The following is a 57671-nucleotide window of genomic DNA, read 5'->3' as shown; positions in this document are numbered from 1 at the left end:
TCTTATCACAAGAAAAAAGAAGAATTGCTGCCAAAAGAAGAATTCCGCTATTTTTTATTCTCATTTTTAGTAATAATTATAGGTTTTCTTGGCTCAGCTGGCTTATTGTCATTCGAATTATTTGGCTTATTCGACTGATTTTGCTTGTTGTGCGGTTTATTCGATTTATTCGGATTACCGCCAGCTGGTTTATTATTGTTATTATTATTATTTCCTTGTTGAGGTTTGTTTGGCGCTGGGGCTGCCACAACCGCACCTTCCGCATTTGGTTTGCGTTTACGGTTTGGTTTTTTCTTTTTCTTCGGTTGATCAAAACGAGTTAAACTCTCCTGACCCATTGCGTTATTAAAGTCTTTTTCAGGCTCCGAAACAACTTCTATAGCAAAATCTTCCAATGAAGAAACTTTGTTTTTCTGTTTATTTTCAGCAATAATCTCTTTTACCTGATCAATTTTCAAAACATGCCAGTTTGCAAAATTATTGGTATAAGCAAACCACATTAAACCCTTAAAAATATCTTGTTTTTGACAGATTGCATCTCCTTTTTCGGTTACTAATTTAGTATCGTAGTCCGGAAAATCTTTCAGTGCATCCATGTAAGTATCAAGCTCATAATTTAAGCAACACTTCAATTTTCCGCATTGTCCTGCTAATTTTTGAGGATTTAATGAAAGTTGTTGGTAACGCGCTGCCGATGTGTTGACACTTCTAAAATCAGTTAACCAGGTCGAACAGCAAAGTTCACGTCCGCAAGAACCAATTCCACCTAAACGAGCCGCTTCCTGACGGAAACCAACTTGCTTCATTTCAACTCTTGTACTAAATTCTTTAGCAAAATCTTTAATCAAAAGTCTAAAATCGACTCTGTCATTTGCAGTATAATAAAACGTCGCTTTCGATCCGTCTCCCTGAAATTCAATATCAGAAATTTTCATCTCTAATTTATGCTGAATTGCCAATTCACGCGCACGAACTTTCATTGGCTCTTCACGATCACGCGCTACAGACCAAATATCGATGTCTTTTTGAGATGCTTTTCTATAAATTTTTGGAACTTCATTGCTTTCGTGGTTTACACCTTTCTTTTTCATTTGAATTTTTACCAATTCGCCTGTCAAGGTTACAATTCCAATATCATGTCCTGGCGATGCAACAGTTGCTACAATATCACCAATACTTAAAGTTAATTTCTCTGAATTTCTAAAAAATTCTTTGCGGCCGTTTTTAAAACGAACCTCAACACAATCAAAAATTGCCTCTCCATTAGACGGGCTCATGTTAGAAAGCCAGTCAAAAACCGTCAATTTATTGCAGCTATCGGTACCGCAAGTCCCATTATTTTTACAACCCTTTGGTGCGCCACCATCTGAGGTTGAACAACTTGTACATGCCATAATTATATATGTAGTGTTGCAAAAAGCAACTTAAGTTCATAAACGTTTAATCGGTAAAGATAGTATTTTTTTTAGTTTGCTTTTTATGCATTAAAACTAAATGCTTGTTAAATAAAAAAACCTATTTCACATCTTGCAAAATAAGCTTTTTAAAAACATTTTAAGTAAAAATTTTAAGTTTCCTTCACTGGTACCTTTTCCAACATAAACTTTCTTTTGAGTTGCAGCAGATCCTGGAATGTCGCTCCATTCTCCTAATTCTTGCCCCTGATAATAACCTGACCAAAAACCACGATTGTAAACGGTATTCAAGGCTTTCATCCAAACTTCGCCTTTTTCTTTGGCAAACGTTTTTTCGTAATAAGAATCTATTGCTTCTCTATATGTTTTAATTACGGTTGCAACATATTCCGGAGCACGGCCACGACCTTCAATTTTTAAAACCTGAATTCCAGAATCGACAACCTGATCCAGAAAATCAAGTGTACATAAATCCTTTGGCGACATCATATATTCGTTATCCAATTCGATTTCAAAACCCGTCTCCTGATCGATAACAATATATTTTTACGGCAATTTTGTTTGCAGGCTCCACGATTTTCCGATGAATTATGCGAGTGCAACCTCAAATAACATTTTCCTGAAACCACCATACACAAAGCACCGTGTCCGAAAATTTCGATTTCAACTAAATTTCCACTTGGGCCTTTAATTTGTTCCTTCTCAATTTGATCGGTAATTTTCTTTACTTGGCGCAAGCTTAATTCACGGCTTAAAACCATTGTGTCTGCAAATAAACTATAGAATTTTATGGTTTCGATGTTGGTCACATTCAATTGCGTTGAAATATGAACTTCCATCGAGATGCTTCTTGCCATAGCAATAACGGCTTGGTCAGAAGCAATTACAGCCGTAATATTGGCTTCTTTGGCTCTGTTCAAAAGTGTTTTTACAACAGATAAATCATGATCGTAAATTATCGTGTTCAGCGTCAAATAATTTCTAACATTTTTTACTTTACAGCGATTTGAAATTTCAGGCAGATCATCCATTGTCAAATTTACTGTTGAACGCGCACGCATGTTAAGTTGTTCTACGCCAAAGTAGATTGAATATGCGCCATTATCGAGCGCAGCCTGAAGTGACTCAAAGCTCCCTGCGGGAGCCATGAGTTCAATTTTCTTATAAAATGTCATTGTGAATTAATTTTAAAGCTTACTTTTTTCTCTTAAAATTAACTTTATGTGGTATTTGAACGTGCTAAAGTTTTGCACTTAATATAAAAACAATTATTTTTTTTACAGACTTAGAGTATATAATTTTATTCTAAAATCTTATATATTTTATCAGACAATCTAATTCTGAAAGGCACTTCAAAAGTAACAATATCGCCAATTTTAGCAGTTGTACTTGCTACTCCGTCGACAATCATTTTTTCTAAAATCAATTCCTGATTACCAGTAGTAGGCCCAGAAATTAAAATTTTATGCCCAAGGTGCAATTCTTGGTTTTCAACAGTAAATTGTCCTACTTGTGCTTTCACATAATAATGCTCCGCTTTTCCAACCAGTACTTTTTTTACCTTTATTTTTTGTCGAATATCAACTGGCTTTTCGGCCGCGGCCAAAGCAGTATCAGCTAATTCTCCTGAATGCTTGAATTTCAAATTTTCAGATTTGCCTTTTCTAAAAACTTTATTTCCAACTTGTTTTCCAGTTCTCAAACGAACCTGATCAACTAAAGGCATGTGGATAATTTCAAGACATTCTGTAGAACAGCAATTTTCCATTGCAGTTTTACATTCATCACATTGAATGAATAGCAAATGGCAGCCGTCATTTTCACAATTGGTATGATTATCACAAGGTTTTCCGCATTGGTGGCATTGTGAGATAATATCATCGGTAATTCTTTCACCCAGACGATTATCGAATACAAAGTTTTTTCCAATGAATTTGCTTTCTAAACCTTCCGCTTCAATTTGTTTAGCGTAATTAATGATTCCTCCTTCTAATTGATAAACATTTTTAAATCCCTGGTGTTTAAAATAAGCACTTGCTTTTTCACAACGAATTCCACCAGTACAATACATTACCAGTTTTTTATCTTCTTTATGGTTTTGAAGTTGTTCATTAATTATAGGCAAACTTTCTCTAAAAGTTTCAACATCGGGAGTAATGGCGCCTTTAAAATGCCCCACTTCACTTTCGTAGTGATTTCTAAAATCAACTACAATCGTATTTGGGTCGTCCAGAATTTCATTGAATTCTTTGGCTTTCAAGTGAATGCCTATATTGGTAACATCAAAAGTTTCATCGTTCAAACCATCAGCAACGATTTTATCACGAACTTTAATCGTCAATTTTAAAAAGGAATGATCATCATGTTCTACAGCTTCATTCAATCGTATGCCTTTCATAAAATCATAAACTTCAAGAGTTTTTCTGAAAGCTTCCAGATTTTCTTCTGGAATACTCATTTGAGCATTTATTCCTTCAGTGGCGACGTAGATTCGGCCTAAAGCATCGAGCTTATTCCAGGCTAAAAATAAATCATCGCGAAATTTTTTGGGATCTTCGATTTTGGCGTACGCATAGAAAGACAACGTAAGTCGTTGTTTACCTGCATCATCGATCATGATGGCTCTTTCTTCTGCGCTTAAAGTGTTGTACAGTTGCATGCTATAAACTAATTTAAGTTGAGAATTTTTTTGAGGTGCAAAAGTAGGGAAAAAGGTTCTAAGTTACAAAGGTTCTGAGGTACTAAGGTTTTTTTTAAAGCGAAAAACTAAAGTTGCGATTTTTTTCCATATTAATCTTCCTCATCCAACAATGCCTGTTTGACCGCATTTAATTCAGCAATCTTAGCTTCGCTTACTTTTGGATATTCTAAATCCATTTCGTCTAAGGCATGAATTATTGCAGATGCAATTGCAATTCGCGCATACGATTTGTTATCTGCAGGAATAACATACCAGGGAGATTTTTTAGTTGATGTGTTTTTTATTAATTCTTCATACGCATGCATATAATCATTCCAATAGCCACGTTCTTTTGCATCTGTGGGACTAAATTTCCAGTTTTTATCCGGGTTATCTACTCGTTCTATAAATCTTCTTTTTTGTTCTTCTTTTGAAACATTAAGAAAAAACTTGATTACGACAGTTCCGTTCCTGTTAAGGTACCTTTCAAAATTTCTTATGTCTTCAAAACGATTTTCCCAAATATCCTCAGTAATCAATTTTTCTGGTATTTTTTGACTTTTCAGAATCTGTTCGTGAACGCGAACCACCAAAACCTCTTCGTAATACGAACGATTAAAAATGCCAATACGCCCTCTTTCGGGTAAATGTTTTTGACAACGCCACAAATAATCATGATCTAATTCTTCAGAACTTGGTCCTTTAAAAGAAGACACTTGACAGCCTTGTGGATTTATGCCAGACATAACGTGCTTAATTGCACCGTCTTTTCCAGCTGCATCCATAGCCTGAAAAATAAGCAAAACCGACCATTTATCCTGTGCATATAGAATGTCCTGCATGGCAGCCAATGCTTTTACTCCCATTTGCAAAGTTTCTTTAATTGCTGATTTTGATTCATTTCCAAAATAAGAAGTGGGTCTCTTCTTTAACGTAAAACTTTTATCCTCACCCACACAATATTGCTCTGAAAACTTTTTTGCCTTATGCAGTAATTCTTTTTTACTTAACGCTTTTAGATTGCCTGAAGCACCATCTAAACTCTTCGATTTTACTTTATTTTTTTTTGACATAACAGGAATTTTTAAAATTAAAATTAGAAAAAATCAAAAATAGATTCTTACAAAAATTGCAGTTTGGCGGTGATTTATAGCTTTTAGTCGATTTTATTAACAATTGAAGATCAATTAAATATAAATTTAAGAAAAAATGGGAATGAAAAATAATATTTCAGATCTTAATAAAAAAATGTTAACTTAGCTAATGAATTATTTGGTTTTTAGTTAGTTGAGTTTTAATAAAATTTAATAAAAAATTAAAAATGAACAGAATTTACTCTCCGGCAATTTTCTTGCTTTTTTTATTGCTATCCTGTAAGAAAGAAACTCCTCCAGTTCCCAAGCCTCTCGAAATTCAAATTGTAAAAGTGCTGCAGCAAGATGTAAATCTTGAATCGGAATTTACCGGTGAAACATTTGGACAATCTGACATTCAAATTAACCCCAGAGTTGATGGTGTTATTGAAAGCTTAAACTTCAAAGAAGGCAGTTTCGTAACCAAAGGGCAGTTGTTATACACAATTGATCCCTTGCCTTTTCAGAATAAAGTAAGTGAGGCAGAGGGAAAATTAGCCGAAATGCAGGCCAGATTATCCAAAACCAAATCGGACTATGAAATGATGGAGCCATTAGCCAAAATGAACGCTGTTAGTCAAAGGGAGTTAATTGCTGCAAGATCAGCTTATAATGCTTCTCAAGCGGGTATTAAAGCGGCATCGGCCAATCTTAAAAATTCAAAAATAGAATTATCCTATTGCAATATTGTTGCGCCAATTTCGGGATTGATAGGAATATCAAAAGTGAGAGTAGGCGATTATGTCCGTCCTGGCGCAGTATCCGTGTTAAATACCGTTTCAGATCTTGGAGATATCAGAGTTCGCTTTACCATGAGTGAACAAGAATATCTTCGTATTTTCAGAGAAATATCTAAGAAAGACTCAAACTTAAAAAAAGCAGGAAAATCAATTTCTATTCAATTATCTGATGGTTCTGATTATCCTCAAAAGGGACAAATCAGTTTTGCAGACAGACAAATTGATCCAACGACAGGTGCAGTAACTTTTGAAGCCGCATTCTCTAATCCGGACAAATTGATTCGCCCTGGACAATATGTAAAAATTCATGTTGTGACCGATGTTCGTAAAGATGTAATTGTGATTCCACAGCGTGCGGTTATAGAAGTACAAGGTATTTATCAGGTCTATGTTTTAGGAAATGACAACAAGGTGCAAATGCAAATTGTAAAACCAGGTCCGGCCGTTAAAAATGGATATATTATTGAAGAAGGTTTAAAAGCCGGCGATAAGATAGCCATGGGAGGTACTTCATTACTGAAAAATGGAAGCATTATTACACCAAAAATCGCACAATGGGAATTAGGTGAAAGTGAAACTACAGCTACAAAATAATCTAGATATATAGTATTATGGGAGAATTTTTCGTTCGAAGACCTATCGTCGCTATTGTAATCAGTATTATCATTGTGATACTTGGATTACTGGCATTACAAAAAACGCCTATTTCGCAATATCCGGATATTAACCCTCCTGTTGTAAAAATTACTACCTCTTTTACAGGAGCTAATGCCCTGAATGTTGAGCAAGCAGTTGCAACACCAATTGAGCAAAAAGTAAATGGTGTTGAAAACATGTTATACATGAAGTCAATTAACACTTCTGACGGTGCCTGTACAATTGAGGTAACTTTTGATGTGGGAACCAATTTGGATAATGCCAATATGCTTACGCAAAACAGACAAAATCAGTCTGCTCCTTTTATGCCTTCGAGTGTAAAACAACAAGGGGTTGTGGTAAAGAAATCTTTGTCTTTCCCAATGATGCTTTTCACTATTACATCGACCAATCCTAAATATGATGCTAAGTTTTTAAACAATTATGCCAGCATTAACGTTGTAGATCAATTGGCTCGTATAAAGGGAGTGGGAGAAGTTACTCTATTTGGAGGAAGTGATTATTCGATGAGAATTTGGCTTAAAGCCGATATGATGAGCAAACTTGGCATTACAGTCGAAGATGTTAAAAATGCACTGAATGCTCAGAACATGATTAGTCCGGGAGGAAAATTTGGTGCTGAGCCCGCGCCTGCCAATACCGAATTCACTTACGGTGTAACACTTCAGGACCGATTGGTTACTGAAAAAGAATTTGGAAATATAGTTGTTCGAAGCAAACAAGACGGAGCTCAGGTTTTAATGGAAGATATCGCCCGAATTGAATTAGGAACAGAAAATTACAGCTCAACAGCCCGAAGAAACAGTTCGCCAAGTGCCGTAATAGCAATGTACCAAATGCCAGGAAGTAACGCTCTTGATGTAGCTGAAACAGCAAAAAATACAATGAAGTTATTATCTGAAAAATTCCCACAAGACATAGAATATCAGGAATCGTTAGATACTACTTTGGCCATTACTGCAGGGGTTGACGACATTGTGCACACGCTTTTTGAAGCCATTATATTAGTTATTTTAGTGGTTTTTATATTTCTACAAAACTGGCGCGCTACTTTAATTCCCCTGATTACAGTTCCTGTTTCTCTTATTGGAACCATTGCCGTTTTTCCATTATTAGGTTTTTCAATCAATACACTGTCATTACTTGGATTAGTATTGGCAATTGGTATTGTGGTTGATGATGCCATTGTGGTTGTTGAAGCAGTAATTCATCATATAGAACACGGAAAAACACCAAAAGAAGCTACCGTGCAGGCCATGAAAGAAGTGTCTGGTCCAGTAATTGCAATTGCATTAATTTTATGTGCCGTATTTATTCCTGTTGCGATGACACCTGGAATAACCGGACGATTTTATCAGCAGTTCGCCATAACCATTGCCGTATCGGTCGCATTCTCGGCATTTAGTGCGTTATCACTAAGTCCCGCCCTCTGCGCCATGCTATTAAAACCAACAAAACCTATTGAAGAACAAACCGGATGGTTAGCTAAGTTTTTTGCCGGATTTAACAGAATCTTCGAAAAAGTTACTGGGAAATATATTAGCGGAGCGACCTTTTTTGCTAAAAAGGCAATTCGAATTGTACTTTTACTGGTAGTAATATTAGTTGCTACTGCATTTTTAGGAAAGAAAATTCCATTAGGATTTATTCCTGAAGAAGATCAAGGCTATGTTTTAGTAAATATTGCATTGCCTCCTGCATCATCATTACAGCGTACAGATGAAATCTCAAAAAAGGTAGATAGTTTCCTAAAAGAAGAAAAATCGATCTTGTCTTATACAACTATCAATGGATTTAGTATGCTTACTAACTCCTATCAGCCTAACAATGCCTTTATTTTCATCTCATTAAAACCTTGGGAAGAAAGAGCAGAAACAGCCAAACAATTTGTGGACAGACTTAATATAAAACTGGCTACCCAAATTACGACCGCCACTTGCTTTTCATTTGGCCCGCCGGCAATTCAAGGTTTAGGTGCTTCTGCCGGTTTTAGTTTGATGCTGCAGGACAGAGGAGGTAACACACCTCAATACTTAGCCGAACAAACACAAGCTTTTATTGCTGCCGCACAAAAACGCCCGGAAATAAAAAGAATTTATACCACTTTTAATGCTGGAACTCCACAGATTAAATTAGATATTGACAATGACAAAGCCATGAAATTAGGCATTCCTGTTTCTAAAGTTACAGAAGCATTGGGAGCCTTTTTAGGAGGAAGTTATGTAAATGACTTCAATCGCTTTGGCCGTCAGTACAAGGTTTATCTCCAAGGAGAAGCAGCTGATCGTGTAAAGCCAGAAGATTTAAATTTGATTTATGTAAAAAACAATGCCGGTGATATGTTGCCTATATCGACGCTTGTTACAGCAACAAAAGTAACAGGTCCGGATTTTACAAATCGTTTAAACTTATTCCGATCTGCAGAGATTGGAGGAAGTCCAAATGATGGCTATAGTAGTGCCCAAGCCTTGACAGCGTTAGAAGAAGTTGCCAAACAGACTTTGCCGGCAGATATGAGTTTCGATTACATTAACTTGTCTTATCAGGAAAAACATTCGCCGGGAGGAGGTTCAGTTTTCATAATGGCATTGGTTTTTGTATTCTTGATCCTTGCTGCACAATACGAAAGCTGGAAACTGCCTTTTAGTGTATTACTTGGAGCTCCTTTTGCTGTTTTTGGTGCCTTTTTGGGATTAATGCTGGCAAGATTAGGAAGCGATGCCTATGTCAACAACGTTTTTGCCCAGATTGGCCTCGTATTATTAATTGGTTTAGTGGCCAAAAATGCCATTCTGATTGTAGAATTTGCAAAAGAAGAATATGAAAAAGGGAAACCACTCTACGAATCAGCGATGACGGCAGCTAAACTTCGTTTTAGGCCAATCCTGATGACGGCTTTCGCTTTTATTCTTGGAGTTGTCCCGCTGCTGACTGCGACAGGTGCTGGTTCGCAGGCACGTGTCGTAATGGGAATGGCGGTATTTAGCGGTATGTTGATTGCCACAGTGCTTGGAGTATTAATTGTTCCTGGATTGTTTGTAATGATCGAAAACATCGGAAAAAAGAAGGATGAGGTTGTAGCAACTGAAATAAGTACGGATTCAAAAACTACAGATCATGAATAAAGTAAAAATAGTAATCGTTATTCTTACTCTGGCAGTATTGCCTACAGCTTGTCTGGTAGGGCCAAAATATCAAAAGCCAGAAGACCCTCAAGCGGCTAATTTCCGTTACGGACCTGGATATGCTGATACGCTAGCTTCTGTAGTCAACGTAAAATGGTTTGATCTTTTTAACGATGATGTTTTAAAAGGACTCATCAATAAAGGTTTAGAAAACAACTATGATATGAAAATTGCGATGGCCCGTATCGAACAAACCAGAGCAGAATTAGGATATACCAAAGCCGATTTACTGCCTGCTGTTGGTTACAGTGCCACGATTAATAGTAATGAAAAAGCTTTTATGCCTTCAAATGCATCGGCTAATTTATCTTGGGAGTTGGATTTCTGGGGAAAAATTCGCCATGAAAACAGAGCGGTTCAGGATGAATTGATAGCGAGTGAAGAAGGGCGAAAAGTAATTCTTTCTAATCTGGTAAGCGATATTGCAGTTGCTTATTTTGAGCTTCGCAATTTTGACAATCAATTAATCATTACCAATCAAACACTCGAAACCAGAAGAAAAGCCTTTGATATCATCAATGCGCGATTTTTGGCCGGATATGTTTCTGAAGTAGACAAAGTTCAAATAGAACAGCAGGTGGCAATTGCAGAAGCAGTTTTACCATCCATTCAAAGACAAATTACGATGAGAGAAAATACCATTTCAATATTAACGGGTCAGGCACCAGGACCAATTGAAAGAGGAAAAACGGTTATAGAACTTCAGGTAGCTAATACTATACCTGTTTCGATTCCTTCCGTTTTGTTAAGAAACAGACCAGATGTACGACAAGCTGAAATGTATTATATGGCTTCTAATGAAAGAATTGGTGTAGCGCAGGCAATGCGTTTCCCTTCTTTTAATATTGCAGCACTTGCAGGATTCGCAAGTCAGGATGTAAGCAATTTATTTAACGGTTCTTCTTATTTACAAAATGCCAGCGGTTCGGTTGTTGGTCCTATATTTAATTTTGGGAAAAACAAAAGAAGAGTTGAAATCTATAAACAAATTGCCGAAGAATCCAGACTCTCCTACCAAAAAACTTGTATTGTGGCTCTTGCCGAAGTAGAACAATCCTTGCAAAATATAAAAACCTACAAAGAGGAATGGGCTGCAAGAGACAGACAGGTAATTGCAGCAAGAAAAAATTTAGAATTATCTCAAGCCAGATATTACAACGGTTATGTTTCCTATTTGGAAGTCCTTGAAGTACAACGCTCTCTCTTTGATGCCGAATTAAGTCTATCCGATTTAACGCAAAGCCAACTAGCTTCAATGATACAGCTTTATAGAGCTTTAGGCGGGGGATGGAATTGATTCTAAAGTTGCTAAGAATCTAAGTTACTAAGATTTTAAAAAAGTATATAAAAGCAAAAGCACTATAGAAATATAGTGCTTTTTTATTTTTAACCTTAGTAACTTAGAGTCTTAGAAACTCAGAAACTAGAATTAGCAAAATTCATTAAACGCATCTTGCAAATTCTCAGCGATTAATTCAGCTGGACGTCCTTCGATGTGGTGACGCTCTAACATGTGAACCAATTCTCCGTTTTTGAACAAAGCCATAGAAGGCGATGATGGAGGAAAAGGGAACATATGTTGTCTTGCAGCATCAACAGCTTCTTTGTCAACACCAGCGAAAACTGTAATTAAGTGATCTGGTTTTTTAGCGCCTTCTAAACTCATTTTTGCTCCCGGACGTGCATTTCTTGCAGCACAACCACAAACAGAGTTTACAACAACTAAAGTGGTACCTTCAGCTTTGATAGCATTATCTACAGCGTCAGCACTATGTAAATCTTGAAAACCTGCAGCAGTCAATTCAGCTTGCATTGGTTTTACCATTTCTTCTGGATACATATTGTTTATTTTTTAAATTTTACTTTTGATTTTGCAAAGTTACAAAGTTTACTCGCAACTACTTAATTTGAAGTATAAAGTTTTGTTATAGTTCGATCGAAAAAGTCGAAAGTTTGAAAGTCTTAAAGTCGAAAGTCAAAATCAGAACTTTATAAAGGCTTTATTGTTTGGTAAACTTCTTTTGATAAGGATAGGTTTCATAAACTGTATTATCCTCGTTAATAGAAAATCCTTTTGCAGAGTCTTCTCTGGCAACACCAACTAAAGCCACAACTTCTTCTCTTGGTTTGCCTTGTTTTAACCAGCAGATTGCTTTGTAATATTTTGCGTCCGAGAATTCGGGATATATTTTAATTGCCTTATCAAAAATCGCAATTGCTTCGTCCCATTTTTTCAATTCATACTTCGCAATTCCCTGATAAAAATACGCAGTAGGATGTTCTAAATTCTGTCTGTTTTTATAAATATCAGCGACATAATCATCCAAAAGTTTTTCTGCTTTTTGATATTCATTCAATTGTAAGTAACAGATGCCCATGTAAAAACTAAAAGAATGATCCATTACATAACTGTTTCCATAAAGTTTAATACATTCTTCAAAATCTTTAATGGCATCTTTATAAGTATGTGCAAAAATGCATTTTATAAAAGCCCTGTACGGCAACCAGCGTTCTTTCTTATAAAATACAGCTTTGTCTAAATACTGCATTCCAACTTCGTACTTTTTACATTTAAAATAAGGCATTGCTTTTTGTTGCCACAAATAAGCAACAGTACTGTCTTTTTTCAAACCCTGATCCAGGCATTCCTGCCATTCGGTCATTTCGAAGACGTAATTGTGTTTTTCAGCACAGTTGGTTAAAAATTCTTCGACAATTGCATCATGTGCTTTGTTTGTTGATACCTGAGCAAAGGATAGAGCAGTAAAAAAGAAGCAAATTCCTAAAATAGTTTTTTTCAAGATTAGAGTTTTTTGGTTAAATTTATTTTGAAAGAAAAATCACTCTAAATAACGCTTTTATAAACGGGATTTTGGGACACTTTAAAATAACTTTAACATCCTGCATTAAACTCGTTTGCTCATCCAAAAACTTGAATACTAATGTTGGATTACCCTTTTTAAATAAAGAGGAGAAAATAGGGCTTCCTAATTCGTTATGACGGTACAGAATATCCAAAAGCAGTAAATCATAAAACCAGAATCGGTTCTTTTTATGAAAGGTAGTCATTCTGAGCGATCTCGAAGTTTCGGGAGAGGAGTGAAGAAATTCAACTAATGCTGAAGATTTTTTATCCGCGTTTCTAAAAGTAAAACCGGTACTGGCTTTGGTCCATCCACCGGCAGTTCCGATATTCACTACTCTTTTGGTATTCTTTTTCCAAAAAGGATAACACGTCATCGGAATACTTCCCTGCTCCTTTTCTACAATTTCAAATTTATCGGTTCCGAGTTTCTGCAGATAAAGCTGAATCTCGTTTTCATATTCTTCTTTTTGAAGCAAACTTTCTGAAAACAACGTATACTCCACTAAGGCTTCGGTTTTAGAAGTTGGCAAAACATACATAAAACGCGTATTTCCTCTTTGTTCAACCGAAAAATCCATGAAAGTAGTCTGTTCCGGATTGAAGATTTCATTTTCTGACTTCACAAACCAGCCCAAAAAATGCTGCTGCAAAACCGGATATTTGGTTTGACTTTGAACAGAAGCCTTAGTATAAATACTGTTGAACAAATAATCACAGGTATATCTGTTTTCTTCCGTTCCCACAAAAACATGGGTTTCTAATTCATTGATATCGGTTACTTTTTCATTTAAAAAAGTGATATTTGATTCTTTAGAAATGGTTTCAAAAACAAAATTATAAAAATCAATTCCACGAATTTGATTGTATTGATAAGGTTTCAACTCCAAATCTCTTTTGAAATCTTCATTCGCAAACAAAGCCGAATCCCATTTTTTGGATATAATCGAATTCCACATTGTTTCCCCCTCTGTCCAAAAACACCAGGTTCTGTCATTGCTTTTCTTTTGACTTTCATCTAATAACAAAATCGACTTGTCAGCGAATTTTCGAGACAAAACCATTTTATAAACGGTCATCAAAGTCGACAAACCTGTTCCTGTAAAAATGTAGTTGAAATGTTTTATTTGTGAAGAATGCATTCTCAAAAATAAGGAATTTTATTCTTTCAATTTTTCTAAAAGCAGTTTAAAATCTTTTGGTCTGAGGTAATTGTTATACTGAAGAATAATTTCATTCTTATCATTCAAAATACACAAAACCGGATAAACGATTTGATTGTTCATCGTTCCGAGTTGCAAAGCCAGTTCATGAACGCCAACATTATTACCTGTTGGCTGGTATTTAAATGTTAGGTTATTAAAAGAAATATCCCGTTTTTCCTCCGCATTAAAATCAATAAAATAGAAATCTGAATTTAAACTTTGAATGATTTCCGGATTTTTAAAAGTAGTTGCTTTCATTTTTTGGCAATACTGGCACCAATCGGTATGGATAAAAACGATTATTTTCCGCTTTTGAATTTGCTGCAAACTATCCATTGCCTCAAAAGTTCTGCTTTGAAGTTGGCAGAATCCCGTTGAAGTAATTCCAAAAAAGAAGATAAGTATCGCTAGCTTTTTCATTTCGTTATTTTTTTGCCACAGATTAAAAGTTTTTTTGATTTGTCAGGCTGAGCGAAGTCGAAGCCCCGTTCCAATTGGCAATCCTTCGACTCCGCTCAGGGTGACAGCCGATTAAACAATCCGTTTAATTCGTGGCCCATAAATTACCTCAATGTATATCGTAATCCAAAAAACCCACGAATCGACTGGTTTTGCCCGTAAACATAAGTCGTATCAAAAGTCAAACCGTATGGATTATCCTGCGTATCGACAACCTGACCTTGTGGAACTACTTTACCATGAATACCAACAGAGGTCCCGTCTGAAATTTGCACATTTTTATCGAAAGGATCATTAGCTCTTGAAATCAAAAACGGATTTTTCTGCATTGGCGTGAAATTCAACAGATTTTTAATTCCGCCATAAAGTTCAAAATTCTTCCATCCAGAATACGTAAACTGAATATTCTGAATACTATACCAAGGCGATTTCGGACTTCTGGGATCATATTCACTCAATAAAGGCAAGTTCATCGGACTGTAAACATTTCCCGTGTAATCCAACAATAAATTTAAGGATTCTATTTTATAAGAAACACTCCAGGTTGCTGTAAAATTCTCGGTTAAAAAAGGTCTTTCAGAAACCCCATTTTCCACATTTTTATTATCTAAAACAGTCGCGCCCAAAATCATTTTTAATCCCGAAGGGAAATTAACATCGACATTCGTACTGATTCCCTGGCTGATAGCATAACCGTTGATATTGTCGTAAATGATTTTATTTGGATCTGTTTCGTAATCAGATGTGATTTTATTGCTGAAACGGGTATAAAAAGCCGTTGTTTCAATTCCGATAAAAGTGCCGTTTCCAAAGTTTATTTTTTGAATATAATTCAGATTCGCATTCACAGATTGCTCCGGTTTCAAATCATTCTGAATCACAACATCTCTCGAACCGGTTAATGCTGCGTGATCTTCGGTAAATAAATTCACCACGCGAAAACCCGTTCCGGCATTCAATCTGAAAATCGTGTTTTCATTTTTCTTCCATCGATACGCTACTCGTGGCGTATAAATCGATCCGTGAATTGAGTTATAATCGTATCGCATTCCCAACAAAACCTGACTTTTCGGCGAAAGCGTAATTTCATCCTGAACAAAAATTCCGGGTAACCAGGTGCTTTCCGCTTCTTTTGTTGCTGTTGTATTATCATCGTAATAAGAATAACGATTGGCAATTCCGGCAAGAAAATCATTTCGTCCTAATTTTTTATCCCAGGTCAATTGCAAAAAACCAATTTTCTGATTCGCGATATACGATGTTGTTCCGTAACGACTATCCTGATAATGCACATTTCCGGAGAACGAAAGCATCAGTTTTTCTTCAAAGGGTAATTGATAACTTCCTATTAATTCACCTCTTTTGGTATAAATACTTTCGCCGTAAATTTCATCGCCGCCTCGGTACTTTTTCTCCCAGCGCACATCTCCGCCCCAGCGATCTTCATACATTCCACGTGCCGCGATTGAAAAAAGTCTATTTTCATTTCTCAAAAAACTCCATTTATTGAAAACCGAAATTCGTTCAGACAAAGTTACATCGGTAAAATTGTCTTTGTCTTTATCGACCACTTCATTGTAATTAAAGTAATTGATTCCCAAAAGCGTCATTGATTTTTTGGTCGGACTGAATTTCATTCCTAAATCGACATTGGTTTCTAAGTAAGTTGTGGTAAAAACATCTGCTGCAAAAACTGGCGCATTCGTTGGGTTTTTAGTGATAATATTGATTAGACCTCCAACGGCTTCACTTCCGTACAAAGATGAAGCCGGGCCTTTTACGATCTCAATTCGTTCAACCAGAGAATTCGGAATTCCGGACAAGCCATAAACTGTTGAGAGACTACTCACGATTGGCATTCCATCAATTAAAACCAAAGTATAAGGGCCTTCCAAACCATTTATATGAATATCACCCGTATTACAAACACCACAATTAAGCTGTGGCCGAACGCCGTTGATGTTTTGAAGGGCTTCATAAATACTCGGAGTTGGGTTTTTCTTGAAGAAAACCGGCGAATAAACCTCAACCGGAACAGCACTCTCTAATCTTTTGACTGCTTTTAAAGTTCCCGAAACCACAACTTCGTTAAGCTGATTTTCATTATCGGTCAGTTCAAAATCATAAGATTGAATGGAATCTTTTATCACTTGAATTTTCTTTTTCAAAGTCTGAAAACCCATTTGAGAAATCTGAATGGTATAATTTCCAAACGCCACATTTTCCAAAGTATAATATCCCAAACTATCTGTAACTGTTTTTTGTTTAGTGCCCACTAAATGGACATTCGCGGCTTGTATTCTATTTCCTTCGCCAGTTATAAAACCCGAAATGGTGGTGGTTTCCTGCGCAAAAGAAAATTGTAAAGTAAACAGAATCAATATTACTATTGAATTTTTCATTATTATAAAATTAAATTTAGACAAAACTAAAAATTAAATTTGACAAATAATTATTTTAAAACTGAAATTTTTAATTCAATTTAAATCAATATGTTAGATTTCTGTATAAACACATAGAAACATAGGATTTTTTTGAGTTTGAAGAGTAATTTAAAAAGCTAGCTTTCACACATAGCTATGTGTTACATGCAAGTGAAACGCCTTTTAGCGAATAAAAAAATCTATGTTTCTATGTGTTTAAAAATTAGCGACAAGAATATCAACTAAAACTTTCATCTATAAGTTCTCTATTAAGAGATGCTCCAGCAAAAGACCCCGAAGAAACCGCCATCGCCACAGATCTCGCCTGAATGACACAATCCCCGCTTGCATAAACTCCCAGAATAGTTGTTTTCTGCAACATATCAACTTTAATCAAACCTTGTTCCGTTAATTCACAACCTAAACTTTCGGGTAAAAAACAATGTTGTTCAAAAGGCGGTCTGAAATAAATCGCTTTTACTGCTGCTTTGGATTGACTTTTAAAGATTACCTGTTTAATATTTCCGTTTTCATGTTCCAAACATTCAATTTCGTCTTCAATGATTTCAATCTGATGTTTTTGAAGGATTGTCGTTTGTTCTGAAGTTAGAGTGGATTTTCCGTTGGTCAGCAATCTCAAATCTTTTGTCCAGTTCGAAATCAGTTTTGCATATTCAAAAGCCATTTCTCCATTAGCGATAATGGCAGTTTTCTCGGTTTTCACTTCGTAACCGTGACAATAGGGACAATGCAATACCGATATGCCCCAACATTCAGCCAGACCCTTAATTTCGGGGAGCAAATCTTTTACTCCGGTTGCGAATAACACTTTTTTAGAAGTAAAAGTTTCTCCTGAATCAGTTTTGATTTCGAAACCTTCTTTTGTTTTTATTGCCTGAACAGCAAGTCCTTTGTAAAACTGAACAGTTTTATAAAAATCGACTTGCAATTTGGCTTTCGCCGAAATCACAGCAGGCACTTCGCCGTCTTGTGTAATGAAATTATGTGAATGTGGCGTTTGTCTGTTACAAGGTAAACCGCTGTCAATAACCAAAACCTGACGTAAAGATCGTCCTAAACTCATCGCCGCTGAGAGTCCGCTATAACTACCGCCAACAATAATCACTTCAAAATGTTTCTGTTCCATAACTCTATCTTTTAATGATTTTTACTTTTGTGCGTTTTATAATTAAACAAATGGCCAATTATCATTCCGATTCCGCCAATGAAAATCAGATCGAGATGAATATCCAGAATGATTTCACTTAAAACACTCATCCAAATCAGCAGCATCGAAACAATTAAAATTGTCGCTATTAATATTCCTGATTTTTTTATAATTTTAAAGATTGCAAAAAGCCCGATCGATGCAAAGAGCAAATCAATAAATGGATTGTGACTCAAGCCTAAAGGCAGAACAGTCAGAAGCGGAAAAATCAGACAATGCACCAAACAAATCGTCGCGCTTGAAATTCCTAAAATATCGTAAAAAGGTGTTGTAGTTTTCTTCATTTCGTGTACATTTGCTTAATGCAATTTTGTTGCAAATATACACATAAAAATAAAACGCAACAATGTTGCGTTATTATTTTTTATTTTAAAAAAATGAAAACAGCAAGAAACACCACAGCAAAGACGGCCGTTTTAGAGATTTTTGGAAAATCTAAGACTGCGTTATCACACACCGAAATTTACAAACAAATCGAAACTTTATGCGATCGCGTAACTGTTTATAGAATTTTAGATCGCCTGCTTAATGATGATATTGTCCATAAAATTGTTGACCTTGACGGAACCGTTAAATATGCAAAATGCCATCATAATGCACAGCGAGTTCACATTCATAACCATGCTCATTTCAGTTGTGAAAAGTGTCTTGAAATAACTTGCCTTGAAAGCGTAAAGCCGAGTTATATTATTCCACACAATTATAAAGTAAACGATATAAACTTTACATTGTCAGGAATATGTCCAAATTGTTCCAATTCTAACATTTAAGATTTAGACTAGTCTAAAAATATTGTTGAGCGAATGTAATTTTTATATACATTTGTTAAAATAACATTTTTAAAATGACCAAATCTTTAGAAGAAGTTAACCAATCGGTTGCGACCGAGCATAAAAAGACCGGTTTTCGTAAAATATTAGCCTTTTTAGGTCCTGCCTACTTAGTAAGCGTTGGTTATATGGATCCCGGAAACTGGGCAACAGATATTGCCGGCGGAAGTCAGTTTGGCTACACTTTAGTGTGGGTTTTGTTAATGAGTAACTTAATGGCTTTGTTACTGCAAAGTTTAAGTGCCCGTCTTGGAATCGTAACACAGCGCGACCTTGCACAGGCTTCCAGAGAAACCTATTCTAAATTCATCAACTACATTTTATATTTTCTGGCAGAAATTGCCATTGCTGCCTGTGATTTAGCAGAAGTTTTGGGAATGGCGATCGGAATCAATCTTCTATTTGACATTCCGCTGATGGAAGGCGTTTTAATTACCGTTTTAGATACTTTTCTTTTATTATTCCTAATCAATAAAGGAATTCGAAAAATGGAAGCCTTTATAATTGCTTTGGTTGCTATTATTGGGTTTTCTTTTATTTTCGAAATGATTTTTGCCGAACCAGAAGTTTCTAAAATAATTGCCGGTCTTGTTCCTTCAATACCAAATTCGGCGGCCTTATATATTGCAATCGGAATTATCGGAGCGACCGTAATGCCGCACAACCTTTACCTGCATTCTTCTCTGGTGCAAACCAGGAAATTCGACAGAAGTCCAGCCGGAATCAAACAAGCTTTAAAATACAATTTAATTGACTCGACGATAGCGCTGAACTTGGCCTTCTTCGTAAATGCTGCGATCTTAATCCTCGCCGCAGCAACCTTTCATAAAAACGGAATGTTTGAAGTTGCAGAAATTCAGGATGCACATAAATTTCTGGAACCTTTATTAGGAACCAAATGGGCACCAATTCTCTTTGCCGTAGCCCTAATTGCCGCGGGACAAAGCTCGACAATAACCGGAACTTTAGCTGGACAAATTGTAATGGAAGGTTATCTTCATTTACGCATTCAGCCTTGGGTTCGACGTATCATTACGCGTTTGATTGCCATTGTTCCCGCTTTAATTGTAATCTATATTTATGGCGAAAGCGTCACTGGAAAACTACTGATTCTGAGTCAGGTTATTTTGAGTTTGCAATTGGGTTTTGCGATTATTCCGCTGATTCATTTTGTGAGTGACAAATCGAAAATGAATGGTTTTCATATTTCAAAAACCACTCAGGTTGTTTCCTGGATTATTGCCTCCATCATTGTTTCTTTAAATGCCAAATTGGTTTATGATGAAATAACTTCTTGGCTGGAAAGCTCCAGCAATCCAATAGTATTGTGGTTTACAGTTATTCCTCTTGCTTTAGCATTTCTGGCTTTACTGCTTTATATCATTGTAAAACCTTTTATCGTAAGAGCACAGGCCAAATTTATCAATCATTCTCCGCACAATTTAAAGCTTCACTTTTCTCCAAAAGAAAGCCATAGCTACAAGAACATCGCGATTTCAGTAGATTTCTCAAAAGCTGATGAATCTGCACTAAACAGAGCTTTTGAATTAGGCGGAATCGACACGCAATACACTTTAATCCACATTGTAGAAACCGTTGGTGCCTTAATGTACGGTCGTCATGTTGATGATCATGAAACCACTGTCGATGAGAAATTATTGCTGGAATATAAAGAAATGCTTTCGCAGAAAGGCTTCAACATCAAAACCGAACTTGGTTTTGGAAAACCTAACAGCGTCATTCCGAAAATCATAAACGAAGGAAATTTTGATATTTTAGTAATGGGAACTCACGGCCACACCGGATTAAAAGACATTTTATTTGGTACAACCGTAGACAAATTGAGACATAAAATTTCGATACCTTTGCTGATAGTGAAAAAATAGCTGCTAAGGTTCTAAGATACTAAGATTCTGAGATTTTCTTTTGGATTCTTTAAACTTAGAATCTTAGTATCTTAGAACCTTAGAATCTCAAAAAAAATGACTTTTTCAGAAGAAAACTATCTAAAATCGATATACCACCTTACGGCTTCATTAGAGACGGAAGTGAGCACGAATGCTATTGCGGAAATGATGGAAACCAAAGCTTCCTCGGTTACGGATATGCTTAAAAAGCTGGCAGATAAAGATTTAGTAAATTATAAAAAATACCAGGGTGTTTCCTTAACCGAAAACGGAAAATTAGCCGCTAAAATGATTGTTCGAAAACATCGTTTATGGGAAGTTTTTTTAGTGGAGAAATTAAACTTTAGCTGGGATGAGGTTCACGACATTGCAGAGCAATTAGAGCATATTAAATCAGAACAATTGATTAACCGTTTGGATGATTTTCTCGGAAATCCGACGGAAGATCCTCACGGCGACCCGATTCCGGATGCTAATGGCCGAATCGTTAAGATTGAAAAACAACTTCTTGCTGAATTATCAGTACATCAAATTGGGGTTTGTGTGGGTGTGAAAGATACTTCTTCGGAGTTTTTGAAATATCTGGACAAACAGGAAATTGCTTTAGGATCTAAAATCGAATTTCTTTCTAAGGAATCTTTCGATTTGTCGGTTAAAATTAAGGTTGATGGAAGGGAATTATCTATTTCAAATAAAATTGCCTCTAATTTGTTTGTGAAGCTTATTTAGGGTGGGTTATTTCACGGAAATTCACGGAGGTTTTTCACAGAGGAACGCAAAGGGCTGATTTTTTTTGTTGTCAGACTGAGCGAATGCTATAGCTTCAATATTAGTAAAAACTAAACAATCCCTTTTTCTATCATTTCTAACATTACCGGCGAAGCATTTTTAAATGTCGGTTCTTGCTCAATAATACTTCCGGCGTTTTTCTTATTTACTTTGAATGTTACGTCGTTATCAGTCGTGAACAAAAGTGCCGTCAAAAACGGATTTTTGATGTAAGTTCCTAAAACCATTAAAGCTTCATCTAAAGTATGAATGCTTTCGATTTCTTCGGTTTTGTAACGCGAAGTCAATGAAATGGAATAGGTATTGTCTTCATTCAAAACCAATCGGAAGTAAATGTTTTTAATCTCGGTATCGCCAATCGTTTTGGCTAGTGTAAGTTTGGCAAAAGTGCCGCTTTGAATGCTTTCTTTGACGCGTTCGCAAAAAAGAGCAAATATTGGTTCATAAGACATAGTAATTGTATTTTGTTGATTTAACCGCGAGGTTCGCAAGGCTTTGTCTAAATTTTTTTCGTATCCTTTGCGTAAATCCTAGCGAACTTTGGGGTTAAGCAATTATTTCCCTGTAAAGTCAGCTTTTCTTTTTTCTAAAAATGCTGTAGTTCCTTCTTTAAAATCCTGAGTTCCGAAACATTTTCCGAATGATTTTATCTCGGTTTCAAAACCATCTTTTCCGTCTTTAAAGTTCGCATTGATCGCTTTTATCGCTTTTCCGATAGCAAATGGTGCATTTTTAATGATTTTTTGAGCAATTCCATTTGTAAATTCAAGAAGTTCAGCTTGAGGAACTACGTGATTTACTAAACCGTATAGTTTGGCTTCTTCGGCAGAAATCATAGCTGCGGTCATAATCATTTCCATCGCACGGCCTTTACCCACTAATTGTGGTAAACGCTGCGTTCCTCCATAACCTGGAATCAATCCCAAAGTTACTTCCGGTAATCCCATTTTGGCATTGTCTGATGCTACTCTAAAATGACACGCCATTGCTAATTCTAATCCTCCGCCAAGTGCAAAGCCATTTACTGCTGCAATTACCGGTTTCTTTAAATTTTCTATATAATCAAAAAGTGATTCTTGTCCTTCGGCAGCTAGTTGTGCGCCTTCAATTACTGTATAGTTGGCAAATTCGGAAATATCGGCTCCAGCCACAAAAGCTTTTTCGCCGCTTCCTGTTAAAATAATAACGCGAACCTCATCATTTTTGCCTAATAATTTGATCGCTTTATTTAGGTCACTGATGGTTGCTTTGTTTAAAGCATTCAGTTTTGCAGGTCTATTTATGGTTACGGTAGCAATTTTTTCTTCAATAGAAATTAAAAGATTTTCGTAGTTCATGGTCGTGGTTTTATGAGTTTGTGATAGGCAAAGAAACGATGAATGTAGTTCCTTTTCCATAAGTTGATTCAAAGGTAATTGTTCCTTTGTAATTTTCGATGATGTTTTTTATAATTCCGAGCCCAAGACCCATTCCGCTAGTCTTGGTCGTAAATTTTGGTTCGAATATTCTGCCGATATCCTGATTCTGAATTCCGATTCCGTTGTCTTTAACAGCAATTTCCACCGTATTGTTGATACGTTTAACGGTGACCAAAATAGATTTATGAAACTGACTTTCCGGAATCGCCTGTGTTGCATTCTTAACCAGATTCGTAATTACACGGATTAGTTGTGTACGATCCATTTTAGAGATGATTTCCTCTTCTTCACTTTCAAAAACGATATAATCTTCGTTGAAAATATCCAAAGCCAATTCTACAACTTCAACCACATTCAACGTTTCATTTTGCTGTGCCGGCATCGAAGCGAAATTCGAAAAAGCCGAAGCCACCGCCGTCATAGTATCTATTTGCTGAATTAAAGTTTCAGAATAATCGTTTAATTTCTGCTTAGCATCTGGGTCTGTCGGGTCAAATTTTCGCTGATAACTCTGTACCGTCAAACGCATCGGCGTAAGCGGATTTTTGATTTCGTGCGCGACTTGTTTTGCCATTTCACGCCAGGCTTCTTCACGCTCGCTTTGGGCCAGTTTTATGGCACTGGTTTCGAGTTTATCCACCATTCCATTATAAGCCTTGATCAGGAAGTTAACTTCTTTACTATTGGCTTCTAAAACAATCTTTTCATTCTTCTGATCTAAATTGGTTTCTTCCAATTTATCAGAAATAGTTTTAAGTGATTTGGTAATATAAGTGGAAAGGAAATACGCTAATGCAAAAGCCACAATCAGCATAAAAGAATACACCTGACTTAAACGAATCAGAAAAGTATTTAATTCATTGTCGTAATAACCGTCATCTTCTAAATACGGAAGATTCAGAATTCCTAATGGTTTGAATTTTTCATCTTTAATCAAACTATAAGACGATCTATTTTTAACTCCGTCGATGGTTTTAATATCTACAAAACGTTTTTCGATGGAAGATTTTACCAATTTCAGAATATAATCTGGAACCGGAGGTGCCACTTTATCAACTGCAAAAGATTCTTTGGATGATTTCAGCAGTTTACCGTCAAGGCTGTAAATATTGATTTCGATTTTATGAATTTGAGCCAATTCGTGGATTTTATCCTTAAAAATCAAATCTAAATTAGACGTTTTAAGCGGATAAGTTGTGGTAGAAAGCACGTAATTGATATGTTCTTTTACCGCATTTTCTTTTCGTTCTAAACGTTCCTGATGGTATTCTTTGGCTTCATTCTTAAACTGAATAATGGAAATCGAGGCCAATAAAAAAGATGCAACAACAATCAATACAATCATCGAAAGGAATATCCTTACACGAAGAGAAAGCATCGACATTTTGAAGTTGTTCAGCATTTGTTTTTGTTTCTTTTGTTTCAGGTTTCAAGTTTCAGGTTCGTCGCGGGTGGCAACTTGAAACCTGAAACTAAAAAAAACTATTTTCTTTCGCGAATTCTTTTATAAAAACGGAATCCCAGCATAATTAAAACCGAGAATAAAACAATTCCGATTACACCGAAAATCCAATTGATCGCGCTTTTTAAAACTACCAGAAATACCACAGCAAATAGTATAATGGTAGCACCTTCATTCCATAAACGCATGAAATTGTTGGAATATTTTACCTCATCATTTTGCAATTGCCTGAAAATATGATGGCATTTTAAATGATACAAATACAATAAGAAAACGAAACACAATTTTACGTGCATCCACGGCATTTTGAGCCATGCGTTTCCTAAATCGGTAAAAAATAACATCCAAAAAGCAAAAATACTGGCCAAAATTGCTGACGGCCAAGTAATAATGTACCACAAACGGTAGGCCATTATTTTGTATTGTGCCTGTAAAATTTCTTTTTCAAGAGAAGGTTTTTCGTTGGCTTCAATCTGATAGACGAATAAACGCACAATATAAAACAATCCCGCAAACCAGGTTATTACAAAAATAAGATGAAGGGATTTTAGATAATTATAATATTCCATGCTTTTTGTTTCACGTTTCAGGTTTCAAGTTTTTTTAAAAGTTGATTTATGCTCAACAATCTTGACTCTTTATTCTTGACTCTATTTTCTGTTATTTAGCCCAATCATTAATCCAGTTACTCACCGTCTGGCACCACTCATCATCATCATTCAAACAAGGAATCGCTAAGAATTCTTCGCCCCCTTTTGCTTCAAAATCTTCTTTGGCGCGCATGGCTATTTCTTCTAAAGTTTCTAGACAATCAGACACAAAAGCTGGCGTTACGACTGCTAATTTCTTGATTCCTTTTGCTGGCATGTTATCAATTTCAACGTCAGTATAAGGTTCCAGCCACTTGTCTCCCGCTAAACGCGACTGAAAAGTCAAACTATACTTATCAGCAGGAAGTCCTAATAATTTTATGACTTGTCTGGTTGTTTCATAACATTGATGACGGTAACAGAAATCGTGTGCCGGCGAAGGCGTGTTACAACAAGATCCATCAATTCTACAATGTGATTTGGTTACATCTGTCTTGCGAATATGACGCTCCGGAATTCCGTGATAGGAGAATAATAAATGATCATAATCAAAACCAACTAAATGTTTCTGAATCGAATCGGCCAAATTCTTGATGTAATCTGGTTTGTTGTAAAACGCAGGAACATCTGTAAAAGTCATGTGAGGGAATTTCTTCTTACGAATTTCTTCAGCCTTAACTAAGATCGTCAAAGTCGAAGCCATTGCATATTGCGGATACAATGGAAAAAGCAGTACTTCAGTAACTCCTTTATCGTGTAATTCCTGTAGCCCTTTTTCGATTGTCATTGTCCCATAACGCATTGCCAAAGAAACAGGAACATTTACCAAAGGCTGTACTTTTTTCTGCATTCTTTCAGACAGCACCACTAATGGAGAACCTTCTTCCCACCATATTTTAGCGTATGCATGTGCTGATTCTTCGGGTCTTTTTCTTAGGATAATACCACGAACTAAAAATGCTCTCAACAAATACGGAACATCGATCACGTATTTATCCATTAAAAATTCGTCTAAGTACGGTTTTACATCTTTTGTAGTTGGACTTTCTGGAGATCCTAAGTTTACTAATAATACGCCTTTCATTATTTTTTTTGCTTTAGACTTTAAGCATTAGGCTTTAAGCTTTGTTTTTGTTTTAATTTTCGGCAAAAGTAGAACTTGCTACTTTTTAGAAATATGATAATTATTACTTTTTCCTTATTGTGAAATATCAAAAATCGATTTGCTAAGTTTTTTCGCTCTCAGATTTCGCAGATTCGGCAGATTTTTTATTCGTGGAAATTTGTGAAATTTGTGGCAAAAAACCTAAACATTCGTATTAATCGACATCAAATACTTCTTTGGAGTTGTCGCAAACTTCTTTTTGAACGCCGCTATAAAGTGACTTCCGGTGCTATAGCCGATTTTCAATCCAACTTCATTTACATTGTAAGATCCGCTGTCTAAAAGTTTTCGGGCGAAATCCATTTTGTAGTCGAATAGAAAACCGTAGACTGTATCTCCGTAAATTTGTTTGAAACCCATTTTAAGTTTCTTCAAATTCAAACCAATTTCATCTGCTAATTCTTGTAATCCAGGCGGTTCGGCCATATTGGCGATGATGATTTCTTTGGCTTTTCGGATTTTCAAGACGTTATCTTCATCAATCAAAAACGGACATTGTTCTGCGTTTGGATCTTCGGTTCTGTTGAAATACAAACTCAACAATTCGTACCCTTTTCCTTTATAATAAAGGTTTTTTATCGACGGATGGAGGTTATAATGAAACAGCTGACTTAGCACAATAGCCATAGAAGGACTAATATTTCCTTCGTTATAATATTTTTTATCCTTATTATCAGGACTTAAAAAAGTAATATAATCTGCTTCTGCAGAAAACAACGCGTGAAATTTCTTGATTGATACAATAACTGAAATGACCCATGAATTTGGAGCGAGTTCTAAATTCAGCGGTAATTCTTTCTGTGGATTGTATAAAAGCAACGATTTTTCTTCCTTCAAATCTAAGGCATAAGAGCCCTGATTAAACAAGAATTTGGCATTGCCTTTTATTCCGAAGTGAAACTGTATCAGACCACTACCAACTTCGTGCTGTCCAAAAAACGGTTCTAAACTGTCGTTTTGAAAACGGATAAGCGTAAAGTCGTCTTCAATTTTTATAATTTCCTGAGAACTCATAGCGATATTTTTTTGAAACGAAAATCATAGCAATTGGAATATGTTATTTAGAATCACTCTAAACAAATCAATTCAAACAACTTGATTTTGCTACAAAAATACTCCTTTTTGCATAAAAACAGACGTTTAGAAACAAAAAAACACCCAGCGATACAAAAAGTACTTTGAGCGTTACTTTTATAACTACTATAGTAATAATTTTGTTGCACTTTTATGAAAGTGAATTTATGGAAAACAATAATGTACCGAAACACCTATATTTTTATTCAGTTGGTCTGAGTTATAAAAAAGCTGATGCTGAGGTAAGAGGTCAATTTAGTTTGGATGCAGTTGCGAAAACGCATTTGTTGGAACAAGCTAAAACAGAAGGAATAGAAAGTTTAATTGTCACTTCGACATGCAACAGAACCGAAATCTACGGTTTTGCTGAACACCCATTTCAATTAATAAAACTTATTTGCGATAATAGTAACGGATCTGTAGATGCTTTCCAAAAAGTGGGATTCGTTTATAAAAATCAGGAAGCGATTAATCATTTGTTTCGCGTAGGAACTGGTTTAGACAGTCAGATTTTGGGCGATTTCGAAATTATATCTCAAATCAAAACCAGTTTTACCCATTCTAAATCAATGGGTTTAGCCAATACTTTTATGGAAAGATTGGTAAACGCTGTGATTCAGGCGAGCAAAAAAATAAAGAACGAAACAGAAATTAGTTCTGGGGCGACTTCGGTTTCTTTTGCATCGGTTCAATACATTATGAAAAATGTAGAAGACATCGGGAATAAAAACATTTTACTTTTCGGAACAGGAAAAATAGGAAGAAATACTTGCGAGAATCTTGTAAAACATACTAAAAACGAACATATAACTTTAATCAACCGTACAAAAGACAAAGCTGAGAAATTGGCCGGAAAACTAAATTTGATTGTTAAAGATTATTCGGAACTTCATTTAGAACTTCAAAAAGCAGATGTTGTGGTTGTCGCTACTGGCGCGCAAAACCCAACGGTTGACAAAGCTATTTTAAATCTTAAAAAACCTTTATTGATTTTAGATTTGTCTATTCCGAAAAACGTGCATGAAAACGTAGAGGAATTAGAAGGCGTTACTTTAATTCACATGGATTATTTGTCGCAATTGACAGATGAAACTTTGGAAAACAGAAAATTACATATTCCGGCTGCAGAAGCAATCATTGAAGAAATCAAAGAAGAATTTGTGGTTTGGATGAAAGGCAGAAAATTTGCCCCAACCATCAATGCTTTAAAAGAAAAGCTGAACGCCATAAAAGATTCAGAATTAAACTTTCAAAGCAAAAAAATCACTGATTTTAATGAAGCTCAGGCTGAAATTATCAGCAACAGAATCATTCAAAAAATCACTACACATTTCGCAAACCACTTAAAAGACGACGATACCATGGTCGATGAAAGCATCGAATGGATCGAAAAAGTCTTCAAAATAAAAGCGTCTTAAATAAATTTTAAACCCTATAAGTTATATAAGTTCATTTTAATAGCAAACGGTTAATTGTTGTTTAATCCAAACTGCTTAAATTCCTTATATAACTTATATGGTGAAATTCAACAAAATGGGTGAAAAAACAATCAGAATAGGAACTCGCGATAGCGAATTGGCACTTTGGCAAGCACATACTGTCGAGAAAAAACTAAACGATTTGGGTTATAAAACCGAGATTGTTGCAGTAAAATCAGCTGGTGATATTATTTTGGACAAACCGCTTTACGAACTTGGCATTACCGGAATTTTTACTAAAACACTGGATGTTGCCATGATTAACGGCGATTGCGATATTGCCGTTCACTCTATGAAAGATGTTCCAACGGCCTTGCCACAAGGTATTGTTCAGGCTGCGGTTTTAGAAAGAGCTAATGTTTTAGACATTTTAGTACACAAAGGAAATCCTGATTTTGAGCAGCCAAGTACAATTGCAACCGGAAGTTTGCGTCGTCAGGCATTATGGTTCAATAAGTATCCTAACCATACAGTGGTTGATTTACGCGGAAACGTAAACACCCGTATGCAAAAACTACAAGACAACAACTGGGATGGAGCTGTTTTTGCTGCTGCAGGTTTGGAGCGCATCAACATAAAACCAGAAAATTATATCAATCTCGATTGGATGATACCCGCGCCGGCACAAGGAGCAATGCTTGTTGTGGCGATGGAAAATGACAATTATACTTTAGATGCACTTTCGCAGTTAAATCATATTGAAACGGAGATCTGTACTTATATAGAACGTCAGTTTTTGAGAACGCTGGAAGGAGGTTGTACGGCGCCAATTGGAGCTTTAGTAACCTATAACGAAGACGAAGACACTTTACATTTTCAGGGCGTTTTGCTTTCTGTTGATGGAAAACAAAAACTGGAAATCGACAAAACCGTTGATATTTCAGAATGGAAAAAACTAGGATTCTTCGCCGCTCAGGAAATTCTAAACAATGGCGGAACCGAATTGATGCAATCTATTAAAGAATCTTTAAAAAAATAATGGCAAAATCAATTCAGATATTATCCACAAAAAAGCTATCGGGCGAACAAAAACAAGCATTAACAGCTGCTAATTTTGAAGTTATTGACACCGATTTCATTCGGACTCAAAATAAATCTTTCGAACTTAAAGACCTCAACGAAAATTTGATTTTTACTAGTCAAAATGCCGTTCACAGTATTTTATCTCATCCAAAAGCGGAAGAATTGAAAACTAAAAACGTTTTTTGCGTTGGTTTAAAAACTAAGATTTTACTATCAGAAAACGGATTCAATGTGGTGGCTTATACCGGTTACGCTTCGGATTTAACCGAAATTATCACTTTGATTTATCGCAGTGAAAGTTTTACTTTTTTTAGTGGAAATCTTCGAAGAGAAACTTTACCAAAAGCATTGAAAGACGCCGAAGTAAAATTCAATGAAATTCAGGTTTATGATACTTCTCTAACGCCACAGAAAATAAAAACAGCCGTTGACGCGATCTTATTTTTCAGTCCGTCAGGCGTTGAAAGTTATTTGAAAGACAATACCATCAAAAAAGAAACATGCTTTTGTATTGGAGAAACCACTGCAGACGCTTTACATAAAATTACCAAAAACATCATCATCGCAGATCAACCAACGGTTGAAGATGTTTTAGAAGATGTTTTAGAAGAATATAAATAATAAAAAGCAATAGGCTTTGGCTATAAGCCCTAAGCTAAAAAACAATAAACAATAAACGCTTAAAGCCTAAAGCTTAAAGCCTAAAGCAAGAAAAAATGTTAAAAAACGACCTATTTTTAAAAGCATTAAAAGGAGAAACTGTTCAACGTCCACCAGTTTGGATGATGCGTCAAGCCGGAAGATATTTACCAGAATTCATCGCTTTGCGTGATAAATATGATTTCTTTACCCGTTGTCAGACTCCGGAATTAGCAGCAGAAATTACGGTTCAGCCAATTCGCAGAATTGCACCGGATGCAGCGATTTTATTCTCGGATATTTTGGTTGTACCTCAAGCAATGGGAATTGAAGTTTTAATGAAAGAAAATTTCGGTCCGTTTTTGCCAAATCCTATTCGTTCATTGGCTGATGTTCACAGAGTTTATGTTCCGGACATTCAGGAAAGTTTAGGTTACGTAATGGATGCCATTAAATTGACTAAAGAAATGCTGAACGATGAGGTTCCATTAATTGGTTTCGCTGGTTCCCCTTGGACAATCTTTTGTTATGCTGTTGAAGGAAAAGGTTCTAAAAGCTTTGACACTGCAAAAGGATTCTGTTTCTCAAACCCTGCCGCAGCGCATACATTATTACAAAAAATCACAGATACAACTATTCTATACTTAAAAGAAAAAGTAAAAGCGGGAGTTGATGCTGTTCAGATTTTTGATTCTTGGGGAGGAATGCTTTCTCCGGTTGATTATCAGGAATTCTCATGGAAATATATCAACCAGATCGTTGAAGCTTTAGCTGATCACGCTCCGGTAATTGTTTTCGGAAAAGGATGTTGGTTTGCTCTTGGTGAAATGGGTAAAAGTAGAGCTTCGGCATTGGGTGTAGACTGGACTTGTTCAGCTAGAAACGCACGTTACTTGTCTGGTGGGAACATTACTTTACAAGGAAATTTTGATCCGTCAAGATTACTTTCTCCAATTCCAACCATCAAAAAAATGGTTCACGAAATGATCGACGAATTCGGAAAAGATAAATATGTTGTAAATTTAGGTCACGGAATTTTACCAAATATCCCTGTTGATCACGCTAAAGCGTTTATTGACGCTGTGAAGGAATACGGACAATAGTATTACAGTGTGCAGTCGCAGTTTTCAGCCAACTTCAAAACTGAAAACTGCCACTGCGACTGAAAACTCAAAAAATAATGCTCAACAAAGGCCTTAGAGACGAAGAAAGTATCAGAATAGAAAATACGCTCCGAACTTTACACGCACTTATTTTTGTGCCAAGGTTTTGGAACGCTGAAGATATTAGCCTAGTAGATGAGCAACTGAAGAGTTTTGGTTTAAGTTTAGAACGAACAATTGAAATACCGGAAGAAGAATTAATTATTCTGCTTCAGAGATGCCATTTAGATTGGAATCAACAAGAGAAATTTGCTGATATTTTGATTCATTTATCTCAAGAAAAGCAATTTTATTTCTTAGGTAAAGCACTTGCTATTTACCAATACATCCAGCGAGAAAGCAAAGTTTTCTCCTTCGGAATAAATGCCAAAATCGCCTCGGCTAAAAACAAATAAACATGAGTTTTACAGATTGGAAAATAGATCGAATTGAAACTGTTACTGCTGAAGAGTTTTTTACACTAGTCAATAGAAATAAAAATCACATTCAAAAAACTTTTCCAGTGACGCTGGCCAATTCTGATTCTTTAAAAAAAGCAGAAGGTTTTATGGCTGTCAATCTTGAAAAAGAAAAAAACAACGAAGGCTTTTACTTTTTCGCAAGAGATATCAAAACCAATGATCTAATTGGCTATTTATGTGTGAAAACCATAGATTACCGCATTTCAAAATGTGAATTAGGTTATTTTACTGATGAAGATTTTCAGGGAAAAGGAATCACATCAAAAATGGTTTCAGATGCACTTGATTTTTGTTTTAACGAACTGAAAATGAATAAAGTTTTTATCTGTACATCAGAAATCAATTTTGCAAGCCAGCGCGTTGCATTAAAACACAATTTCAAACAAGAAGGAATTTTAAGAGACGAATTTAGAAATGGCGATGGCGAATTGCAAAACACTGTTTATTTCGGATTGCTTAAATCAGAATACAATACTCATGAAAGATAAATTTTACGCATACATACAAAATCTACAAGACCAAATCTGCGCCGGATTAGAAGCTGTTGACGGAACGGCAAAATTCCGTGAAGATCTTTGGAAACGCCCGGAAGGTGGCGGCGGAAGAACGCGCGTTATTGAAAACGGAAATGTTTTTGAAAAAGGCGGAGTAAACATTTCAGCCGTTCATGGCAAATTGCCGGAAGCGATGCAGAAAATGTTTGGAGTAGGCGAAGCGGATTTTTTTGCCTGCGGATTAAGTTTGGTTTTACATCCGAAAAATCCAATGACACCAACGGTTCACGCGAATTGGCGCTATTTTGAAATGTACGACGAACACGGAAAAGTAATCGAACAATGGTTTGGCGGTGGACAGGATTTAACACCTTATTATCTGTTTGAAGAAGATGCAATTCACTTTCATCAAACGTGTAAAACGGCTTGTGACAAACACAATCTGGAGTTTTATCCAAAATATAAAAAACAATGTGATACTTATTTCTGGAATGCGCACCGAAACGAAGCCCGCGGAATTGGCGGTTTGTTCTTTGATTATTGCAAAGCAAATGAATCGATGTCAATGGAAAACTGGTTCAATTTCGTATCTGAAGTTGGAAATAGTTTCTTAGAAGCGTATGTTCCAATTGTGGAGAAAAGAAAGAATTTAGCCTATACTCCTGAAAACAGAAATTGGCAAGAAATCCGTCGTGGACGTTATGTCGAATTCAATTTGGTTCATGACAAAGGCACTTTATTCGGTTTAAGAACCAATGGAAGAATTGAGAGTATTTTAATGAGTTTGCCTCCGCATGTGCAATGGGTTTACGATCATCACGCAGAAGTTGGAAGTGAAGAAGAGAAATTGGTAAATGTGTTGGAAAATCCTTGTGAATGGATCTCATAAATTGAACCCAATATTCATTTAACTTCTTTGTAATCATAAATTTAAATTGTAATTTACTCTAAAATCTTCAATCTAAAATCTAAAATATTATGGAAAGAGAAATGAACATTGCACAATTAGATCGCATGCATTACGGAAAAGGATTTATTGCTGCACTAGACCAAAGCGGCGGAAGTACCCCAAAAGCACTGGCACAGTACGGCGTCCAGGAAAGCAGTTTTACGAATGATGAAGAAATGTACACTCTTGTACACGAAATGAGAACCCGCATTATTAAAAGTCCCGCATTCAAAAGCGAATATATCCTGGGAGCCATTTTGTTTGAAAACACTATGGATCGCAAAATCGACGGACAATGGACTGCCGATTATTTATGGGAAAAGAAAAACATAGTTCCGTTTTTAAAAGTAGACAAAGGACTTGCTGATCTTGCCAATGGCGTACAATTGATGAAACCCATTTCCAATTTAGATGAATTACTGACGCGGGCTGTAGAGAAAAACGTCTTCGGAACCAAAATGCGTTCTGTTATTAAAGAAGCAAATGCCGAAGGAATTCGTGAGGTTGTAGAACAGCAATTTAAAGTTGGTTTACAAATCTTTGAAAAAGGACTTGTGCCGATTATCGAACCGGAGGTAGATATTTATAGTGCTGATAAAGAAAAATCGGAAGAAATTCTAAAAGCAGAAATCCAGAAACAGCTTAATTTACTGGATAAAGATGTGAAAGTGATGCTGAAATTGTCTATCCCGACTGTAAATAATTTTTACAAAGAACTAATGTCTGATCCGCATGTTGTGCGTGTTGTGGCATTGTCTGGAGGATATTCAGAAGAAGAAGCCAATGCTAAACTGACACAAAACCACGGATTAATTGCCAGTTTTTCAAGAGCTTTGTCTGAAGGTCTTTCTGCTGGTCAGTCTGATGATGAATTTAACCAAAAACTTGATAAAACCATTAAAGCGATTTATACCGCTTCCATTACATAAAAATATTAGAATAACTTCAGGATAAAACCTGAAACATGAAACTTTAAACAAAAAAATATGTTCCCATTACAAAGAGGCAGAAGACTACGAGTAAATGAATCTATCCGTAGTTTAGTTCGCGAAACGACATTAAGTCCAAGTGACTTTATGTTTCCAATGTTTATTGCAGAAGGCGAAAATTATAAAGTTGAAATTCCATCCATGCCGGGAATTTTCCGTCGTTCGATCGACTTAACGGTTGAAGAAGTAAAAGAAATTTTTGCTTTAGGAATTCGTGCTGTCAACATTTATGTAAAAGTAGACGAATCTCTAAAAGACAATACCGGAAAAGAAGCCTGGAATCCAAACGGATTAATGCAAAACGCTATTAAAGCTATAAAAGCAGCTTGCCCTGAAATGGTTGTAATGCCAGATGTTGCTCTTGATCCCTACTCCATTTATGGTCATGACGGAATAATCGAAAATGGGGATGTTGCCAATGATGCAACCAACGACGCATTAGTAAAAATGGCCGTTTCACACGCACAAGCCGGAGCCGATTTTGTAGCACCAAGCGACATGATGGACGGACGTATTTTACGTTTACGTCAGGGATTGGATGCTGCAGGTTTTCATAATGTAGGTATCATGAGTTATTCTGCTAAATATGCCTCTGCATTTTATGGTCCGTTTCGTGATGCTTTGGACAGTGCGCCGAGAGAAGCTGATGTAGTTGTTCCGAAAGACAAAAAAACATATCAAATGGATTATGCCAATCGTATCGAAGCGATTAGAGAAACCCTTATGGACGTGGAAGAAGGTGCTGATATGGTAATGGTAAAACCGGGAATTGCTTATCTGGATATTGTACGTGAAGTAAAAAATGCTGTAAATGTTCCTGTAACCGTTTTTCATGTTTCTGGAGAATACGCCATGATTAAAGCTGCTGCTGAAAGAGGCTGGCTGGATAATGACAAAATTATGATGGAGCAGTTAATGTGCATTAAAAGAGCTGGAGCAAGTTTGATTTCAACCTATTTTGCGAAAGAAGCTGCAATTATTTTAAACAAGTAATTAGTGACAAAAAAAGTATATTTTAGCGTCTCAATTTAAACCCTAAAAATATATGAAAAACGTATTACTTACTTTCATGATGGCTGCTACTTTAACAACTGTGGCACAGGAAATTAGAATTAAAAAAGATAAAATTAGTATTGACGAAACGGAGGTTGCGATTTTAGATAAAGAAAAAGTAGTTTACAAAATCTTATCTCTTGACAATCGCCCAATCTTTTCAATAGAGCGTAAAAGCAATTCTTTGCTTGATGGCTCTACTGTTTATTGGTCACTTCTTACTGATCTAAGCAACAATAAAACCAATGAAATTATTGATTACGGAAAAGATCAGGGATTAAGTTTTCAAAGAACCATCGTGGCAAGTGTTTGTAATGATAAATACAAATTTATTAGTGCATCTGGTATAGACGAAAAAGGCGTTTTAGAATTTATTAATGGAACTCCAACAGATATTCAAAAAGTATTTGCTGATGCAGACCAAAAAACAAAAGAGCAGTTACAAACAGAATATGATGCAATGACTGCACTGAATGTAAAAGTTTCTGGTGGTACAATTTATCAAAAACAAGAAGTTTATAAAAATGGTGCTCCTGTTTTAGAATATGTAGCGATTGGTGATGTGACTAAAAGTAACGTTACGTTTATGCCAAACTTCCCTCCAAGTTTAGTTTATACTGTAAATTCTACTTTTACAGAGATAGACAATAATAACAGAGAACAAAGAAGAACCAGAATGGTGGGCGCATGGTATGCAACAAAAACAGGTTACAGAAACCCTAACACTGATAAAAACATTAAAGATGAAATAATTACTCCTGACAACAAATACTTTAATCTTAGAGGAACTCTTACTGATACTGAAAAAATCAAATTGAATTTTTATGGTAATGAAGATAAAGATTTGCTTTCAAAACAAATCGTTGCAAAATTGCTTTATAATGGTTACAAATTTGAAGCAATGAAATAATAATCAATTTAATAATGAAAAAAATATTATTCTTAACTGCCGTTTTAGCTTTTGCTTCTTGTAAAAAAGAGCAGGAGCCCTTTGGAAAATCAACTGAAAGTACAACAGAAACCTATTCTGAAGGAGAATCGGCGGAAGCCAAAACACCTGAAGCTTTAGGAAAATCAATTTTTGAAGGAAAAGGAAATTGTGTTTCCTGTCATCAGGTTGATCAAAAAGTCATTGGTCCGAGTATTCAGGAAATCGGAAAAATTTACAAAGACAAAAAAGGTGATATTGTTACTTTCCTTAAAGGAAATGCAGATCCAATTGTTGATCCAAGTCAATTTTCAGTTATGAAAACTAATTTCCCGATAACACAGGCAATGTCTGATGAAGAATTAAAGGCGATAGAAGCTTACATTTATAGCAATCTGAAATAAACAATTTCCTGCTGACATACTGTTGTCACAAGGTCATCATACATTTGAAATCAAACAAAATAATTTAACTAAAATGGATATTCAAAAATTTAGTATTGTTGGGATTTCAGTACGAACGACCAATGAAAATGGTCAATCAGGAGAAGATATTCCCGCTCTTTGGAACAGATTTATGACAGAAGGAATTGCTGAAAAAATTCCAAATAAAATCGACAATGCTCTTTATTGTGTTTATACCGAATACGAAAAAGATCATACTAAGCCTTACTCAACAATTTTAGGATGTCTTGTAAGCTCTTTAGATTTTATTCCTGAAGAAATGACTGGGAAAACTATTGAAAAAGCAACTTATGAAAAATTCACCGCAAAAGGAAATCTTCATGAGAATATTGTTTTTAATGAATGGATGAAAATTTGGAATTCAGATTTAGACAGAAGTTTTACCTCAGATTTTGAAATTTACGGAGAGAAAGCACAAAATCCTGAAACTGCAGAAGTTGATATTTTTATTGCAATTAATCGATAAAACAAAAACGGCGCTAAATTAGCGCCGTTTTTTATGATTATAAGATTACCAAATTTTTACTCTTTTCGCTGGTTCTATGTACATTTTATCCCCTGCTTTAATTCCGAATGCCTGATAAAAAGCATCAACATTCTGGATCGGCACATAAGCTCTGTACATTCCCGGAGAGTGTGGATCCGTTTTTACCTGACTTTTAATTGCCTCATCTCTCGTTTTCGTTCTCCAAACCGTAGCCCAGGAAATAAAGAAACGTTGCTCAGGTGTAAATCCGTCAATTAAACCTGGATTTCCATGAGCTTTTAAGTACAATTGCAATCCGTCGTAAGCAGCATTAATTCCACCTAAATCTCCAATATTTTCTCCTAAAGTAAATTTACCATCTACGTGAATTCCCGGCAATGGCTCTAAAGCACTATATTGATCTGCAAGTTCATTCCCTAAGGTTGTAAATTGTTTTAAATCGTCGGCAGTCCACCAGTCTACAAGATTTCCATCTGCATTATAACGCGCTCCTGAATCATCAAAACCATGTGAAATTTCATGACCAATTACAGCTCCAATTCCACCATAATTCACAGCTTCATCCGCTTGGTAATTGTAAAAAGGCGGTTGTAAAATTGCCGCTGGGAAAACAATTTCATTATAAGATGGGTTGTAATAAGCATTAACAGTTTGTGGTGACATTCCCCACTCTGTTTTATCCACCGGCTTATTTAATTTTTCTAAACCTTTCTTGAAATTCCATTTTGATAAATTGTGTGCATTCTCAAAATAACTTCCACCTTCGGCAACACTTTTAATTTCTAAAGCTGAATAATCTTTCCATTTATCCGGATACCCCACTTTTATGGTGATTTTGTTCAATTTCTCAATTGCTTTTACTTTTGTAGCGTCAGACATCCATGCTAAATTATTAATACGGTTTTGGTAAGCCGTAATCACATTGTGGATCATATCAATTGCCTTGGTTTTTGCATCGGCAGGAAAAACTTTCTCTACATAAAGCTTACCAAGTGCTTCTCCAATACTTCTGTTTACAACTTGCAAAGCCGTTTCTTCACGAGGTAATTGTTTAATTGCTCCTCTTAAAGTTTTACTATAAAAGTCAAAATTTGCCCTTTCAATTTCAGTTGTTAAATGTGAAGTTGAACGATTCAATAAAGTCCATTTTAAATATTCTTTCCATTGCGGTACTTTGTTTTCAGTAAAAACAGTTTGCAAAGCTTTCATATATCGTGGTTCGATAACTACAACTGTGTCTAGTTTTGCTAAACCAAGTCCTGTAAAATAAGCATCCCATTTAATTGCCGGAGTTAACTTTTGAAGTTCAGCAACAGTCATTGGGTTATATTGAAGACGACTGTCTCTACTCTCAACACGATTTAATCTTGGGCTTGACAAAGCAGTTTCCAAAGCCAGTATTTCTGCTGCGCTCTGTTTTGCTTTTTCAGGAGATTCTCCAATAAACTGCATCATTCTCGCTACATGAAGCTCATATTTGGCACGTTTTTCCTTTGAATCTTTATCTTCAGAAGTATAATAATCTTTATCAGACAAACCCAATTGGCTTACGCCAAGACTTACCGAATTTTTTGAACTGTTTTTTTCATCAGCACCAATGTAAATTCCGAAGAAATCATTTCCACCCTGAGGTTCCATTTCTACCAAATACTTTTGAAGATCAGCTACATTTTTAATAGCGTCAATTTTTTTCAGGTAAGGTTTCAAAGGTTCTATTCCTCTTTTGTTTCTTCCTACTGTATCTAAAACAGTATTAAATAAATTTACTGCTTTGCCCTGATCAGTATCCGATTTATACTTTGGATTTTTTGAAGCTTCCTTCAAAATTGCCATTGCATCTTTATCTGTTTTTTTGATCAATTCATTAAAGCTTCCCCAAGTTGTACGATCACTTGGAATTTCGGTTTTATCTAACCAGGTTCCATTTACATATTGAAAAAAATCCTGACTTGGACTAACCTTCGTATTCATGTAAGAAACATTGATACCCGGTTCTTTTGGTTTTGCGTCCTGAGCCTCAACTGCGCTGAATGTAAACATTGCAGAAACGACACAAAACATAGGTTTAGTAAGCTGTTTAATCATTTTTATTTATAGTTTTAGTATATATACAAACATATTGCTATTATTCCGAACTCTATGTTAAAATTCTTGCAATAATCTCCAGTGAGATTTTTAATGCAAAAAATCGATCATAAGCAGCAAAACATTTCATGAATATATGTTTGATTATATACCATTAATTCAAATTGTTTTTGGAATATTTGTCAAAACAATTTATTAAAGTGAGAGCAAAAATTCAGAATGCCTTTTCAGGAAAAATTGAAGCTATCGGATTTCCAATTTTAGCTTTATGCTGGGTGAGTTTCTTTTGGGGAACAACCTGGTTAGCATCTAAAGAAGCGGTTAGACATATGCCCGGGCTACAGGTAGCCACTATTCGTCAATTTTTGGGCGGCCTTCTTTATGTTGGTTATTTTCTAATCAAAAAAGAGCCCTGGCCAAGAGGGAAACAATGGAAAACGATTATTATTTTATCTATTTTGAATTTTGCTTTAAGCAACGGTTTGAGTACTTGGGGAGTAAAATATATCAGTAGCGGATTAGGTGCCATTATTAGTGCTCTTTTTCCAATTTGGATTATTGTTATCAATTTTTTTAATGGTATAAAAATCGCCAGAGTGGCTTTATTCGGAATCCTGATTAGTTTTGGTGGAATCTGCATCATTTTCATGGACTACTTATCTGATTTTCTACGACCTGATTTTCAATTCGGAATCCTTTTAACCATCATTTCAACTATTACATGGGCTTTCGGAATTTTAGAAACCAAGAAAAAGGCGGCCAGTTTTAATCCCTATTTTAGTTTAGGATTGCAAATGCTAATTTCGAGTGTGTTTTTATTTGGAATCACAGAAGCTGCTGGAACTAATATTCCTTTGAGTGAAATTTCACTAAATTCCTGGTGGGCTATTGTTTACTTAATCATAATTGGTTCAGTCTTAACCTTTATTGCTTTTATTTATACGTTACAGCATCTTCCAACGGAAATCAGTAGTATCTACGTGTATATAAATCCCATTGTAGCAATGGTTTTAGGATCATTCATTTTTGGGGAAACACTTACTCAGGCCATTGCCATTGGTGCAGCAGTAACTTTAACTGGATTGTATCTTGTTAATAAATCAATTAGAAAGACTAAAGTTTAAATTAATCGCCACATTCACGAATTATTATTATTTAATTCGTGAATTCGTGGCGATTAAAACCGTGTTAAAAGCAATACAGAATTAGTTTTTTGAAAACTGCTTTTCGTATTTTTGCGCCAAATTCTGTTTATGAAATCTTTACTATACAAATACCGCAAATTCTTTATTGTTTTAATCGTATTTTCGGTAGTTACTATATCCCTATTTTATTCGGCTTTAAAGCCACAAAAAACATTACCCATTTACAATCCTGCTGACGTAAATCCTGAACTGGTTGATAGTACGATTCAATACAAAAGTAAATACCATACCATTGCTGACTTCTCTTTTGTAAATCAGAATGGAGATACCATTACTCAAAAAAACTACGAAGGAAAAATTTATGTAGCTGACTTTTTCTTCACAACCTGCGGATCTATTTGTCCAAAGATGTCGACCAATTTATCAGAAGTTCAAAAAGCAGTTCTGAACAATCCAAAAGTAATGCTGCTTTCTCATACGGTCTTTCCCGAAGTAGATAGTGTTTCTGTTTTAAAAGCGTATGCTGTAAAATACGGAGTTGTGGACAGCAAATGGAATTTGGTTACCGGCGATAAAAAAGAAATCTATACCATGGCCAGAAAATCATACTTAGCAGTGAAATTAGGTCGCCCCGATCAATTGTATGATATGGTTCATACAGAGAATTTTGTTTTGGTAGATCAAAAACGTCGTGTTCGTGGATTTTATGACGGAACAAATAAAGAAGAAATCAAACGACTACTTGAAGACATTGATTTCTTATCGCAAGAGTAAAATTGGCTTATTTAAGTAAATTTTGGCACAATCAAAACTGTTAATTGCCTTGAAATAAAGAATTATTACCTATTTTTGCAATCTAAATTCAATCTAAATAAGCTTGCAAAATACAATTCACACTCTGAAAAAAGGCGAAAAAGCCATTATCAAAGATTTTGATATCGATCTTATTCCTCTAAAGTTATTAGAAATGGGTTGTTTGCCGGGCAGCTTGGTCGAATTACTTCAAATTGCTCCTTTTGGAGATCCCTTATATTTAGACATTAATGGCTCTCATGTTGCCATTCGTATAGAAACTGCTCGTGAAATTGAAGTTGAACTTATCAAAACCAATTTGTAATGAGCATTCAAAATATAAATGTTGCCCTTATCGGGAATCCGAATACTGGAAAAACCTCTGTTTTTAATCAACTTACCGGTTTAAATCAGCAAGTTGGAAATTATCCCGGAATTACCGTTGAGAAAAAAATTGGTTTCTGTAAACTTCCTCATAACATTAAAGCTAATATTCTTGATTTACCGGGAACATATAGTCTGAATGCCAGTTCAATGGATGAAAGTGTTGTGATTGAGCTTTTGCTGAATAAAAACGATAAATTATATCCGGATGTTGCAGTGGTCGTGACAGATGTCGAAAATCTGAAACGAAATCTACTGATTTACACACAAATAAAAGACCTTGAAATTCCGACGATTTTAGTCATCAATATGTCTGATCGCATGGAAAGCAAAGGAATTACACTTAATATTCCTTTTTTAGAAGAAAAACTAAAAACCAAAATTGCTTTAGTAAGTTCGCGTAAAGGTCATGGAATAGAGGAACTAAAAGAATTAATCGTTTCCTATAAAACGATTCCGCACGAGCCTTGTTTAAATGCTTCTGTTATTGACACTGAATATTTTGAAAAACTTCAACATGCTTTTCCGAATCAGTTATTATACAAATTATGGTTGGTCATTACGCAGGATGTGAATTTTTTAAATTTAGAACGTAATGAAATCCGAAGCACTTTTACCAAATCTCATTCAGAATTAAAACGTTTACAGCAAAAAGAAACGATCAAAAGATATCAATTTATCAATGATGTTCTGAAAGAAGGTTTACAGGTTGATGAATCAATGGCAAAAGACATAAGAGCCAAACTTGACCGCGTGTTAACGCACAAAGTTTGGGGTTATGTTATTTTCCTTGCTATTTTGTTTTTGATTTTCCAATCGATTTTCAGCTGGTCAACAATCCCTATGGATTTCATTGACAGCACTTTTGCTTCTTTAAGCAGTTGGACAGCCTCAGAATTGCCAAGCGGTATTTTAACCGATTTGCTTTCGCAGGGAATTATTCCGGGAATTGGCGGTATTCTGATTTTCATTCCACAAATTGCCTTTTTGTTTCTGTTTATTTCCATTTTGGAAGAAAGCGGATACATGAGTCGGGTAGTATTTTTGATGGATAAAATCATGCGCAAATTTGGGCTTTCCGGAAAAAGTGTTGTGCCTTTAATTTCAGGAACTGCATGTGCTATCCCGGCAATTATGGCAACCCGAAATATTGAAAACTGGAAAGAGCGTTTGATCACTATTTTAGTAACTCCGTTTACGACTTGTTCTGCAAGATTGCCGGTTTATACGATTATTATTTCGCTAGTAATTCCGGATCAGCGTGTTTTAGGAATCTTAAATTTACAGGGATTATCGTTGATGTTCCTTTATTTACTAGGATTTGGAACCGCCATTTTATCTGCTTATATCTTAAATAAAATTCTAAAATTCAATTCTAAAACCTATTTCGTAGTCGAAATGCCGAGCTACAAAATGCCGCTTTTAAAAAATGTTGGGATTAATGTGGTAGAGAAAACCAAAGCGTTTGTTGTTGGTGCGGGTAAAATTATCTTAGCGATATCTGTTATTTTATGGTTTTTAGCTTCTTTTGGACCAGGAAGAGATTTTAACGAAGCCGAAACTATCGTAAAAGAAAGATTTGCCAATACAACTTTAAATGAAGTTCAGTTTGAAAATGAGGTCGCTTCTCAAAAATTAGAGAATTCTTATATTGGCATCATGGGTAAAGCTATTGAGCCAGCCATTTCGCCTTTGGGATACGATTGGAAAATCGGAATTGCGATTATCAGTTCGTTTGCGGCACGTGAGGTTTTTGTTGGAACTCTTGCCACCATTTACAGCGTTGGAGATAGTGACAATGAAGCAACCATTAAAAGCAAAATGCAGAAAGAAGTAAATCCGCAAACGGGCGAGAAAATCTTTAATTTTGCTTCTGGAATTTCGTTACTACTATTTTACGCTTTCGCAATGCAATGCGCCAGTACATTGGCCATTACCAAAAAAGAAACCAATTCATGGAAATGGCCGGCGATGCAATTATTCTTAATGAGCGGATTAGCTTATTTTGTTGCGCTTTTGGCTTATCAACTTTTAAAATAAACGGCTATGATACAAGAAATTATTGCCTTTGGAATATTATTTATCGCCGTCGCTTTTTTGATTAAGAAGTTCTTTTGGAAATCGAAGAAGAAAAAAGATTGTGGTAATGGAAATTGTGGGTGTTCGTAGAGAAAAGGTTCTAAGGAACTAAGATTCTAAGGCGCTAAGGTTTTAAAGCCATTTCATAGAGATGCACTAAAAAAAAACAAAGCTTCACAGAGATTTAAATTTCTTTGTGAAGCTTTGTAGTTTATCAGCGTTAAAGTAACGCGAAATAACTGAAAACTGAGACTAAAAACTATTTTACTCCCTCCCATTCCGCATAAAACTGCGCTAAAAACATTTCCATGAATTTATGTCTTTCAGCAGCGATTTGTTTTCCGGTCTCTGTATTCATTTTATCTTTTAAGAGTAAAAGCTTTTCGTAGAAGTGATTTATCGTTGGTGCGTTGTTCTTTTTGTATTCTTCCTTACTCATGTTTGTTACTGGAGCAATTTCAGGGTCATATAAGGCACGATTTTTAAATCCGCCATAATTGAATGCTCTTGCTACTCCAATTGCCCCTATTGCGTCTAAACGATCAGCATCCTGAACGATATCCAATTCTATAGAGGAGAAGTTCTTTTCGAAATTTCCGCCTTTATATGAGATGTTTTCGATGATGTTTACGACATGCTGTATAATTTCCTCTGAAACATTCTCGGATTCCAGAAACACTCTTGCCGTTTTTGGCCCGATAGTTTCATCTCCGTTATGAAATTTACTGTCTGCAATATCGTGAAGTAAAGCTCCTAGTTGCACTACAACCAAATCGCAATCAGTATCTTTTGCAATTAAAAGGGCATTTTTATAAACGCGCTCAATATGAAACCAATCATGTCCACCTTCGGCATCGTTTAGTTTTTCTTTTACGAACGCTATTGTTTTATTTATTAAGTTGGGATTATTCATAGTTATTTGTTGTATTTTCTTATGATGGCAGGCAGATAATTACTTTCCTTTTTAAATAAAAATGTTGATTGTCAAAGCTTGACACTTCAACAATCAACAATATATTTTAATCTAAACTCTAAAATCAGAAATCTAAAATTAACTTACAATCTTGCTGGTTCAACCCATTTAAAAATATGAGATTCCTGCGGGATTACTAATCTTTCAGAGATTCTTGCCATACGAGCTGGTAATTTCATTAAGTAATCACGTGCTTTTTCTGCTTCGTCTGTCAAATTAGTAACTTTATCAATTTCCCATTTGTCAATTAATTTCTGCATGATATCCACATAATCGTTGGCAGTGTAAACACCGATACGTTGTGCAGAATCAGAGAATTGTTCGAAAGCTGAGCTGATCTTTTGACCAGATTCTCTCAAGAAGTGCGCCGGCATCACGATTTTTTGTTTCATCATGTATTGAAACGCTAACATCATTTCGCTAGGATCAACCTGAAAAATTCTCGTAACAAATTCGCTATATGCATGGTGATGACGCATTTCGTCACCCGCAATCATTTTACACATTTTAGACAACTTGTTATCACCAAATTTTTTAGCCATTTGAGCTACTCTATTATGCGAAACATACGTTGCCAATTCCTGGAAACTAGTATATACAAAGTTTTTGTATGGGTCAGATCCAGTTCCGATATCAAAGCCGTCGTTGATTAAATGCTGTGTTGTCATTTCGATTTCACGCATGTTCACACGACCAGACAAATACAAGTATTTATTTAGCAAATCACCGTGGCGATTTTCTTCTCCTGTCCATTGACGAATCCATTTAGACCAACCGTTTCCACCGTTTTCTACCTGATTTATTCCTTCAACATCCATCAACCATGATTCGTAAGTTGGTAAAGCCTCTTCAGTGATAGTATCACCTACTAAAGTTACCCAGAAATCGTATGGTAATTCTTTGGCAATTTCGCGTAATTCTCTAACCTCCTCAAAGAAATTATCTCCTTCAGAATTAGGTAGAAAATCTGACGGCTGCCAAATCTTTTCTACTGGAATTAAATACTGTTCTACGAAGCTATCTACGTTTTTTTCCAAAAACTGCATAACCTCTAATCTAATGTTTTTTATAGACATTACTTATTTAAGATTGCGATTTGTGTTTCCGTTTTATTTCTGAAAACAAAAATCTATTTATACTCGTTTACTCCTTCAATAACTGCCTTTTCTGTCAACTTCATTAACTCGGCAAAATCATAATCTTTTACAGCCATTGCTTTATGTGCGGTAAAGGTAAGGTGATTTCCTAAACCAACCGGGAAAAAGCCATATTTTACCATTTTCCATGAATTGTTGATGCTTACCGGAACCACATACGCTGATGGCGCATATTTACAAAGAATTTTCAAACCGCTTTGGGCGAATTCTTTTGGTTTACCAGTTTTACTTCTTGTGCCTTCGGGGAAAATTACTGCAGATCTTGTATTCTTTTCAATATATTCAGACAAGCCTTTGATTACAGGAATCGCTTGTTTAGGGTCTTTACGGTCAATTAGTACCGAACCTCCGTGGCGTAAATTGAAAGATACACTCGGTATTCCGCTACCTAACTCCTTCTTACTTACAAATTTACAATGAAATCGTCTAAAGTACCAAATCATTGCCACGATATCGTACATACTTTGGTGATTCGACACAAAAATCAAAGGAACTCCCGTGGGAATTGTCTCTCTATTTTCGATTGTATATCTGGTTCCCACAAGATTTGTACATCTTAAAAGGAAAAAATTCAAATAATCAACGCTAATTTTATGAGCCTGATATCCAAAAACATTTAGGCAAATCCATTGTATCGGATGAAATACCACCAGACACAATCCAAAACATAAATAGTAAATTACGGATATGGGATACGAAATTATCTTTTGCATGCTTTAAAAAATTAATTGCCAAAAGTAATAAATAAATTTTTAGCGCTATAAAAATTATACAAGTATCAACATATACGGTACTTAAAAGAAAAAATGCTTTAAAAATTATACCAATTTGTACGAAATATATTTACATTAATAGTTGGATTTTACAAATTTAAGCGTTGTAAGACTATTATACATTATAAAAAAGTGCCAATTCATTTCATAAAAGCCATCAACAACTTTAAACCGAAAATAAAAAAATTACCTTTGTACCTGAAATTGCAAACTTTTTCTGAATTAAATGAACTTCACTTACCCTAAAAATGAACGCTTAAAGAGCAAAACGACAATTGGTTTACTGTTTTCTGAAGGGAAATCGGTTTCAAAATATCCTTTGCGGTTGGTTTACCGTCAAGCGGAAGCTCATTCAGAAGAAAAAATTAAAATGGGCGTTTCGGTTTCTAAGAAATATTTTAAGAGCGCCGTTGACCGCAATTATTTCAAACGCGTTCTTAGAGAAACCTATCGATTAAACAAACATTTGCTTTGGGATAATCTCGAACAGCCTTATTCTCTGATGTTCTTCTATCAGACCAAAGACAAATTATCTTACGAAGAAATCAATATCAAAACGATTCAGTTGTTTGAGAAATTTCTGCAACAAATAAACAAAACGACAGATTCTGAAACTAAAACAGAGATCTAAATCTCAAAAAACAACTTTGTTTGTCAAATTAGAGAAAAAATTATAAAAAAATTGTAGTTTTAACTCTAAATTGGAACTTTATGAGATATATTTTCTGTTTTTTCTGTTTTGTTTTAATTCTTTCTAGTTGTAATAAATCGTACGATGCCGAAGATACAGTTATGGCCGTTCAAACGGTAAAACTTCCGCCTAAAAACGAGTCAGCTGCATACGACAAAAGTCCAGATCCGACAGCTCCTCCTGCGATAAAAGAAAAAATCGAACAGAAAATCATAAAAGAAGCGACCTTAAGATTTGAAACTGATAATCTTGAAACTACTTTCACTCGAATTCAAAACGCAGCGACCACAAATAATGCAAGAATAATAAACGATTCTGAAGGAAAAGATTTTGCAACTGTTTTTAGAAATCTTACAATAAAAGTTCCAAGTCAGAATTTTGATCGTTTTATAAGTGATATTTCTAAAGGGGTTTCTTATTTTGAAGTTAAAAGTATATCTGCTGAAGATGTTACGGAACAATTTATTGATCTGACATCCAGATTAAAAACCAAGAAAAAACTCGAAGAACGATATCTTGAAATCTTAAAAAAAGCAAACAAAGTAAGTGAGATTTTAGAAATTGAAGAACAAATTTCGACTATTCGCGAAGAGATCGATGCCAAAGAAGGCCAACTCAAATATTTGGAAAGCCGCGTTTCTGAAAGCACGATTACTATTGAATTTTACAAAACAATTGCCGAAAAAGAAGGCGTTAAAATATCGTATGGCTCAAAACTGTGGACAGCAATTAAATCAGGATTCTTTAGTTTATCTGATTTATTAATTTCATTACTAAGCGTTTGGCCGTTTGTTATCTTATTTTGTTTAGTAGCCTATTTTATTAGAAGAAGATTAAAAAGAAAAAAAGCATAAAATCATGTATCCTTATCTCAAAAAGAAGTTCGTTATACCAGCCGTTGCCGCAGGATTTTTATTTATTGGAACCAGTTTCAAAGATGATTTCTTTGAAATAGCCAAGCAAATCGAAATCTTCACGACTTTGTTTAAAGCTGTTAATACCAATTATGTGGACGAAACCAATCCCGGTGATTTGATGGACAAAGCTATTAAAAGCATGTTGGGAAGTTTAGATCCTTATACGGTTTACTTTAACGAACAAGATGTTGTTAATTTTAAAATCAACAATACCGGAGAATATACCGGAATCGGTGCTTTGATTTCCCGTAAAAAAGACCGCTTGATTGTTCGTGAGCCTTATAAAAACTATCCTGCAGACAAAGCCGGATTAAAAGCAGGTGACGAAATTATTCAGATTGGTGATGTTTTGATTGCCGATTTTAAAGATGATGCTTCTCAATTATTAAAAGGAACAAAAAATACCAAAATCCAAATCAAGTACCTTCGTCAGGGAAAAACCTTAACAACTGAGTTGGTTCTGAATGAAGTTGATATCAAATCGGTTCCGTTTTACGGAAAAATTGATGATAAAACGGGTTATATTGTTTTGGCCCATTTTAGCCGAAAAGCTGCTGCTGAAGTAAAAGAAGCTTTGGAAAAACTGAAAGCTGACGGAGCAACACAAATTGTCTTGGATTTAAGAGGAAACCCGGGCGGTTTACTAAATGAGGCGATTGATATTTGTAATTTATTTGTTCCGAAAAACGAAGTTATTGTAACAACAAAATCAAGAATTGAAAAACACAACAACACTTATAAAACGACCAAAGAACCAGTTGATACACAAATTCCACTAGCTATTTTAGTGAATGGAAGAAGTGCTTCTGCCTCTGAGATTGTTTCCGGAGCTTTACAAGATTTAGATCGCGCTGTTATTTTAGGAAGCCGCAGTTTTGGTAAAGGTTTGGTTCAGCGTTCCGTTGATCTTACTTACGGAACTCAGTTAAAAGTTACCATTTCACGTTATTATACACCGTCTGGTCGTTGTATTCAGGCGTTGGATTACGCGCATAAAGACAAAAACGGTGTCGCTCAAAAAACCGATGCTAAAAATTTCAATGCTTTTAAAACCAGAAAAGGAAGAACGGTTTATGATGGTGGAGGTGTCTTGCCTGATATTGAATTAGACGAAACTAAAATGAGTCCGATTACTACGGCATTATTGAAGAACGACGGAATCTTTGATTACGCTACAACGTATTATTACAAAAATCCAAATTTAGGAGATAAGATTCCGGTACTGACAGATACTGATTACGCGAGCTTTAAACAGTATTTAAAAGCAAATAAAATCAGTTTTGACACAGAGACCGAAGTGGCTTTAAAAAATACTTTGGCAGCAGCCAAAACGGAGAAAATAGACGAAACCATCGCTCCGGAATATCAGCAATTATTAGCAGCACTTGAAAAAAGCGAAACAACCTTATTGGATAAAAACCAAAAAGAAATTAAAGGTTTAATTCAGGAAGAGCTTATCAAAAGATACCAGTATCAGGAAGGTTTATATCAATTTTATATTAAAAACAATTCAGAAATTAAAAAAGCGGTAAACGTTTTAAATAATCAAACCGAATACAAGACGATTTTAAAAATTTAAAAAAAATGAAAATTTGCAGACTCTTGTTTTTCTTTTTCATTTACAATTTATCGGCACAGCAAAAACCAATTGAAACCATTTATTTTGAGTTTGATAAATATGATCTTACTCCCAAACAAACCGAAGTTGTAACTAAATTTATTAAAAGTATAGACACTACGAAAGTGGAGTCTGTACAGATTTATGGCTATTGCGATGATCGTGGTAACGACGACTATAATTTTAGATTATCAAACAATCGTGCCAATACAATTCAGAACCTCTTGGTTTCTGCCGGCTTTAATCAAAGCAAAATTGTCATTTTGGAAGGAAAAGGACGTGTTGTGGTAAAACCGGACACCGTCGACAATCTTCATGAAACACGTTCAAAAAATCGGCGTGTCGATTTGATTGTGGTGAAACGTAATAGTTTTGGAAAAGGTATTTACACCTCTTTTAAAGACAATCTAAAGATTGGCGATAAGATATACTTAGACAACATATTATTTGAAATCGGGAGTTCAAAACTTACTCCTGCTTCAAAAAAAGAACTGGATAAAATTGCGGTAAAACTACAAACTGACAAAAAAATTCAATTTGAAATTAGAGGCCACGTTTGCTGTACACCTGAAATTTACAGCGACGGAATTGACAAAGACACAAAAGAAAGAAGACTTTCGTGGAACCGTGCCAAAACCGTTTTTAATTATCTTTCTACTAAAAAAGTTTCTAAAAATAGAATGACCTATCAAGGCTGTGGTAATAAATATCCGTTAGGAAGAGGTGATGATTTTGATCGCCGCGTCGAATTTTTGATTACTAAGATTTAGATCATTTTGCCAAAAAGGCTTAAATTCTAAAATTTTTTCATCTAAAGCTATACTCTAAACAAAACTAGTATTCTACTGTTTTAAAGATACTTATAAATAAAAATAATTACTTCAATTTGTTATTGCAACTTTGTTTCTTTAAAACAATTCCTTTGTTTATTACTCCCCACGAACCATTTCAATATGCTCAATATCATCTTCTAAATACATTTCGCTAGTTTGAATAAATCCATGGCTTTCGTAGAATTTCTTCAGATACAATTGGGCTCCAATAGTGATTTTATCTTTTCCGAAATTTGCTTTTATTCCAGCGATAGCTTCACGCATTAAATCGTGTCCCCATTTTTTATCGCGGTAATTGGCATCAACAACAACTCTTCCAATAGAAGCATTATCAAAACTAATTCCGGCATCGAATAAACGTGAATACGCTACAACTTTGCCATCGTATTCGCCAATCAAATGTAATGCTTTCTTGTCTTTGCCATCGATATCCAAATAAACGCAATTTTGCTCCACTACAAAGATCTCGCTTCTTACTTTAAGCAAATCATATAACTCATGAACCGTTAGTGCCTCAAAAGGCTTTATTTTCCATTTTAATTCCATTCTATTGTTGTTTCTCGTTTTTGTTTACTGCTGATCTGCAAAATTACATCAAATATTATCAAATAGAAATCCCGACTACAATTTGCAATCGGGATTTATAAGTAGTATGCTCTATTATTCTACGGAAAGATTATTTTCTCTTCATGATAATTTCCATGCTTTTATATTCTTCTCCATTTTTTGTATCGTACATTTCCATCTTACGGGTATTAGCGTCAACAATAGTATAGATTTCCCGATAAGGTGTTTTTTTACCATTCAATGGGCTAACCATATCGCCCTTAAAATTCATGCTTTTATTGGCTTCATCATATTTACCGATCGCAACCATCATGCCCGTACCCATGTTGTCAATAAAAGTAGTGGTGAATTCTTTACTCGCATTATTGTAAGCAAGAGTACTTTTACCTTCAAATGGCTGTCCCATCATAGTTCCGCTATAAATTGATTCCTGATAACGGCCGCCAAGAATCATCTTGATATTTGCCGTAGAGGTAGCTTTACTAGGTTTCCCATTTGGTCCTTCCCAAAAAGTCATATCGCAACTCCAGGTTCCGGTTTCGTCTGCCATCATTTTATGCGCAGTTCCAGGTGTAGCATATGCTATCCATAATTTCATTTGCGCTGCAGAATCTAAAGGCTTCTCGACAATTGGTTCTTCTGTTTTAACGCTATCCGTCACTGTAACGGCTTCCGTTTCTGGTTTTACTTCTTTTTTACAAGAAACAAAGCACAGCACTAACATTGATAATCCTACATAAAAACTTTTCATAATTAACTGATTTAATGTTTGTTAAAACAAAAGTATGAAAATTATTGCAAACTATCTTTTATCAATTTTGACAGATTTTATAATAGCTTCTAACTCTAGCATTAGATCTCTTTCCTGATTGGATGGGGAATAACAAAAACCTTCAATTACTAAAATTCGATTATAAGCTTCATCGACAATTGCGTAATTGATAAAAGGCCCGGTCATGAAATCGTTCTTCAATTCCCATGTTCCTTTGGTTTCAAATGTTTTTTTTCCGTCTAAAGTAATAGTGGAAAAATACGGCGCATAGGCTTCTCCGGTAATCATTTGTGTATTGGGTTCGCGACCTTTGATATAACGTCCGACTGAATCACGCATTTTAACAATGTTCCCTACAATGTCTGAACTTTTAGTCAATTGTTTAATGGGAACCTGATAAATAAGAAGACTTGTATTACCGCTGATGATCTCTTTTTTCAGCCAAATAAAATTCTTTTTATGCAGCATATATTCATATCCAACTGGTATTTGAACCCCAATATGAAATTTGTTTTTAAGTACGGCAGGATTTAATAAAGATTCACTATTGTCCTGCTGAATTTTTTCGATTTCGGCATCGCGAATCATTTTGATAATTTGCGATCCGTTCATTTCAAGACTACAAATAATATCCTCCACGGATTTTCCGTATATACGAAAGGTATTATGAGGTAGTGCTTTGCTGCGGATAATCTCGAACTTATCTGTAGCGGCTTTTTTCACTACAATAATACTTCGGCTATCGGTAACAAATCCTTCGAGTAATCTGGCGGGATATTGATTGATGGTAAAAAGAGGCTCTTCCTGAGTAAGGCCCCAAACTGGCGAGGCGAATTTATTTCGAATGCTATCGCCCACTTCTCCATACCACAACTGATCATCAATAATGACTGAAATGGTATTGGTTTTACCCGAAACAGGTTCAGGTTGCTTTTCGGTTTTTAAACACGAAAACAACAGAAACGGGATTAGTACCAATAAAAAATGGGTTTTATTCATTTTATTAATTTATGAAATAAAACCCAAATTTAAATGATTTTTTTTTATCCGTTTATTTTGAGTTTCATTCCCGGTTTTAAATCTTCATTTTTAATACCATTCCATTTTTTAATATCTGAAATTGTAACTCCAGGATATTTTTTTGAAATACTATATAAAGAATCTCCTTTTTTCACGTAATAATCTTCACCCATGCTTTTTGCAGAAGCTGTCTTCTTCTTGAAAGAATCAACTGAAGCATTTGAAGCAATGGCAGTATTAACTGTAGCAGTTTCTTCGATCGCCGGAATCTCTTTAGAAATCACTAAAGTTTTCCCTAAACCAATATTATTTGATGATAGATTATTAAGCTCTTTTAGATCAGCAATAGTCGTACCGAATTTTTTAGCAATGCTTCCTAAATTGTCTCCGGCTACTACAACATATTCTTTTGCCTCCTGCCCAACAGTTTTCTCTTTATCATCAATTGCAGCAATAGCTTCTTCTGCTTTCTTCTCTATGGCAACGTTTGTCTTAGCTTCTTTTGAAACTTTAAGCGGATCAATATTAGATCTGATTTTTAACGTTCTTCCAAGTGCAACTGAATTTGATCTAAGGTGATTCCATTTTTTTATATCACTAATACTTACATTATACTTCTCAGCAATAGCGCCTAAATTATCTCCTTTTTGAATTTTATACAACTGAACATCTGTATCAATTGCTTTATTCAATTGTGTTTTTGCCTTTGGTGTTACTTTTAAAGCCAAACGACTTGACATTGTTTTATTTTCAGCTTCGTGTCTCACGTAAGCATAAATCTTGTCTTCGTTGCTAACAAAAGTTGCTATTTTATCTTTTGGTAACCGAATAAAATGATTTTCTCCCTGATAAAAAGGAACAACATTTAATTTATAAGAAGGGTTTAAAAGCTGAATTTGAGATTGTGGCATGTCTAACAAATCGGCAATTTGTTTGAATGACATTTCGCTTTTAACATTAACTGTATCCGTTTCAAAGTTTTTAACGACAGCTCTTTCCGGGTTAATACCGTGTTCTTTGTGATATTCAAAAAGATACATTGTTGCATAAAATGCCGGTACATAACCTTGAGTTTCTTTTGGAAGATTACTACGAATATCCCAATATTTTGTTTGACCTCCAGAGCGACGAATCGCTTTGGTTACATTTCCGGGACCTGAATTATAAGAAGCCAAAACAAGCTCCCAGTCACCAAAAATAGTATACATTTTAGAAAAATAGTCTGAAGCTGCAGCAGTAGATTTTAATGGATCACTGCGTTCATCGATATAAGAATCGATTTTAAGTGCGTATTGTTTTCCGGTTCCGTACATAAATTGCCAGAGACCTGTGGCGCCCATTCTAGAAACTGCTTTAGGATTTAAAGCAGATTCTACAATAGCTAAATATTTAATTTCTAAAGGAATATTTTGTTTGGCAAAAGTTTCCTCAAAAATTGGGAAATAATATTCTGATAAAGCCATTAATCGGGAAATCGATTTTTTACGGTTCTTAAGAAATGACTTTATTATGTTTTCTAATCCCTGATTGTATTCAATATTAAAAGGAGATTTCTCATTCATTGCCTGCAAACGCTGTTTTAAAAGCTCAGTTGGCAATTCGGCATTAACATCCTGATCTGTATTTAAGGTTTGAATATCTGTTGAAAAATCATTGTAGATATCTAGACTTAAACATTCCTTCATCCAGAGACTGTCTACTTTTGTAGCCACCTCGTCCTTCTTAAAAGAACTCTTTACAGAATCTAAGTACGACAGCTTTACTTCTGGCTTAATATCCAGCGAAGTTGTTGCAGTTTCCTGCGCAAACATCGTTATTGAAAAAAGAGCTGTAACCGCTAAGGAGATTTTCTTTACAATCATATAACATTTTTTTAAAATCCTATAATTCAAACAATTATAGTAATCGTATTTTTGCAAACTTAAATAGATTACCAATGAAAAATATGCAAAAAAATGTTAATTGTGATTTTTTAATCTAAAATCGCAGCGATTCCAGGTAAAATTTTTCCTTCTAACATTTCAAGCATTGCTCCACCACCAGTAGAAACGTAGCTCATTTTGTCTTCAAAACCGAACTGTTTTACAGCAGCAACAGAGTCACCGCCACCTACTAATGAAAAAGCACCATTTTGCGTAGATTCCGCAATATAATCGCCTAAAGCGATAGTTCCCTTTGAAAATGTTTCCATTTCAAAAACACCTAGAGGACCGTTCCATAAAATAGTTTTAGATTCTAAAATTACTTTTTTGAAATTTTCCAATGATTTAGGACCGGCATCAAGACCTTGCCATCCATCAGGAATTTCTTTTACATCTACCACTTGTGTATTTGCTGTATTTGAGAAATCATCAGCAGCAATAACGTCAACCGGAATATGAATCTGAACTCCTTTTTCTTTAGCTAATCTTAAAATTTCAAGTGCTAATTCTTGTTTATCATCTTCACAAATAGAATCACCAATTTTACCACCAAGTGCTTTAACGAAAGTAAAAGTCATACCTCCACCTATAATCATGTGATCTACTTTATCTAAGATATTTTCGATAACCGTGATTTTTGAAGAAACTTTAGAACCTCCAAGAACTGCAGTAACTGGTTTCTCGCTATTTTTAAGAACTTTATTTAAACTCTCAATTTCTTTTGCCAATAATGTTCCAAAACATTTTTCAGTTGGGAAAAATTGTGCAATAATTGTTGTTGAAGCATGTGCTCTGTGAGCTGTTCCAAAAGCATCATTTACATAGATATCTCCAAGAGACGCTAATTCTTTTGCGAAAGCAACATCTCCAGCTTCTTCTTCAGCATGAAAACGTAAATTTTCTAACAATAAAACTTCGCCTGGCTTTAATGCAGCAGCAGCAGTTTGAGCTGGTTCACCAACACAATCAGCAGCAAACTTAACTTCAACACCTAAAATTTCAGAAGCTGTTTTTAAAATATGCTTTAATGAATATTTCTCTTCAGCACCTTTTGGTCTTCCTAAATGCGACATTAAAATAACGCTTCCACCTTGGGCTAAGATCGCGTCAATTGTTGGTTTTGCAGCTTCGATACGAGTTGCATCTGTTACATTAAAATTCTCATCCAATGGCACATTGAAGTCAACACGGATGATCGCTTTTTTATTTTTAAAATCGAAATCGTTTAAAGTTTTCATTTGATAAATTTTTAATTTTTTGAAAGAAAAACAAATATAGAACTTTTGGAGTAGTATTAAATTTGAAATATGTAAAAATAACCTATCAATAACAACGAAAACGATGTAATTTATGAAAAAAAACAAATTAATAATTAAAAAAGAGAAAAATGGTTGCTTATACCATTATGAAGTTAAACATACTGCAGTAAAAATCTTCTTTATTTTCTTCAAAATAAAATAAAATCCAGACTGCAGTACTTTCAACTATAAATATTAGTCGTGAACAGGACCTTGCGTACAAGGACAGTTACTGATAGACTGTAAGAAATCAAATCCGATAGTAATCATGTGTGTACCGCTATTATAAGCTGCAATATCATTGAACATTACCTGATAAGAATATGCAAAGTAAAATTTAGATTTCATGAAACCAGCCATTGGACTTACAGATAATGGTTTTGGAAACTGATCGTTTAACATACGATAGGAAACTCCTATCCAGTAATAATCTTCGTAACGATTATAGCGTCTGTACTTAAAGTTTATATCCGTTGACGAACGTTTATCACTAGCAAAATACTGGTAGAAAACTGAGGGTTCGTATTCGATACGACTGTTTTCTCCATCTTTAAAAATCATTCCGGTATAAACCTGATAATTTGAAAGCAAGTTAGGTTCAACACCACGATATTTATCGGTGTTTTTCTTTAAAACGTTATTCGCATTAAAACTAACATAGAAATTCCTGTTACGGTACAAGGCACTAATATCGAAGTTATTGTTGGCATTATAACGATTATCTGCAACAGCAGGATCTATATTTCCACCAATACCGGTCTGCGTATCGTTTCTAAATTCATCAGTATCAATTCTGAAACTGTTGAAGTTATACGAAAGACCAAAAGATAAATATTGCTTTGTATAATAATTAAGAATTAAGTGATGCGCAAACGAAACCTTAGCACCTGTTTGTCTTGTATAACCGTTCTTATCGTTATAAACTGAGATTCCAACCCCAGAACGGTCTAAAATTCTAAAATCAGCATAAAGCGATTGATTTTCCGGTGCATCCTTAATTCCAACCCATTGAGTCAGTCCATTGGCTCTAATTCTAAGATTATCACCAATACCCGCGTATGCAGGGGAAATTATGAAAGGGTTATCAGCCAAATACTGAGTAAACACTGGTAGGTTTAACTCTTGGCTGTAACCTGATGTTACAGCCATGAGTACTAAGGATAAAATTAATTTTTTCATTGTAATAATTTTTTTAGACAACATCATAAGGGGCTATTATTTTGTTATCTGTATAAAGTGAAATGTCCAACAAACTCTCTTGCATCTTTCTCGTCATTTAGTTTAAGAACATACC

The 57671-nt window shown here is 35.2% G+C and carries 55 protein-coding genes and 1 pseudogene (2 of these 56 running past the window's edge); 27 read left to right on the top strand and 29 right to left on the bottom strand.

What is annotated here, in order from left to right; translation table 11 throughout:
- The 5 genes and pseudogenes from Q7C23_RS02490 to Q7C23_RS02470 all read right to left on the bottom strand — a co-directional run.
- Window positions 1–64: the beginning of a gliding motility lipoprotein GldH gene (locus Q7C23_RS02490; RefSeq protein ID WP_375031017.1), read on the bottom strand. Its footprint begins 416 nt before the window's first position; only the first 64 of its 480 coding nucleotides appear in the window; its start codon is at window positions 62–64; the stop codon falls past the left edge of the window.
- Window positions 48–1394, bottom strand: coding sequence for a regulatory iron-sulfur-containing complex subunit RicT (locus Q7C23_RS02485; RefSeq protein ID WP_072969938.1), 1347 nt, complete (start codon window positions 1392–1394; stop codon window positions 48–50). Before Q7C23_RS02485 ends, Q7C23_RS02490 begins: the two co-directional genes overlap by 17 nt.
- Before the next feature lie 192 nt (window positions 1395–1586).
- Window positions 1587–2590, bottom strand: a pseudogene (locus Q7C23_RS02480) (peptidase U32 family protein); the annotation flags it as partial.
- Window positions 2591–2715: 125 nt separating this feature from the next.
- Window positions 2716–4074 (bottom strand): rhodanese-related sulfurtransferase, encoded by a 1359-nt coding sequence (locus Q7C23_RS02475; protein WP_375031016.1) that lies wholly within the window; start codon window positions 4072–4074, stop codon window positions 2716–2718.
- A gap of 131 nt (window positions 4075–4205) precedes the next feature.
- A complete protein-coding gene (locus Q7C23_RS02470) occupies window positions 4206–5168 on the bottom strand; it encodes a polyphosphate kinase 2 family protein (protein WP_375031015.1) in 963 nt (320 codons plus the stop codon).
- A 248-nt stretch (window positions 5169–5416) separates the two neighbouring features.
- On the opposite strand from Q7C23_RS02470, the gene Q7C23_RS02465 reads away from it, so the two are divergent.
- The 3 genes from Q7C23_RS02465 to Q7C23_RS02455 are packed head-to-tail and all read left to right on the top strand — an operon-like array spanning window position 5417 to window position 11107.
- Window positions 5417–6562 carry an efflux RND transporter periplasmic adaptor subunit gene (locus Q7C23_RS02465; protein ID WP_375031014.1) on the top strand — a complete coding sequence of 382 codons (1146 nt, stop codon included), beginning with the start codon at window positions 5417–5419 and terminating at the stop codon, window positions 6560–6562.
- Between the two features lie 17 nt (window positions 6563–6579).
- Window positions 6580–9750, top strand: a complete 3171-nt coding sequence (locus Q7C23_RS02460; RefSeq protein ID WP_375031013.1) for an efflux RND transporter permease subunit — start codon at window positions 6580–6582, stop codon at window positions 9748–9750.
- Window positions 9743–11107 carry an efflux transporter outer membrane subunit gene (locus Q7C23_RS02455; RefSeq protein WP_375031012.1) on the top strand — a complete coding sequence of 455 codons (1365 nt, stop codon included), beginning with the start codon at window positions 9743–9745 and terminating at the stop codon, window positions 11105–11107. Before Q7C23_RS02460 ends, Q7C23_RS02455 begins: the two co-directional genes overlap by 8 nt.
- Before the next feature lie 132 nt (window positions 11108–11239).
- Here the strand turns inward: Q7C23_RS02455 and Q7C23_RS02450 are convergent, their stop codons facing one another.
- From Q7C23_RS02450 to Q7C23_RS02420, 7 genes are all read right to left on the bottom strand, one after another.
- Window positions 11240–11650 carry a BrxA/BrxB family bacilliredoxin gene (locus tag Q7C23_RS02450; RefSeq protein ID WP_026982321.1) on the bottom strand — a complete coding sequence of 137 codons (411 nt, stop codon included), beginning with the start codon at window positions 11648–11650 and terminating at the stop codon, window positions 11240–11242.
- Window positions 11651–11810: 160 nt separating this feature from the next.
- Entirely contained in the window at window positions 11811–12611 is an 801-nt protein-coding gene (locus Q7C23_RS02445) for a tetratricopeptide repeat protein (protein ID WP_375031011.1), read from the bottom strand.
- A gap of 22 nt (window positions 12612–12633) precedes the next feature.
- Window positions 12634–13815: a lycopene cyclase family protein gene (locus Q7C23_RS02440; RefSeq protein ID WP_375031162.1), complete on the bottom strand. Its 1182-nt coding sequence runs from the start codon at window positions 13813–13815 to the stop codon at window positions 12634–12636.
- Between the two features lie 18 nt (window positions 13816–13833).
- Window positions 13834–14298 (bottom strand): thioredoxin family protein, encoded by a 465-nt coding sequence (locus Q7C23_RS02435; protein ID WP_375031010.1) that lies wholly within the window; start codon window positions 14296–14298, stop codon window positions 13834–13836.
- A 143-nt stretch (window positions 14299–14441) separates the two neighbouring features.
- A complete protein-coding gene (locus tag Q7C23_RS02430; protein WP_375031009.1) occupies window positions 14442–16739 on the bottom strand; it encodes a TonB-dependent receptor domain-containing protein in 2298 nt (765 codons plus the stop codon).
- Between the two features lie 259 nt (window positions 16740–16998).
- Complete coding sequence (locus Q7C23_RS02425) at window positions 16999–17907, bottom strand: NAD(P)/FAD-dependent oxidoreductase (protein ID WP_375031008.1); 909 nt, start codon at window positions 17905–17907, stop codon at window positions 16999–17001.
- An 11-nt stretch (window positions 17908–17918) separates the two neighbouring features.
- Window positions 17919–18272, bottom strand: coding sequence for a MerC family mercury resistance protein (locus Q7C23_RS02420; protein WP_375031007.1), 354 nt, complete (start codon window positions 18270–18272; stop codon window positions 17919–17921).
- Window positions 18273–18365: 93 nt separating this feature from the next.
- Here Q7C23_RS02420 and Q7C23_RS02415 point away from each other — a divergent pair, with 93 nt between their 5' ends.
- The 3 genes from Q7C23_RS02415 (at window position 18366) to Q7C23_RS02405 (ending at window position 21454) form a co-directional block, all read left to right on the top strand.
- Window positions 18366–18758, top strand: coding sequence for a Fur family transcriptional regulator (locus Q7C23_RS02415; protein WP_375031006.1), 393 nt, complete (start codon window positions 18366–18368; stop codon window positions 18756–18758).
- Window positions 18759–18832: 74 nt separating this feature from the next.
- Window positions 18833–20704: an Nramp family divalent metal transporter gene (locus Q7C23_RS02410; RefSeq protein WP_375031005.1), complete on the top strand. Its 1872-nt coding sequence runs from the start codon at window positions 18833–18835 to the stop codon at window positions 20702–20704.
- 96 nt (window positions 20705–20800) lie between these two features.
- On the top strand, window positions 20801–21454 hold the full coding sequence (locus Q7C23_RS02405; protein ID WP_194656489.1) for a metal-dependent transcriptional regulator: 654 nt from the start codon (window positions 20801–20803) through the stop codon (window positions 21452–21454).
- A gap of 110 nt (window positions 21455–21564) precedes the next feature.
- Here Q7C23_RS02405 and Q7C23_RS02400 read toward each other — a convergent pair whose 3' ends face one another.
- The 6 genes from Q7C23_RS02400 to Q7C23_RS02375 all read right to left on the bottom strand — a co-directional run bounded on the left by Q7C23_RS02400 (window position 21565) and on the right by Q7C23_RS02375 (window position 27163).
- A complete protein-coding gene (locus Q7C23_RS02400) occupies window positions 21565–21966 on the bottom strand; it encodes a hypothetical protein (RefSeq protein WP_375031004.1) in 402 nt (133 codons plus the stop codon).
- Between the two features lie 102 nt (window positions 21967–22068).
- On the bottom strand, window positions 22069–22851 hold the full coding sequence (locus tag Q7C23_RS02395) for an enoyl-CoA hydratase/isomerase family protein (protein WP_375031003.1): 783 nt from the start codon (window positions 22849–22851) through the stop codon (window positions 22069–22071).
- 10 nt (window positions 22852–22861) lie between these two features.
- Window positions 22862–24277, bottom strand: coding sequence for a PAS domain-containing sensor histidine kinase (locus Q7C23_RS02390; RefSeq protein ID WP_375031161.1), 1416 nt, complete (start codon window positions 24275–24277; stop codon window positions 22862–22864).
- A 137-nt stretch (window positions 24278–24414) separates the two neighbouring features.
- Window positions 24415–24963 (bottom strand): CopD family protein, encoded by a 549-nt coding sequence (locus Q7C23_RS02385; RefSeq protein ID WP_375031002.1) that lies wholly within the window; start codon window positions 24961–24963, stop codon window positions 24415–24417.
- Window positions 24964–25054: 91 nt separating this feature from the next.
- A complete protein-coding gene (gene hemH / locus Q7C23_RS02380) occupies window positions 25055–26068 on the bottom strand; it encodes a ferrochelatase (RefSeq protein WP_375031001.1) in 1014 nt (337 codons plus the stop codon).
- 222 nt (window positions 26069–26290) lie between these two features.
- Window positions 26291–27163, bottom strand: a complete 873-nt coding sequence (locus Q7C23_RS02375; RefSeq protein WP_026982335.1) for an AraC family transcriptional regulator — start codon at window positions 27161–27163, stop codon at window positions 26291–26293.
- Between the two features lie 227 nt (window positions 27164–27390).
- Here Q7C23_RS02375 and hemA point away from each other — a divergent pair, with 227 nt between their 5' ends.
- The 12 genes from hemA (at window position 27391) to Q7C23_RS02315 (ending at window position 37330) form a co-directional block, all read left to right on the top strand.
- Window positions 27391–28641 carry a glutamyl-tRNA reductase gene (gene hemA, locus Q7C23_RS02370; RefSeq protein ID WP_375031000.1) on the top strand — a complete coding sequence of 417 codons (1251 nt, stop codon included), beginning with the start codon at window positions 27391–27393 and terminating at the stop codon, window positions 28639–28641.
- A 115-nt stretch (window positions 28642–28756) separates the two neighbouring features.
- Entirely contained in the window at window positions 28757–29680 is a 924-nt protein-coding gene (gene hemC, locus Q7C23_RS02365; RefSeq protein WP_375031160.1) for a hydroxymethylbilane synthase, read from the top strand.
- Entirely contained in the window at window positions 29680–30345 is a 666-nt protein-coding gene (locus Q7C23_RS02360) for a uroporphyrinogen-III synthase (protein ID WP_375030999.1), read from the top strand. The genes hemC and Q7C23_RS02360 overlap by 1 nt, the downstream gene beginning before the upstream one ends.
- 95 nt (window positions 30346–30440) lie before the next feature.
- Window positions 30441–31466, top strand: a complete 1026-nt coding sequence (gene hemE / locus Q7C23_RS02355) for a uroporphyrinogen decarboxylase (protein WP_192186598.1) — start codon at window positions 30441–30443, stop codon at window positions 31464–31466.
- A gap of 77 nt (window positions 31467–31543) precedes the next feature.
- Window positions 31544–31921 (top strand): hypothetical protein, encoded by a 378-nt coding sequence (locus Q7C23_RS02350; RefSeq protein WP_375030998.1) that lies wholly within the window; start codon window positions 31544–31546, stop codon window positions 31919–31921.
- A 2-nt stretch (window positions 31922–31923) separates the two neighbouring features.
- Window positions 31924–32475: a GNAT family N-acetyltransferase gene (locus Q7C23_RS02345; protein WP_375030997.1), complete on the top strand. Its 552-nt coding sequence runs from the start codon at window positions 31924–31926 to the stop codon at window positions 32473–32475.
- Window positions 32465–33370 carry an oxygen-dependent coproporphyrinogen oxidase gene (hemF, locus tag Q7C23_RS02340; protein ID WP_375030996.1) on the top strand — a complete coding sequence of 302 codons (906 nt, stop codon included), beginning with the start codon at window positions 32465–32467 and terminating at the stop codon, window positions 33368–33370. The genes Q7C23_RS02345 and hemF overlap by 11 nt, the downstream gene beginning before the upstream one ends.
- Window positions 33371–33471: 101 nt before the next feature.
- Entirely contained in the window at window positions 33472–34359 is an 888-nt protein-coding gene (locus tag Q7C23_RS02335) for a fructose bisphosphate aldolase (RefSeq protein ID WP_375031159.1), read from the top strand.
- 57 nt (window positions 34360–34416) lie between these two features.
- Window positions 34417–35412, top strand: a complete 996-nt coding sequence (gene hemB, locus Q7C23_RS02330; protein ID WP_375030995.1) for a porphobilinogen synthase — start codon at window positions 34417–34419, stop codon at window positions 35410–35412.
- Between the two features lie 52 nt (window positions 35413–35464).
- Window positions 35465–36382 carry a hypothetical protein gene (locus Q7C23_RS02325; RefSeq protein WP_375030994.1) on the top strand — a complete coding sequence of 306 codons (918 nt, stop codon included), beginning with the start codon at window positions 35465–35467 and terminating at the stop codon, window positions 36380–36382.
- A gap of 14 nt (window positions 36383–36396) precedes the next feature.
- Entirely contained in the window at window positions 36397–36804 is a 408-nt protein-coding gene (locus Q7C23_RS02320) for a c-type cytochrome (protein WP_375030993.1), read from the top strand.
- A 73-nt stretch (window positions 36805–36877) separates the two neighbouring features.
- Window positions 36878–37330: a GyrI-like domain-containing protein gene (locus tag Q7C23_RS02315; protein ID WP_375030992.1), complete on the top strand. Its 453-nt coding sequence runs from the start codon at window positions 36878–36880 to the stop codon at window positions 37328–37330.
- A 45-nt stretch (window positions 37331–37375) separates the two neighbouring features.
- On the opposite strand, the gene Q7C23_RS02310 is transcribed toward Q7C23_RS02315, so the two are convergent.
- Window positions 37376–39436, bottom strand: a complete 2061-nt coding sequence (locus tag Q7C23_RS02310) for a M13 family metallopeptidase (protein WP_375030991.1) — start codon at window positions 39434–39436, stop codon at window positions 37376–37378.
- A gap of 200 nt (window positions 39437–39636) precedes the next feature.
- On the opposite strand from Q7C23_RS02310, the gene Q7C23_RS02305 reads away from it, so the two are divergent.
- The 5 genes from Q7C23_RS02305 (at window position 39637) to Q7C23_RS02285 (ending at window position 43926) form a co-directional block, all read left to right on the top strand.
- Window positions 39637–40560 (top strand): DMT family transporter, encoded by a 924-nt coding sequence (locus Q7C23_RS02305; RefSeq protein ID WP_375030990.1) that lies wholly within the window; start codon window positions 39637–39639, stop codon window positions 40558–40560.
- Between the two features lie 129 nt (window positions 40561–40689).
- On the top strand, window positions 40690–41355 hold the full coding sequence (locus Q7C23_RS02300; protein ID WP_375030989.1) for an SCO family protein: 666 nt from the start codon (window positions 40690–40692) through the stop codon (window positions 41353–41355).
- Between the two features lie 103 nt (window positions 41356–41458).
- Window positions 41459–41698, top strand: a complete 240-nt coding sequence (locus Q7C23_RS02295; RefSeq protein ID WP_026982352.1) for a FeoA family protein — start codon at window positions 41459–41461, stop codon at window positions 41696–41698.
- The gene (gene feoB / locus Q7C23_RS02290; RefSeq protein WP_375030988.1) at window positions 41698–43797 is read left to right on the top strand and encodes a ferrous iron transport protein B; all 2100 of its coding nucleotides are present in this window, start codon (window positions 41698–41700) and stop codon (window positions 43795–43797) included. The genes Q7C23_RS02295 and feoB overlap by 1 nt, the downstream gene beginning before the upstream one ends.
- Window positions 43798–43803: 6 nt before the next feature.
- Window positions 43804–43926, top strand: a complete 123-nt coding sequence (locus Q7C23_RS02285) for a FeoB-associated Cys-rich membrane protein (RefSeq protein WP_375030987.1) — start codon at window positions 43804–43806, stop codon at window positions 43924–43926.
- 169 nt (window positions 43927–44095) lie between these two features.
- Here the strand turns inward: Q7C23_RS02285 and Q7C23_RS02280 are convergent, their stop codons facing one another.
- From Q7C23_RS02280 to Q7C23_RS02270, 3 genes are all read right to left on the bottom strand, one after another.
- Complete coding sequence (locus Q7C23_RS02280; protein WP_375030986.1) at window positions 44096–44749, bottom strand: HD domain-containing protein; 654 nt, start codon at window positions 44747–44749, stop codon at window positions 44096–44098.
- 143 nt (window positions 44750–44892) lie between these two features.
- Entirely contained in the window at window positions 44893–45885 is a 993-nt protein-coding gene (locus Q7C23_RS02275; RefSeq protein ID WP_375030985.1) for an acyl-ACP desaturase, read from the bottom strand.
- A gap of 53 nt (window positions 45886–45938) precedes the next feature.
- A complete protein-coding gene (locus tag Q7C23_RS02270) occupies window positions 45939–46679 on the bottom strand; it encodes a lysophospholipid acyltransferase family protein (RefSeq protein WP_375030984.1) in 741 nt (246 codons plus the stop codon).
- A 286-nt stretch (window positions 46680–46965) separates the two neighbouring features.
- On the opposite strand from Q7C23_RS02270, the gene rnpA reads away from it, so the two are divergent.
- The 4 genes from rnpA to Q7C23_RS02250 all read left to right on the top strand — a co-directional run bounded on the left by rnpA (window position 46966) and on the right by Q7C23_RS02250 (window position 50735).
- Window positions 46966–47370: a ribonuclease P protein component gene (gene rnpA / locus Q7C23_RS02265; protein WP_375030983.1), complete on the top strand. Its 405-nt coding sequence runs from the start codon at window positions 46966–46968 to the stop codon at window positions 47368–47370.
- An 80-nt stretch (window positions 47371–47450) separates the two neighbouring features.
- Window positions 47451–48284, top strand: coding sequence for a DUF4349 domain-containing protein (locus tag Q7C23_RS02260; protein ID WP_375030982.1), 834 nt, complete (start codon window positions 47451–47453; stop codon window positions 48282–48284).
- Window positions 48285–48288: 4 nt separating this feature from the next.
- Entirely contained in the window at window positions 48289–49926 is a 1638-nt protein-coding gene (locus Q7C23_RS02255) for a S41 family peptidase (RefSeq protein WP_375030981.1), read from the top strand.
- A gap of 5 nt (window positions 49927–49931) precedes the next feature.
- Entirely contained in the window at window positions 49932–50735 is an 804-nt protein-coding gene (locus Q7C23_RS02250) for an OmpA family protein (RefSeq protein ID WP_375030980.1), read from the top strand.
- A 159-nt stretch (window positions 50736–50894) separates the two neighbouring features.
- Here the strand turns inward: Q7C23_RS02250 and Q7C23_RS02245 are convergent, their stop codons facing one another.
- From Q7C23_RS02245 to Q7C23_RS02215, 7 genes are all read right to left on the bottom strand, one after another.
- Entirely contained in the window at window positions 50895–51344 is a 450-nt protein-coding gene (locus Q7C23_RS02245) for a GNAT family N-acetyltransferase (RefSeq protein WP_375030979.1), read from the bottom strand.
- 130 nt (window positions 51345–51474) lie between these two features.
- Window positions 51475–52116, bottom strand: a complete 642-nt coding sequence (locus tag Q7C23_RS02240) for a DUF1579 domain-containing protein (RefSeq protein ID WP_375030978.1) — start codon at window positions 52114–52116, stop codon at window positions 51475–51477.
- Window positions 52117–52167: 51 nt separating this feature from the next.
- Window positions 52168–53136 (bottom strand): DUF4837 family protein, encoded by a 969-nt coding sequence (locus Q7C23_RS02235; protein WP_375030977.1) that lies wholly within the window; start codon window positions 53134–53136, stop codon window positions 52168–52170.
- A gap of 44 nt (window positions 53137–53180) precedes the next feature.
- Window positions 53181–55019: a LysM peptidoglycan-binding domain-containing protein gene (locus Q7C23_RS02230; protein ID WP_375030976.1), complete on the bottom strand. Its 1839-nt coding sequence runs from the start codon at window positions 55017–55019 to the stop codon at window positions 53181–53183.
- Between the two features lie 110 nt (window positions 55020–55129).
- Window positions 55130–56317: a phosphoglycerate kinase gene (locus Q7C23_RS02225; RefSeq protein ID WP_375030975.1), complete on the bottom strand. Its 1188-nt coding sequence runs from the start codon at window positions 56315–56317 to the stop codon at window positions 55130–55132.
- Window positions 56318–56572: 255 nt separating this feature from the next.
- Window positions 56573–57556, bottom strand: coding sequence for a type IX secretion system membrane protein PorP/SprF (locus tag Q7C23_RS02220; RefSeq protein ID WP_375030974.1), 984 nt, complete (start codon window positions 57554–57556; stop codon window positions 56573–56575).
- 44 nt (window positions 57557–57600) lie between these two features.
- On the bottom strand, window positions 57601–57671 hold the 3' end of the coding sequence (locus Q7C23_RS02215; RefSeq protein WP_375030972.1) for a T9SS type B sorting domain-containing protein. It continues 18355 nt past the right edge of the window; 71 of the gene's 18426 nt are visible here — the last part of the coding sequence; its start codon lies off the right edge, out of view; it ends in the stop codon at window positions 57601–57603.

Origin of the sequence: Flavobacterium sp. LAR06 (assembly GCF_041946075.1) — a bacterium.
Classification (GTDB): Bacteria; Bacteroidota; Bacteroidia; order Flavobacteriales; family Flavobacteriaceae; genus Flavobacterium.
The sequence above is the reverse complement of the archived record's forward strand: the minus strand, read 5'-3'. Positions and strand labels throughout refer to the sequence as shown.

What these genes read in the sequence shown, in the direction of transcription:
- Q7C23_RS02375 (WP_026982335.1), bottom strand. Translation starts at nt 27,163, where the DNA reads ATGAGTTCTCAGGAAATTATAAAAATTGAAGACGACTTTACGCTTATC.
- Q7C23_RS02325 (WP_375030994.1), top strand. Translation starts at nt 35,465, where the DNA reads ATGAAAAACGTATTACTTACTTTCATGATGGCTGCTACTTTAACAACT.
- Q7C23_RS02395 (WP_375031003.1), bottom strand. Translation starts at nt 22,851, where the DNA reads ATGAACTACGAAAATCTTTTAATTTCTATTGAAGAAAAAATTGCTACC.
- Q7C23_RS02415 (WP_375031006.1), top strand. Translation starts at nt 18,366, where the DNA reads ATGAAAACAGCAAGAAACACCACAGCAAAGACGGCCGTTTTAGAGATT.
- Q7C23_RS02335 (WP_375031159.1), top strand. Translation starts at nt 33,472, where the DNA reads ATGAACATTGCACAATTAGATCGCATGCATTACGGAAAAGGATTTATT.
- Q7C23_RS02385 (WP_375031002.1), bottom strand. Translation starts at nt 24,963, where the DNA reads ATGGAATATTATAATTATCTAAAATCCCTTCATCTTATTTTTGTAATA.
- Q7C23_RS02400 (WP_375031004.1), bottom strand. Translation starts at nt 21,966, where the DNA reads ATGTCTTATGAACCAATATTTGCTCTTTTTTGCGAACGCGTCAAAGAA.
- Q7C23_RS02230 (WP_375030976.1), bottom strand. Translation starts at nt 55,019, where the DNA reads ATGATTGTAAAGAAAATCTCCTTAGCGGTTACAGCTCTTTTTTCAATA.
- hemB (WP_375030995.1), top strand. Translation starts at nt 34,417, where the DNA reads ATGTTCCCATTACAAAGAGGCAGAAGACTACGAGTAAATGAATCTATC.
- Q7C23_RS02420 (WP_375031007.1), bottom strand. Translation starts at nt 18,272, where the DNA reads ATGAAGAAAACTACAACACCTTTTTACGATATTTTAGGAATTTCAAGC.
- hemA (WP_375031000.1), top strand. Translation starts at nt 27,391, where the DNA reads ATGGAAAACAATAATGTACCGAAACACCTATATTTTTATTCAGTTGGT.
- Q7C23_RS02260 (WP_375030982.1), top strand. Translation starts at nt 47,451, where the DNA reads ATGAGATATATTTTCTGTTTTTTCTGTTTTGTTTTAATTCTTTCTAGT.
- Q7C23_RS02220 (WP_375030974.1), bottom strand. Translation starts at nt 57,556, where the DNA reads ATGAAAAAATTAATTTTATCCTTAGTACTCATGGCTGTAACATCAGGT.
- Q7C23_RS02410 (WP_375031005.1), top strand. Translation starts at nt 18,833, where the DNA reads ATGACCAAATCTTTAGAAGAAGTTAACCAATCGGTTGCGACCGAGCAT.
- Q7C23_RS02285 (WP_375030987.1), top strand. Translation starts at nt 43,804, where the DNA reads ATGATACAAGAAATTATTGCCTTTGGAATATTATTTATCGCCGTCGCT.
- Q7C23_RS02405 (WP_194656489.1), top strand. Translation starts at nt 20,801, where the DNA reads ATGACTTTTTCAGAAGAAAACTATCTAAAATCGATATACCACCTTACG.
- Q7C23_RS02475 (WP_375031016.1), bottom strand. Translation starts at nt 4,074, where the DNA reads ATGCAACTGTACAACACTTTAAGCGCAGAAGAAAGAGCCATCATGATC.
- Q7C23_RS02455 (WP_375031012.1), top strand. Translation starts at nt 9,743, where the DNA reads ATGAATAAAGTAAAAATAGTAATCGTTATTCTTACTCTGGCAGTATTG.
- Q7C23_RS02240 (WP_375030978.1), bottom strand. Translation starts at nt 52,116, where the DNA reads ATGAAAAGTTTTTATGTAGGATTATCAATGTTAGTGCTGTGCTTTGTT.
- Q7C23_RS02315 (WP_375030992.1), top strand. Translation starts at nt 36,878, where the DNA reads ATGGATATTCAAAAATTTAGTATTGTTGGGATTTCAGTACGAACGACC.
- Q7C23_RS02390 (WP_375031161.1), bottom strand. Translation starts at nt 24,277, where the DNA reads ATGATTGTATTGATTGTTGTTGCATCTTTTTTATTGGCCTCGATTTCC.
- Q7C23_RS02430 (WP_375031009.1), bottom strand. Translation starts at nt 16,739, where the DNA reads ATGAAAAATTCAATAGTAATATTGATTCTGTTTACTTTACAATTTTCT.
- hemE (WP_192186598.1), top strand. Translation starts at nt 30,441, where the DNA reads ATGTTAAAAAACGACCTATTTTTAAAAGCATTAAAAGGAGAAACTGTT.
- Q7C23_RS02350 (WP_375030998.1), top strand. Translation starts at nt 31,544, where the DNA reads ATGCTCAACAAAGGCCTTAGAGACGAAGAAAGTATCAGAATAGAAAAT.
- hemC (WP_375031160.1), top strand. Translation starts at nt 28,757, where the DNA reads ATGGGTGAAAAAACAATCAGAATAGGAACTCGCGATAGCGAATTGGCA.
- Q7C23_RS02425 (WP_375031008.1), bottom strand. Translation starts at nt 17,907, where the DNA reads ATGGAACAGAAACATTTTGAAGTGATTATTGTTGGCGGTAGTTATAGC.
- Q7C23_RS02485 (WP_072969938.1), bottom strand. Translation starts at nt 1,394, where the DNA reads ATGGCATGTACAAGTTGTTCAACCTCAGATGGTGGCGCACCAAAGGGT.
- Q7C23_RS02465 (WP_375031014.1), top strand. Translation starts at nt 5,417, where the DNA reads ATGAACAGAATTTACTCTCCGGCAATTTTCTTGCTTTTTTTATTGCTA.
- Q7C23_RS02280 (WP_375030986.1), bottom strand. Translation starts at nt 44,749, where the DNA reads ATGAATAATCCCAACTTAATAAATAAAACAATAGCGTTCGTAAAAGAA.
- Q7C23_RS02470 (WP_375031015.1), bottom strand. Translation starts at nt 5,168, where the DNA reads ATGTCAAAAAAAAATAAAGTAAAATCGAAGAGTTTAGATGGTGCTTCA.
- hemF (WP_375030996.1), top strand. Translation starts at nt 32,465, where the DNA reads ATGAAAGATAAATTTTACGCATACATACAAAATCTACAAGACCAAATC.
- Q7C23_RS02300 (WP_375030989.1), top strand. Translation starts at nt 40,690, where the DNA reads ATGAAATCTTTACTATACAAATACCGCAAATTCTTTATTGTTTTAATC.
- Q7C23_RS02450 (WP_026982321.1), bottom strand. Translation starts at nt 11,650, where the DNA reads ATGTATCCAGAAGAAATGGTAAAACCAATGCAAGCTGAATTGACTGCT.
- Q7C23_RS02270 (WP_375030984.1), bottom strand. Translation starts at nt 46,679, where the DNA reads ATGCAAAAGATAATTTCGTATCCCATATCCGTAATTTACTATTTATGT.
- Q7C23_RS02250 (WP_375030980.1), top strand. Translation starts at nt 49,932, where the DNA reads ATGAAAATTTGCAGACTCTTGTTTTTCTTTTTCATTTACAATTTATCG.
- Q7C23_RS02235 (WP_375030977.1), bottom strand. Translation starts at nt 53,136, where the DNA reads ATGAATAAAACCCATTTTTTATTGGTACTAATCCCGTTTCTGTTGTTT.
- Q7C23_RS02460 (WP_375031013.1), top strand. Translation starts at nt 6,580, where the DNA reads ATGGGAGAATTTTTCGTTCGAAGACCTATCGTCGCTATTGTAATCAGT.
- Q7C23_RS02275 (WP_375030985.1), bottom strand. Translation starts at nt 45,885, where the DNA reads ATGTCTATAAAAAACATTAGATTAGAGGTTATGCAGTTTTTGGAAAAA.
- Q7C23_RS02440 (WP_375031162.1), bottom strand. Translation starts at nt 13,815, where the DNA reads ATGCATTCTTCACAAATAAAACATTTCAACTACATTTTTACAGGAACA.
- rnpA (WP_375030983.1), top strand. Translation starts at nt 46,966, where the DNA reads ATGAACTTCACTTACCCTAAAAATGAACGCTTAAAGAGCAAAACGACA.
- Q7C23_RS02345 (WP_375030997.1), top strand. Translation starts at nt 31,924, where the DNA reads ATGAGTTTTACAGATTGGAAAATAGATCGAATTGAAACTGTTACTGCT.
- Q7C23_RS02360 (WP_375030999.1), top strand. Translation starts at nt 29,680, where the DNA reads ATGGCAAAATCAATTCAGATATTATCCACAAAAAAGCTATCGGGCGAA.
- feoB (WP_375030988.1), top strand. Translation starts at nt 41,698, where the DNA reads ATGAGCATTCAAAATATAAATGTTGCCCTTATCGGGAATCCGAATACT.
- Q7C23_RS02310 (WP_375030991.1), bottom strand. Translation starts at nt 39,436, where the DNA reads ATGATTAAACAGCTTACTAAACCTATGTTTTGTGTCGTTTCTGCAATG.
- hemH (WP_375031001.1), bottom strand. Translation starts at nt 26,068, where the DNA reads ATGAAAGGCGTATTATTAGTAAACTTAGGATCTCCAGAAAGTCCAACT.
- Q7C23_RS02435 (WP_375031010.1), bottom strand. Translation starts at nt 14,298, where the DNA reads ATGAAAAAGCTAGCGATACTTATCTTCTTTTTTGGAATTACTTCAACG.
- Q7C23_RS02225 (WP_375030975.1), bottom strand. Translation starts at nt 56,317, where the DNA reads ATGAAAACTTTAAACGATTTCGATTTTAAAAATAAAAAAGCGATCATC.
- Q7C23_RS02320 (WP_375030993.1), top strand. Translation starts at nt 36,397, where the DNA reads ATGAAAAAAATATTATTCTTAACTGCCGTTTTAGCTTTTGCTTCTTGT.
- Q7C23_RS02255 (WP_375030981.1), top strand. Translation starts at nt 48,289, where the DNA reads ATGTATCCTTATCTCAAAAAGAAGTTCGTTATACCAGCCGTTGCCGCA.
- Q7C23_RS02245 (WP_375030979.1), bottom strand. Translation starts at nt 51,344, where the DNA reads ATGGAATTAAAATGGAAAATAAAGCCTTTTGAGGCACTAACGGTTCAT.